We start from the raw sequence: 55,691 nt of genomic DNA, 5'->3' as shown, positions 1-55,691 counted from the left end.
TGACCGAGAAGCAGCGGTTGACCCGGCTGGTGAACACCGGCGGTGACGAGGCGGCCGAGCGCCTGGAGACCGTCGCCACCTGGCCGTACGGCGGCAATTTCCACGAGTTCGCGTTCGGCCTGCTCTACCAGGACGGGTTCTTCTATCTGAACCTGTCGGTGTCGATCAACTCCGGCGGCGCCACCACCAACCCGCAACCCGCCACCAACCGCGGCACCACCCTCAAGGTCAACAAGGACACCGGCGCGGTCAGTTACGTCGCCGGCGGCCTGCGTACGCCACACGGCATCGGCTGGGGCCCGGAGGGCGGCATCTTCGTCACCGACAACCAGGGTGGCTGGCTGCCCTCGTCGAAGCTGGTGCACGTCAAGCAGGGCCGGTTCTTCAACCACTTCACGACCCCGGCGGGTCCGTTCGACACCGCACCGGTCACGCAGCCGGTGCTCTGGATGCCGCAGAACGAGATCGCCAACTCGCCCAGCACGCCGCTCTACCTGACCAGCGGTCGCTACGCCGGCCAGTTCGTCATCGGTGACGTGACCTACGGCGGCCTGCAACGGGCGAACGTGGAGAAGGTCAACGGCGAGTACCAGGGCGCGTTGTTCCGGCTCACCCAGGGCCTGGAGGCGGGCGTCTCCGAGGTCAACGTCGGCCCGGACGGCGCGATCTACGTCGGCGGGCTCGGCGCGGGCGGCAACTGGGGCCAGACCGGCAAGCTCTCGTACGGCCTGCAGAAGCTCACCCCGAACACCGCCACCACGTTCGAGATGCTCGCGATGCGCGCCACCACGACCGGCTTCGAGGTGGAGTACACCGAGCCGGTGTCGACGGCGACCGCCGCCGAGCTGGCCGCGCGCTACAAGCTCAAGCAGTGGCGGTACGTGGCGACGTCGAGCTACGGCGGTCCGAAGATCGACGAGGAGACCCTGACCGTCACCTCGGCGACCCTCTCGGCGGACGGCAAGAAGGTCAGTCTCACGGTGCCCGGCCGCAAGGCCGGCCGGGTGGTGCACCTGCGTTCCCCGCGCCCGTTCACCTCGACCAGCGGCCAGTCACTGTGGAGCACCGAGGCCTGGTACACGCTCAACTCCATCCCGGGCAGTCCCCCGCCGCCGACCGGCGGCACCATCACCGGCGTCGGCGGCAAGTGCCTGGACGTCGACAACGCGGGCACCGCCGACGGCACGAAGATCCAGCTCTGGACCTGCAACGGCACCACAGCGCAGTCGTGGACGAAGGTCGGCGACACGTACCGGGTGCTGGGCAAGTGCCTGGACGTGGACAACGGCGGCACCGCCAACGGCACGAAGGTTCAGCTCTGGACCTGCAACGGCACCGCCGCGCAGGTCTGGCAGCCACAGGCCGACGGGTCGATCCGCAACCCGCAGTCGGGCAAGGTCCTGGAGGCCGCCGGCGGTAGCAGCGCCGACCGCACCCAGATCCAGCTCGGCACGTACGCGGGCGGCGCACACCAGAAGTGGGTGGTCAGTAGCGGGGTAACCGGCTGACCTCGGACGAGGGGCGCGGTCTGACCGGCGGGTCAGGCCGCGCCCCGCCCGTCCACCGGCGCGAAGATCTCCGCTCAGCGGAACAGCACCGGCCGGTTCCCCCGGGCGCCGACGAGGTGGCCCCTGATGTTGATGTCCTCGATCGAGTCGGTCTCCCACACGCCCCGGGTGGTCAGGTCTGTCATCGACCCGTTGCGCCAGAGGAACGGGTGCCACGCAGCGGTGGTGGTGCTCTGGCCCACCACCTCACCCCGGTCGTTGATCGCGGTGGCGCGGCTCCAGTCGCCACCGAGCGTGCCGAGGGGGACGCTCCTCGGATCGGAGCGGCGACGACCCGGCGGACGGGCGCGGGGCAACCGCCACTGCGCGTTCGATCGGTAACGCACAGTAGATCCGGTGTCGTGGCGGCACGCCAGGGACCGAACGGTCACCGACGCATGAGGCGCGCGTCGGTCAGGGGCCGTGCGGCAGCGGCTGCGCCAGTGCCCGCAGGTCCGCCGGGAGTTGGGCCAGGGCGTCCTCGAACTCCCGGTGCCCGACCACCCGGTGCATCGTCTGGAGCACCGCCCGGGTGCCCCGCTCGGCGGCCGGACGGTCGATCCCGGCGCGGTCGGCGACTCGGCTCAGGAACTCGTCGTAGCCGAAGGTCTCCGGCGGCTCGGCGGCCTTGACCAGCAGTGGGCTCAGCTCGTCGGCCAGGTGGGGGGCCAACGCGCCCGCCTCCCCGCCGCTGAGCCGCTCGGTGAGGGTCCGCAGGACCGCCTCGGTGAGCGGGCGTGCCTGCTCCGGCGGGAGACCCGCCCGTGCCGCAACCTTGTCGACGAACGCCAGCTCGGCCATGCCCCCGCCCTTCGCTCTCGGAAACGCGTGGCTACCCGGGCCCACCGGCAGCAAACCCGGCAGCCACAGCGGGGCTGGTTCTGCTGGTTGCTGCGCGCGGTGCCGTCGGCTTCTCGTACGGTGAGGTCGGACCGGGAACCCGACGGCTGCCCGACGGCGGCCCGTGCCGCAGGAGGAGCAGATGGCCCTCGACCTGCCCGACGTGATCGACCGGTACTTCCGGGCCGTCAACGACCGGGATCTGGACGCTTTCGTCGCCTGCTTCGCGGACACCGCGAGCGTCGCCGACGAGGACCGCCTGTACGACGGACGGGCCTCGATCCGCGCCTGGCGGCAGAAGACGATGGACGCCTACGCGTACACCGCGGAGCCGGTCCGGGTCACGTCGCAGGCGGGCGACTCGTACCTGGCTGCCACCCGGGTGTCCGGTGACTTCCCCGGCAGCCCGATCGAGCTGCGGTACCGGTTCACGCTGCGCGACGGGCTGATCGGCGCCCTGGACATCCGTCCCTGACGGCGAGTGGGCCCACTGACACGAGAGGATGCCGTGCCGCGAGTCTGGCTCATCACCGGCTGCTCGCGGGGCCTCGGCCGAGCCCTCGCCGAGGCCGTCCTGGCCGACGGCGACCACCTGGTGGCCACCGCCCGCAACCCGGCACAGCTAGCGGACCTGGTCGACCGGCACGGTGACCGGGTCCGCGCTGTGGCCCTCGACGTCAACGACCCCGCTGCCGCCCGTGCCGCCGTCCGCACCGCGGTGGACACGTTCGGGCAGCTGGACATCCTGGTCAACAACGCCGGGTACGCCGATGTCGCCGCGTCGGACGCGCGATGGCGGGAGTTGAGCGAATCGATAGCCTTCGACGCGGCACCCTGACCCGACCGCCCTACCGGACCGGCGAGGCCGGTCAGGCCGGCCCGTAGGTGATCAACCGCCGAACGGACGAGACAGTCAAGAGGGCGGTAAGTGACATGATGTGGCGGCAACAGCTACGAGAAGGGTTCCGCTGCCCGATGGCGCACTTTGAGGCTCGCACGCCCACGACACCCGCGCGGAACGCGGTGCCGCTGGTCGGGCAGCCGCATCGGGCGGGCTGATGCCGGGCGAGCGACGGGAGACCGTGGCCGAGCAGAATGTCCCCACCCACGCCGCGGACACCATGGCGTATCAGGTCGCGACGGATATACGGGCGCTGCGCGCGTTCGTCAGCGCCGGGGCGCTGGCCCGTGGCCTGTCGGACGAGGGGGCGGAGCTGTTGACGCTGGCCGTCAGCGAGTTGGCCACCAACACGTTGCAGCACACCACCGGCGGTGGCTGGGTGCGACTCTGGGCCGAGCCGGGTCAGCTGATCTGCGACGTCGTCGACCACGGGCCGACGCGGGCGTTCGGCCGAAGCATGCCGGCCACCGACTCGGTACGGGGTCGCGGGCTGGCGATCGTGGAGCAGATCTGTGACGAGGTCGCAGTGCTCACCAGTCCCGGGGAGACCGTCGTACGGATTCGCCTGAGTCTGTGAACCTCGGCGGCGATCCCCACCCGCCCGAGCCAGGTTGACTGCCACAATGCGGACAGCTCGGGCCGACGGTGGCACCGGGTCGGACCCGAACGGGAGGACGCCACGATGCCGGACAGCGCACGCGAGGCCGAGCTGCTCGACGCCGAGCGCACCCTGCAGGCCGCCCAACGGGCCGGTGACGTCGCCGCCCTCGATCAGCTGCTGGTCGACCAGCTCATCGCCGTCGGCCCGGACGGGCGTACCCACAGCAAGCAGGATGACCTGGCCGCTCACCGGGACCGCCGCTCGGTCGTCGAGGAGTTGGTGGAGGAGGAGCTGGACCTGCTCGTGGTCGGAGCGACGGGGGTGACGTTCTTCCTGGGCCGCGTGTCCGGCGTCCTCGAGGGAACGTCGTTCGCCGCGCGGCTGCGCTACACCCGGACGTGGGTCCACGACGACCCGCACGGCTGGCGGGTCCTGGCCGCACACATCAGCCCGGCCTGACTCAGGCTGGCGTCCTCAGTTCACTGTGGCGTCGATCGCGCCGAGGCGCAGGGTGCCGTCGTTGAGGGGCGTGCAGCGGATGCCGCCGGTGGTGCGCAGCGCTTTCCACGCCCCCGGTCCGACAGTGACGTCCATCCAGGCACACGGTCGGGCCGCCCGGTTGACCCGTAGGCTGACGGGGCCGTCGCCGGAGTCCAGCACCAGCACTCTGCCGATCAGCTCGTCCACGGCGATCCCTGTGGTGAGGATGTTTCGCCGCACCTCGGTCAGGCCGATGCCGACCGGCAGCGACTCCCGGGCGATGACAGTGACGCTGGCGTCGCGGTGTGCCTGCTGACCGAAATACCTGTCGCCGACGATGCCGAGGCCGGCCCGGATCCGGACGGCGTCGACCAGCTCGCCGGGTGGGGCCGGGGCCGGGCCGTCGGCGGGCCGGCCCAGGAAGCGGTGCACGGGCGAGGCCAGCAACTCGACGATCTCCGGCATGGCAGGAATTCTACGAACCGGACAGGGCCGCCGGGGCAGGTCGACGGATGCGCGGTGCCGCCTCTCTTGCCAGGCGACCTTCGCTGTTCTATAACTGTTGTATGAGTTCTATAACAGTGCGGTCGGCAGGCGTTCCGGGGCGATACGGGAGTTACGGCGGGCGGTACGTGCCGGAGTCTCTGATCCCCGCCTGCGAGGCGATCGCCGAGGCCTTCTCGCAGGCGTGGGCCGACCCCGGGTTCCGCGGCAGTCTCGCCGCGCTGCTGTCGGCCCACGTGGGACGGCCGACACCGCTGACGCCGGCCGTGCGACTGTCGACCGAACTCGGTGTGACGGTGCTGCTCAAGCGGGAAGATCTGACGCACACCGGATCACACAAGATCAACAATGTGCTCGGGCAGGCGTTGCTGGCCCGACGCATGGGGCGTACGCGTCTGATTGCCGAGACCGGGGCGGGCATGCACGGCGTCGCGACGGCGACGGCCGGCGCCCTGCTGGGCCTACCGGTGAAGGTGTTCATGGGCGAACGCGACGTGGAACGCCAGGCGCACAACGTCTTCCGTATGCGGCTGCTGGGTGCCGAGGTCGTTCCGGTGACCACCGGCAGTCGGACGCTGAAGGACGCCACCAGCGAGGCCATGCGCCACTGGGTGACAGACGTCGACGAGGCGTACTACTGCGTGGGCTCCGTCATCGGTCCACACCCCTATCCGATGATGGTCCGCGAGTTCCAGCGCGTCATCGGTGACGAGGCCCGGCGGCAGTGCGCTGCCGAGCTGCCCGCTGCCACCCCTGACTACGTGGTCGCCTGCGTCGGCGGGGGCAGCAACGCGGCGGGCACGTTCGCCGGGTTCGTCGAGACCTCGGCGAAGCTCGTCGGGGTGGAAGCCGAGGGCGGCTCCGGCGCGACGAACGGGGAGATCGGCGTCCTGCACGGCTTCCAGTCGCTGTTCCTTCAGGACGAACACGGGCAGATCAAGGAGGCGCACTCGATCGCCGCCGGGCTGGACTACCCGGGCGTCGGCCCCGAGCACGCGTACCTGCGCGATCTGGGGCGCGCCCGGTATGTCACCGCCTCCGACGGGGAGGCGATCGCGGCCGCGGTCCGGCTCGCGCGGTCGGAGGGCGTGCTGCCCGCCATCGAGTCGGCCCACGCGCTCGCCTGGGTCGTCCGCGCCGCCGGCACGCCGGAGCTGCCCCGAGGATCGACAGTGCTCGTCACCCTGTCGGGGCGCGGCGACAAGGACATCACCACCCTGATCGCGGAAGCGGAGCTCGCATGAAGCTACTGATGCCCTACATCACGGGCGGGATCGTGCCCGGCTGGACGGCGTACCTGAACGCCTTCGAGGACGCCGGAGCCGACATGGTCGAGGTCGGGCTCCCGTTCTCCGACCCGACGGTGGACGGCCGCACCATTCAGGAGGCCTCGGACGCGGCGCTCGCCCGAGGCGCGACGCCCGCCTCGGTCCTGGAAGACCTCGCCACGGCGCGGACAGGCATCCCCCTCGTGGCCAGCACGTACGCCAACATCGCGCTACGACCCGGGTTCGGCGACGCGCTGACGGCGGCCGGGGTGACCGGGCTGATCGTGCCCGACCTGCCCCTCGACGAGCTGGCCGGGCTGGACGTGCCGGGCGTCCAGGTGAGCCTGCTCGCCTCCCCCGCCACGCCTGACGACCGGCTCGCCGAGATCGGCCGACGCAGTCAGGGTTTCGTGTACGCCATCTCGATCATGGGCACGACCGGCGAACGCGACCGGCTCGCACCGTCGGCCGTCACTCTGGCCGCCCGGCTCAAGCAGGTCACTGATCTACCCGTGCTGCTGGGCTTCGGCATCTCCACCCCGGAACAGGCGGGCGAGGCGGCGGCGGTCGCCGACGGAGTCATCGTCGGCGCGGCCGTCATGCGGCGCATCCTCGACGGGGCGGGTCCCACCGAGGTCGGCGCCTTCGTGGCGTCGCTGCGGGCCGCGTTGTCTCAGGTGGCTACCGTGCGATGATCGGCGGTGGCCGTCGATGACGGGAGCGGACAGTCGACGCATCGGGAGACAGAACAGTGGCACGCTACCGGGCCATCGCCGCCGACCTCGCCGCCAAGATCCGCGACGGTCGCTACGTGCCGGGTGAGGCGTTGCCCGCGCAGCGCGAGCTGAGCACGGCGTACGGCGTCACCCTGATGACGCTGCGGCAGGCCCTGCGCGAACTGAGCGCCGAGGGCCTGATCGTCCAGCGGCCGGGCAAGGGCACCTATGTCGCACCTGCTCATGCCGCGTACCAGCTCGGATCGTTGCGGAGCTTCGGCGACGACCTGCGCGAGCAGGGCCACGAGGTCCACACGACGGTGATCTCCCGCGCGCAGCGCCGCCTGCCCTCGCGCGTCGCGGCCCGGCTGCGGGTCCGCGACGCCGAGACGGGCCTGCGCCTGGAGCGGGTCCGCGCGTTCGCCGGCCGCCGCGCCATTCATCAGATTTCCTGGGTACGCGAGCCGCACGCGAGCCGGTTGCACGACGTGGACTTCACCGGCACCTCGTTGTACGCGGCCCTGGCCGACCTGGGGGTGGTGGTGGCCCGGGCGGCGGAGACCATCCGACCGGAGGTGCTGAACGCGGACGTGGCCCGGCATCTGGACGAGGCCGAGGGGGCGCCGGTGCTGGTCAGTGACCGGATCACGTACGCGCCCGACGGGACGGCCCTGGTGACCGACCGGGCCACGATGCTGGGCAGCATGATGCAGATCACCGCCGACCGGGCCGCCACCGGGTTGTCCCTCCACTACGGAGCGGTCTAGCCGGCCTGGCGCGCTCCTTGCCGTTGATCTCGCACGGCGTGACGGTCGCCCGGTGGGGACGGCGGCGTGAGTCGTCACCGCCCCCACCGTGACCCGGTTCAGGCCGGCGCGCCGGTGACGGTCAGGTTGCGCAGTCGGCCCACGTTGTCGAACGAGCCGAAGCCGACCCGCCCCGAGCCGAAGGTGGTGTCCTTCGCGGTCAGCAGCGGGTCCCGGTGCCCGTCGACGTAGACGGCGATCTCGCCGGTGGCCGGCAGGTGCACCACCCGCACGCGGTGCCACCTGGCGTCGGTGATCGCCGGGTTGGCGCCCCGCGAGCGGCCGTTCCACTGGTGGTCGATGCGCTCCCGGTCGGCGTTGTCCACCTTGAAGATGCCGTTGTGCGGATAGATCGTGTTGTCGGTGGAGAGGTGGGCGTAGTAGAACTCGGTGTCCGAGCGCCAGCCGAAGACGATGATCACGTCCCGGTTGGTGACCTCCACCGGGGTGTCGAGTCGTACCTGGGCGTCGACCCGCACCGACGACCACGCCGGTCCGTTGGTCAGCACGGCGTACTCGAAGGGCCGGCGCGGGCCCGGCCGGCTCTCCCCGGCCTCGGCCAGGACGACCTGGTCGCCTGTGAACTGCCACTTCGCCGGCGTCACCGGTGCCCAGTTGGTGGCTCCGGTGGTACGGCGGACTGTGACGTCACCGACGTCACCGCTGGCGAACTCCCGGGTGCCGGTCACCTTCCAGACCTTTCCGTTGGCCTTCGCGACGACGTAGAGCTCACCGGCGGCGTCGGTGCCGAAGCGCAGGTCGACCCGGTTGGGGTCACCGGGCGCGCCCGGTGCGGACAGGTCGCGCATCCGGACCGGGGTGCCCGCCTCGTCGAAGAGCGCGAGCTGGTGGATCGTGGCCAGCTCCCGGCCCCGGCGCATCTCGTTGGCCTCGGTGTAGAGCACCCGACCGTCGACCAGGTCGCCGAAGACGTACTTGCCGCGCAGCGCTGGCAGCGCCCGCCCCCGGTAGACGAAGCCGCCGGCCACCGCGACACCGACGTCGTCGGTGCAGTTCCAACCGGCGGCGGGGTCGTGGTCGTACGCGGCGACCGGGTAGGTGTAGCCGTAGCTGTCGTCGTCGGCGGGCAGCGGGAGCAGCCGGTTGCAGGGGTTCGTGGCCGCCTTGTCGAAGACGAAGGAGCCTTCGCGCTCGCTCCAGCCGAAGTTGTCCCCGGCACGGACTTCGTAGATCGCCTCGACTGCGTGTTCGCCGATGTGCCCGAGGTACATCCGGCCGGTCGCCCGGTCCCAGCTGAACCGGTGCGGGTCCCGGAAACCCACCGCGTAGAGCTCGCCGAGCGCGCCGGCCCGGCCGACGAACGGGTTCCCGGCCGGGATGCCGTAGCGCCCGTTCGCGGAGTTGGTGCCGCGGGGGTCGATCCGGAGCAGCTTGCCGTGCGGCAGGGCCAGGTTCTGCGGATCGGTGTTGCGAGCACCCTGGCCACCGTCGCCGACGGCCAGGTACAGCAGCCCGTAGTCGCGGTCGTGGCGCTTGGCCGTGGGGTTGAAGTTGATCTCCTGGATGCCGTGCACCTGGCCGCCGAAGCCGATGCGCAGCACCTCCCGGTGCGTACCGGCGAAGGTGGCAGCGGCGGGATCCGTCGCCGTCCACTCGGTGATGACGCCGTGGAAGAGCGTGTTGGGCTGGGCGTAGTCCGCAGTGGCGGTCGTCGTCGACGCCAACTCGGTGTGGATGGTGTAGAACCGGCCGTTCACCCCGAACTCCGGGTGGAACGCGACGTACCCGAAGCCCTGGCCGAGCCCACGACCGGAGAAGAACCGCGGCGCGAACGTCGCGGCCACGTCCAGGTAGACGTGCGGCACGCCGCCCTCGACCAGGTAGAGGCTGCCGTTGAGGTCGGGCACCGCCCGCCGGCCGGAGCCGTCGGGCACCTCCATGATGGTGTTGATCCGCGCGGTACGCATGAGCCGCGCGTCGGTCGGCGCCGGTGTCGGGTACGACTGCGGGAAGCTGGCGTACTCGCTGAGGACCAGCCCGAGTCGGGACTGGATCGGCATGTCGGGGATCGGGTCGTCGACCGCGTCGGCGGCTCGCGCGGGGGCGGCGACCAGTGTGGACAGGATCAGCACGAGGGCGGTGAGGCCGGCCCTCACTGTGGGCCGGCGGACGGCGCCGGCGCGGCGGTGCAGGGTGCGCACGCGTGTCTCCTTCTCGGTGGGACGGTGCCGAGGGTGGTCAGCGGGCAAGGTGGCGGTACTGCCTCCGTACGTCGTTCGCGGAGACCACACTGTCGAGGAACATCAGGCCGTCCATCCGGCAGTCGCACGGGTTGCGTTCCAGGTTGTCCTGGGGGAAGCTGCCGCCGATCTTGATGCCCCGGGGGTCGGACGCCGTGGTCACGTGCGGGCCCGGCCCGGAGACCAGCCACGGGTCGTCGGCGCGGGTGTAGAAGCCGTCCACCGGTTCACCGTTGCGGTAGAGGGCGAGCGCGCCGGTGGCGAAGTCGAAGGTGGCGGCCAGGTGCACCCACTCCCCCATGGGCAGCAGCTCACGCCAGTCCCGGGTGGCGGCGAACGTCTGTGAGTTGCCGCCGTCGAGCCGCCGGCCGAGCGCGACGAGACGCAACTCCCCGTCGACGTCGATCAGCTCCAGCAGCGCGCGAACGCCGTGGCCGTCGGAGTCGCCGGTCAGCACTCCGGCCAGCCCGATCGCGTTGTACCTGTCGTCCGGGTCGGCGGTGGTCGAGTTGGGTAGCGGGCGGTCCATGTTCAGCTTGAACCAGCCCATGACCGTGGTGCCGGCGGTGGCGCTGAAGGCACGTAGTGTCCGCACCCCGCTGGCCGACCAGGTGCCGGCCTTCCAGTCGTCGTTGCCGGCGACGGCGGGGTCGATCTGCCGGGTCTGCACCGCGTTGCGGCTGCCCCGGTAGGCGCCCTCCGGCACCCGCATGGCGGCACCGCCGTTGATCAGCTCGATCTCGGTGCCGGAACGCCCCTGGTCGCGTTCCAGTGCGGGGTCGCCGGGCACCGGGTGGTCGAAGTCGTACGCGGCGACCAGGTGCGCGCGCAGCGCCGGGTGGACGGCGGAGGGGATGCTGCGATCCGCCTGCGCTGGTGGCGCGCTGGCACCGGTCAGCGCGCCGATCGCCAGGAGGGAGACGGCGGCTCGTCGGGCCCTGGACATGGCTGTCACCTCGTTTCGCGGCATGACGGATGCCGGTCACGTAAGCGCTTACGAAAGCGCTTACGTACCCTAGGCTTCGATCGGTGCCGATCGCAACAGATCGGGTGACATGGATGTCTTCGGAGGGTTGCCGATGCCCAGGGCCAGCCAACGGCCGCGCCTCGTGGACGTCGCCGAACACGCTGCCGTCTCGCTGGCGACGGCCTCCCGAGCGCTCGCCGGCCGCGAGGGGGTCAGCGCCGAGGTCGCCGACCGGATCCGGCAGATCGCCGGTGAGCTGGGCTATGTCGCCAACCCGTACGCCCGCACCCTGGCCAGCGGGGCCACCTCCACGGTGGGGTTGATCGTCCACCAGATCGACGACCCGTACTTCTCCGAGATCGCCGCCGGAGTCATCCAACTCGCCGCCGAGCAGGGGCTGCTGGTGCAGATCTGCCAGTCCGGCCGCGACCCCGGCTACGAGCTGCAACAGCTGCGCCACCTGATCGCCCAGCGGGTCGGCATCGTCCTGATCAGTGGTTCCGGCTACGACGACCCCCGGATGGAGAGCGCGGCCCGCGCCGAGTTGGCCGCGTTCCAGGACCACGGCGGACGGGCCGCTGCCATCGGACGGCACACGCTCGGCGTCGACGCCGTCCTACCGGACAACGAGGCCGGCGGTCACGCCCTCGCCCAGCACCTGATGGATCTCGGTCACCGGCGGATCGCTGTCGCTGCGGGCAGCGCCGGCCTCACCACGGTCGCCGACCGGCTGGCCGGTGTGTCGTCGGCCCTGCGGCAGCGCGGGCGCTCCCCCGCCGACCTCGCCGTCGTGCACAGCGACTTCACCCGCGGCGGGGGGCGCGCCGCCGCCGAGCAGATCCTCAACGAGCATCCCGAAACGACGGCGATCATCGCGCTCAACGACGCGATGGCCATGGGTGTGCTGTCGACGCTGCGGTCCCGCCGCGTGCCGGTGCCCGCGCGGATGTCCGTGGTCGGCTTCGACGACGTCTCCGTGGCGGCCGACCTGGCACCCAGCCTGACCACCATCCGCCTGCCGATGACCGAGATGGGTCGCACGGCACTCACCCTCGCACTCAAGCCGCGCACGACACGCCCGCGCCGCCGCCCCACCGGGCACCTGCTGGTCGTCCGCGACTCGACCGGGCCCGCGCCGGGAAGCTGACCGACGCCACCCCGATCAGACGGCCAGGGCCGCCCGGACGTCCCGCTCGGCCGTGACACCCCCGTCGCCCGACGAGGTGACCCGACCGGACTCCAGCACGTGGTAGCGGTCCGCCACCCGCAGCGCGAAACCCAGGTGCTGCTCGACGAGGAGCACGCTGAACCCGGACTGCCGGGTCAACTCGACGATCCGCTCCTGGATCTCCGCGACCACCGACGGCTGGATGCCCTCGGTCGGCTCGTCGAGCATCAGCAGCCGCGGCCGGGTGATCAGGGCGCGGGCGATGGCCAACTGCTGGCGCTGACCACCGGAGAGCAACCCGGCCCGCCGCCGCAGCAGCGGGCGCAACGCCGGAAACAGATCCAGCACCTCCGCCGTCGCCACCGCGCCGTCGCGCCGGCCGTCGGCGACCAGCCGCAGGTTCTCCGCCGCGGTCAGGTGCGGAAAGCACTGCTGACCCTGCGGGACGTACGCCATTCCCCGCGCCACCCGCTCGTGCGGCCCGGCGCGGGTGACGTCCTCGCCGTCCAACTCCACGGTGCCGGCACTCGGCCGCAGCAGCCCCGCCGCGACCCGCAGCAGGGTGCTCTTGCCGGCACCGTTGTGCCCGAGCACGGAGGCGACCCCGTCGGGCGGGACCGCCAGGTCGACCCCGTGCAGCACCCGGGAACGCCCGTACCCGGCGTGCACCCCACGCAGCGTCAGCATCATGCCTCCCGGCCGGTGCGGGCCGACCCGGCGTCGACCGGGTGGCCAAGGTAGACCTCCTGCACGCGCGGGTCCGCCTGGACCTGCGCGACCGTACCCTCGCTGAGCACCCGGCCGGCGTGCAGCACTGTGACGCTGCGCGCGAACCGACGCAGGAAGTCCATGTCGTGCTCGATCACGACGACGGTGCGATCCCGGCTCACCCTCTCCAACAGCACGCCGGTGGCGTCGCGTTCCTCATGGCTCATCCCGGCGACCGGCTCGTCGAGCAGCAGCAGCCGCGCGTCCTGCACCAGCAGCATGCCGATCTCCAGCCACTGCTTCTGGCCGTGCGCGAGCGTCCCGGCGAGGTCCGCGGTCCGCTCGGCCAGACCGATCGTCTCCAGCGCCGCGGCGATCTCGTCAGGCACGCCCCGTCGGCGGCGGGACAGGGTCGCCCAGCTGCGCCGCGCGCCCGCCGCGATGTCGAGGTTCTGCAACACCGACAGCTCCTCGAAGACCGTCGAGGTCTGGAAGGTCCGCCCGATGCCGAGCCGGCTGATCCGGTGCACCGGCCGGCCGAGCAGTTCCTCGTCACCGAACCGGACCGAGCCGCTGGCCCTGACCAGGCCGGTGATCGCGTCGACCAGTGTGGTCTTACCGGCGCCGTTCGGCCCGATCAGGAACCGGATGTCGCCGGCGGGCACCTCCAACGAGACGCCGTCCACGGCGGTGAAGCCGTCGAAACTGACCCGCACGTCACGGACGGACAGTCCGTCCAACCGCTCGCCGCTCATGCTGTGCTGGCTGGGCATGCGCTCACGGCCCTCGCTGCGCTCGGTGCGTTCGCTCATGCCGCAGGCACCTCCGTCCGTTCGGCGCGTCGTCGACGCAGCGACAGCCAGCCGGGCCGCAGCGGCCGCGCGGCGACGTCACGGCGGCGGGCCAACGCCCACAGCGACGCCAGGCCGCCGGGGAGGAACGCCACCACGACCACGAAGAGCAATCCCTGAAGGTACGTCCAGGTGCCCGGAAAACGCTCGGAGAGGGCGGTACGCGCCCAGGCCACCGCCACCGCGCCGAGCACCGGCCCGAGCACCGTCGCCCGGCCGCCCACCGCGACGCCGATGACGAACTCGATCGACGGGACGATGCCGATCAGCGCGGGCGAGATGATGCCCACCGCCGGCACGAAAAGCGCCCCGGCCAGCCCGGCCATGCCCGCCGCCACCACGTACGCCACAAGCTTGACCGACGCCGGGTCGTAGCCCAGGAAGCGGACCCGTTCCTCACCGTCGCGGACCGCCACCAGCAGTTCGCCGTAACGGCTCTGGATCAGCTGACGGGTCAGCGCGAGCAACGCCAGCAGCGTTCCGGCGATGATGAAGTACACCATCCGCTGGTTGACCGGGTCGTCCAGGTCGTAGCCGAAGAAGCCCTTGATGTCGGTGAGCCCGTTGGTGCCACCCGTGGTGCCCTGTTGGCCGATCAGCAGGATCACCATCGCGGCGGCGAGCGCCTGGCTGAGGATGGCGAAGTACGCGCCGCGGACGCGGCGGCGAAAGACCAGCGAGCCGAGCCCGAAGGCGACAGCCATCGGCAGCAGCACCGTGGCGGGCAGCGCGAACCACGGGCTGGCGAACGGCCGCCACCATAGCGGCAGCTCGTCGAGTTGCCCGTACAGCTGCATGAAGTCGGGCATCCCACCCGGGCCCGCGTCGGCGAGCTTGAGGTGCATGGCCATCGCGTAGCCGCCGAGGCCGAAGAAGACACCCTGGCCCAGGGTGAGCATCCCGCCCCGGCCCCAGGCGATCCCGATGCCGACCGCGACCATGGCGACGCAGAGGTACTTGGCGAGCAGTGCCAGCCGGAAGTCCGACAACACCAGCGGGGCGACGGCGAACAGCAGCGCCGCGCCGAAGGCGAAGCCGGCCAGGGTCCGTAGCCGCGAGCGACCGGCGGGGTGGCCCGGTGGTACGGCGCCCGCAGGCGCCGGGCGGACGGCGGTGCTGGGTGGCGCGGGGGTGACGGCGGTCATGCGAGGCTCCTGGTCCGCAGGGTGAACAGGCCCTGTGGCCGCCACTGGAGGAACGCGACGATCGCCACGAACACGATCACCTTGGCGACGCTGAGGGTGGTCAGGTATTCCCCGGTGGCCTGGAGCACGCCGAGGGCGAAGGCGACGATCACACTGCCCTTGAGCTGGCCGATCCCGCCGACCACGACGACCAGGAAGGCGTCGATGATCAGGTTGGTGCCCATGGTCGGGCCGATCGGACCGAGCAGGGTGAGGGCCACCCCGGCGAGCCCGGCCAGGCCGGAGCCGAGGAAGAAGGTCGTCCGGTCGACCCGGGAGGTGGCGACGCCGGAAACGGCGGCGAGGTCGCGGTTCTGCACCACCGCGCGGATACGGCGTCCGAGCGGGGTGAGTCGCAGCGCCAGGGTGAGCGCCGCGACGGCGGCCAACGCCAGGGCCAGGATGAACAGCCGGTTGTTGGCGATGGTCACCCCGCCGGGCAGCGCCACGTTGCCGGTGAGCAGCTCGGGCGCACGGGTCTGCACGTTCGGGCTGCCGAAGATGTCCCGGGCCAGTTGTTGCAGGATCAGTGACACACCCCAGGTGACCAGCAGGGTGTCCAGTGGGCGGGCGTAGAGCCGGCGGATGAGCAGCACCTCCAGCAGGACACCCATGGTGCCGGCGACCACGAACGCCACCGGCAGCGCGACCGCCAGTGACAGGCCGGCGCCGGTGATGCTCTGCTGCAGAACGTAGGTGGTGTACGCGCCAGCCATGATGAACTCACCGTGCGCCATGTTGATCACGTTCATCTGGCCGAAGGTCAGCGCGAGGCCGAGCGCGATGAGCAGCAGCACCGCGCCGATGCTGATGCCGGTGAAGAGTTGACCGAAGAGGACTGTCACGGTGGGTACTCCGAACTGCTGGTCGGGTGGCCCGGGCGGAGCGCGCGGCAACGCGTTCCGCCCGGGCCGGCGTCGTCAGCTCAGGCCGCTCGCCCACGGGTAGGTCTTGAGGTACGGATCCGGTGCGACCGGCTTGCCGGAGTTCCACACCTCGGTGATCAGGCCGTCCGCGCCGATCTTGCCGATCCGGGCGGTCTTCGCGATGTGCTGGGTCTTGCCGTCGACGGTGACCAGGCCCTCCGGAGCGTCGAAGGTGATCCCGTCCGAGGCGGCGCGGACCTTCTCCACGTCGAAGGCGCCGGCCTTCTCGACCATCGCCTTCCACAGGTGCACGCCGACGTACGCGGCCTCCATCGGGTCGCTGGTCGGCTTGTCCGCGCCGTACTTCGCCTTGTACGCGGCCACGAACTTCGAGTTCGCCGCGCCCGGGGTGGTCTGGTAGTAGTTCCAGGCCGTCAGCTGGCCCTCCAGGTACTGGGTGCCGATGCCCTTGACCTCTTCCTCGGCGATCGACACCGACACCACAGGCATCGCGGCGGCGCTCAGGCCCGCCGACTTGTACTCCTTGAAGAAGGCCACGTTGCTGTCACCGTTGAGCGTGTTGAACACCGCATCCGCGCCGGATGATTTGACCTTGTTCACGATGGTGCCGAACTCGGTGGAGCCCAGCGGCGCGTAATCCTCACCCAGCACGGTCATCCCGTTCGCGGCCGCGTACGCCTTGATGATTTTGTTTGCGGTCCGCGGAAACACGTAGTCACTGCCGACCAGATAGACCGACTTCGCGCCCTGCGACTTGAGATAGTCCAGCCCGGGAACGATCTGCTGGTTGGTCGTCGCTCCGGTGTAGAAGATGTAGGGCGACTGCTCAAGTCCCTCGTACTGCACCGGGTAGAACAGCAACGCCTTGTTCTTCTCGAACACCGGCTTGACCGCCTTGCGGCTGGCCGACGTCCAACAGCCGAAGACAGCCGCCACCCGGTCCTCGGAGATGAGCTTCTCGGCCTTCTCCGCGAAGGTGGGCCAGTCCGAGGCGCCATCCTCACCGACCGGCTGGATCTTCTTGCCGAGGACACCGCCGGCCGCGTTGATCTCGTCGACGGCGAGCATGATGGAGTCGCGGACGGTGACCTCGCTGATCGCCATGGTCCCGGAGAGCGAGTTGAGCAGGCCCACCTTGACGGTGTCGCCGGAGACGTCGGCGGTGACGCCGGTCGCGCCACCCTCGTCGGTGGTCTTGCTGCCGCACGCGGTCATCGCGGCCGCGGCGACCAGGGTCATGGCACCCGCCAGGATGCGGCGGCCCCGGAATAATGACATCTACTCTCCCTGCGGTGCAGTCAAGTGGCGAAAGGACGGTCGGTGCGGTCCGATGGAGCTGACGTGGGCGGTGCCGAGATCGACGGGTGGACGCCGCGCAGGGCACCGGCTCGGATATGGGCAGGGAAAGCGTTGACCGGCATGATTGCGCGCGTGTTTCCCGGTCCTTAATTGACTGTTTCCGAGGGACCGTCGAGTCGCACACAAAAAAGCGGCCGACACCGTTGGGGAGGAAACGGTGCCGGCCGTTCGGAAAGACGCAGGGATAAGTGCCACCACATTGGTCGACGGCGAATCCGCCAACGGTGGGCACGCAATGGTGAGATCTGACTCCTCGGCCAGATACTTCACGCAGGAAGCATCTTAGGACGGGATCGGGTGGCGCTGTCAAGAGTCGGGTGGACCGACTGCCGTGCCCGGTTCAGAGCTGAGCGAGCACAGTGAAGTCGAGCCCGTCGGCCTCGGCCAGGTAGATGCGCTGCCGGACGTGCCGCTGACGCAGCCGTAACCGCCCACGCGGCCCGTGGTAAGCGACCGTGTCCGCGGCCGTCTCGATCGCCCGTACGTCGAGGGTGCGGGCCTGGCCGATCAGCGCGGCGAGCAGCATGACGCCCTCGTAGCAGGACTCCCCCAGACTGCCCAGCGGCGGCGCTTCCACGCCGAAGCGCCGCGCGAACTCGCCGTGGAAGTCGAGGTTCTCCTGCGTGACAAGACCGGCGAAGAAGCCGGCGGTGCTGTAAAGCCTTCGAGTCGCGCCGGCACCACTGGCCAACAGCATGTTCTCGTCCATCAGGGTGCTCAGCCGCAGGCAGCGCTGATCCAGGCCGGATCGGGCGAACGCCCTGTTGAACCGCACCGCGTCGGCACCGACCAGCAGCATCAACACCGCGTCCGCGTCACTGTGCTCGATGCGGCGTAACACCTCGGTGAAGTCGTGCGCGTCCAACGGCAGGAAGTGCCGGCCCACCAACTGCCCGCCGCCGCGCAGCGCGTACCGCTGGGCGGCCCGCGACGTACGGCGCGGCCACACGTAGTCGTTGCCCACCACGAACCAGCGGCGCACCCCCTGTTCCGCGGCGAGCATCCGCATCGCGGGCCACAACTGGGCATCGGGCGTCTCGCTGGTCAGGAAGACACCTTCGGTGCGTTCGCCGCCCTCGTAGAGTGCGGTGTAGACGTAGGGCACCCGGTGCGCGACGCGGGGCGCCAACGCCTGGCGCACCGAGGAGATGTGCCACCCCGTCACCCCCTGCACCGCCCCCACCGACACCAACGCCTCGACCTCGGCGGCCACCTCGGCCGGCGGTGCGCCACCGTCGACAGGCACCAGGCGGACCTCCCGGCCCAGCACGCCACCGCACCTATTGATCTCCTCGACCGCGAGCTGCGCGCAGAGCTCACAGGTGGGGCCGAACATGCCGGCCGGCCCGCGCATCGGATAGACAAGCGCGATGCTGACCACGGCAGGGTCGACGGTCAGCCACGGCGGTGCCGGCGCGGACATGAGCACATGATTGCCCGGCCTACGACGGAAGACCAGCGCTCACCACTGACCGGGACGACTCGCTACCATGACAGGGCCACCGGACCAGGGAGTTTCATGTCAGACGTGCCCGGGGCGCCAGCCGACCTGCTGCGCTCGCTCACCCGCGCCGAACGGCTGCTCTCCCGCCGGCTGGGCGCCGTTCTGGCCGACGACGCGATCAGCATCGAGGCGTGGAGGGTGCTCTGCCTGCTCGCCGACGGCCAGGGTCACCCGATGAGCGAGGTGTCCATCGAGGCGTCGCTGCCGCCGGGCACCCTCACCAAGCTGGTCGACCAACTCGTCGACCGCAACCTCGTCTTCCGCCGGATCGATCCGATCGACCGCCGACGGATTCGGGCGTACCTGACCGCTCGGGGCCGCCGCGAGCACGCCCGCCTGGACGAGCGGGTCCGAGCCAGCATCGCCGAACTGGGCGTGCCGCACGCCGCTGACCTGGTGAGCCAGATCGACGATTTGGTCGGCCGTCTCGACCCGGCCCGGCCACGGGAACACGCCGACGCGTCCGGTCCCCACCGCTGAGCCGCCCCCGGCTCACCGACCGAACTTCTGGGCGAGCCGCAGTCTCACCCTGCTCCCGACGCGACACCCCACTCAGCCGCGAACGCTGCCCGGCCACACGCGGCACCCGCCCGAGAGCGTGATGTCTGTGAGTCATCGTGATGACTCACAGACATCACGCTCTCCGCAGTGTCCGCCTCCAGATCGGCCCCGGGGAACCAGGCGGACCGACTGGGCTTCCTAGCCGGTGAGGTGGGCGCGCAGGGTGTGCGCGTCGGGAGCGGTGGCCGTCCACAGGGTCGCCGGGCCGCCGGCCAACGGCAGCCGGGCGACACTGCCCTCGGCCGATGGAGGTTCGGCGGGTCGCGACGAGTCGACCACCAGCAGCGATCCCGTGGCCGGGGCGCCGCCGAGCACCGCCGGGCCGGCCCAGCCCGGCGCGTGCGGTCCCACCGCGAGGGACTGCCGCAGCAGTGGTCGACCCGCGTAGTCGACCTGGGTGTGCACGACGGCGCTGCCGGGCGCCTCGCCGTACCGGCCGCAGATCAGCTCGTCGCGCCACCGCAGGCTCGCACCGGCGGCCAACTCGATCCGGGACTCGGCGAGGTGCGCGCAGCCAGCCGCCGCTACCAACTGTTCCGGGAGCCAGTGCAGCGTGGACCCGGCGTGCACCACCGCCCGCACCGCCATCCGGGAGACGGCACCCACGCGGCCCGGTAGGGCGATCGACGCAGCGACGCTGTGCACCCGCACGGCCGCGCCCGGCCCGACCTCGATCTCCAGGCGCAGATCGTCGCCGGCCAGTGGCCCGGCCGCCCCGCCGACGAGGTGCACAGTGGCGACACCACCGTCGGTCGGGGTCTGGCGCAGCAGCAACGGCGTTTCGCCGTGCAGCTCGACAAGGGCCGTGCCGCCCCGCCCGTCGGCCCGGGCGACCAGCCGGGCGAGCGCTCGCATCAGGCCGTTTCCGCCGGTACGGCGAGCGGGTGCAGGGCGGCGTGGTGGGCGAACTCGTGCCGGATCCAGTCCGCGACGGACGTGGCGGTGGGGTCTCCCACGATGGACAGGAAGAGAGTCGGGAGGTCGCCGCGCCGGGCCCGCGCGTCACGATCCATGACGGCGAGGTCGGCGCCCACCATCGGGGCCAGGTCGGTCTTGTTGATCACGAGAAGGTCGGCGGCGGTGACCCCCGGGCCGCCCTTGCGGGGGACCTTGTCCCCGCCCGCCACGTCGACCACGAAGATCTGCCGGTCGACCAGCCCTCGACTGAAGGTCGCCGTCAGGTTGTCCCCACCACTCTCGACGAGGACGAGGTCCAACGGGCCGACCATATCGGCCAGTTCGTCGACGGCGTCGAGGTTGGCGCCGATGTCGTCGCGGATCGCCGTGTGCGGGCAGCAGCCGGTCTCCACCGCGCGGATCCGCGCCGGGTCCAGCACGCCGGCCCGCCGGAGGAAGTCGGCGTCCTCGGTCGTGTAGATGTCGTTGGTCACCACGCCGAGCCGCAACTCGTCGGCGAAGGCACGGCAGAGCGCGGCCACCAGGGCCGTCTTGCCGGAGCCGACCGGGCCGCCGATGCCGACCCGCAGGGCACGGCCGGCACGCGCCAACGGCGGATGGGGGTCCACCCCCGGCTCCGGATGGGTGTGCGGAACGGTCTCGTCGTGGGGTGGGATGGCCGCCGTCGGCGTGCCCGGCGGCGGCGTGATCGGTTCGACGGCGGGCACAGCGCTCGGCACAACGGTGTCAGGACGCAAAGAGACGCACCTCCCAGGTGGCATGGATCTCGGCATGGATGTCGGCGAGTGGGGCGGCGGCGGCTGGCAGCCGCTCCGGTGGATCATCGGCGGCCCGCGCCGCGTCGGCGGCCGTGCCGTCGCAGGCCTCGGCCAGGCCGACCAGCAGCGCCTGGACCTGGTACGGGTCGAGTCCGAGCAGACGTACGCCGGCGCTGGCCGCCCCGGTCAGCGTCCCGTACGCGGCGATCGTGGCGGTCTCGACGCGGGACAGCCCGGCCGCGGCGCAGAGCAGCCCGAGCACCAGCGGCTGGTGTGCGCCACCGGGCGTCGCGGGCAGGTCGGCGAACGGGGCGTCCGACCAGATGGCCCGCCCGGCCCGCAGCAGCGCCCGGCCCTGTCGGCGCGAGACCGCCCGCAACGCCGGGGCGGCGGTACGCGCGTCCAGCTCCGCGTCGAGCCGAGCCAGCGCGTCCGACCGAGCGGCGGACTCAGCCGGCGCCCCCGCCCGGTGTGCGGCTGCCGCGAACGCCGCGCCGACCAGACCGGCGGTGGCCAATCGCCCGGCCAGGAACGCCTCCAACGAGGCCAGGTCGGTGACCCGGCCGGCGGCGACGGCCGCCTCCAGACCACCGGAGTGCGCGTGCGCCCCGGCCGGGAAACGTCCGTCGGCCAACAGCAACAGCAGGCTCGGCGTTGCCATCAGAACAGGAAGTACCGCTGGGCCATCGGCAGCCGGGTCACCGGGTCCGGCTCCACCACCTGCCCGTCGATCCGCACCGTGAAGGTGTCCGGGTCCACCTCGATGTGCGGCATCGCGTTGTTCTCCGGCAGGTCGGCCTTGCCCCGCGACCGTACGTCGCTCACCGGCACCACCCGGCGACGCACGTCCAGTCGGAGCCCGGCGTCCAGGGCTGCCGGGGCCACGAAGGCCAGGCTGGTGGCGGCCGCCGCCGCGCCGTACGCCCCGAACATCGGCCTCGGCAGCATCGGCTGCGGTGTCGGGATCGAGGCGTTGGCGTCGCCCATCTGGGCGTACGCGATCATGCCGCCCTTGAGTACCAGGTGCGGCCGGACCCCGAAGAACGCCGGGTCCCAGAGCACCAGGTCGGCGAGCTTGCCCGGTTCGACTGAGCCGATCTCCCGTTCCAGGCCGTTGGCCATCGCGGCGCAAATGGTGTATTTCGCCACGTACCGTCGGGCCCGGTGGTTGTCGGCGGGCCCGTCACCCGGTAGTGCGCCGACCCGGTCCTTCATCACGTGGGCGCTCTGCCAGGTCCGCATGATCACCTCGCCGACCCGGCCCATGGCCTGCGCGTCGGAGCCGATGATCGAGATGGCGCCGAGGTCGTGCAGCAGGTCCTCGGCAGCCATCGTGGACGGTCGGATCCGACTCTCGGCGAAGGCGAGGTCCTCCGGCACGGACGGGTTGAGATGGTGGCAGACCATCAGCATGTCCAGGTGCTCGGCCAGGGTGTTCGCGGTGTACGGCCGGGTCGGGTTGGTCGACGACGGCAGCACGTTCGGTTCACTGGCCACGGTGATGATGTCCGGTGCGTGCCCGCCACCGGCTCCCTCGGTGTGGTACGAGTGGATCGCCCGTCCACCGATCGCGCGCAGGGTGTCCGCGACGAATCCGGCCTCGTTGAGCGTGTCGGTGTGGATCGACACCTGGACCCCGGACGCGTCCGCCACCCGCAGGCAGGCGTCGATCGCCGCCGGTGTGGTGCCCCAGTCCTCGTGCAGCTTGAAACCGCCCGCACCGGCCCGCAACTGTTCCCACAGCGCTTCGCTGGAGACGGTGTTGCCCTTGCCGAGCAGCAGCACGTTGACCGGCATGGTGTCCAGGGCCTCGTGCATCCGGGCCAGGTGCCAGGCATTCGGGGTGACAGTTGTCGCGCGGGTCCCCTCGGCCGGCCCGGTGCCGCCGCCGACCATCGTGGTGATGCCACTGGCCAGCGCTTCGGTGACGATCTGCGGGCAGATGAAGTGCACGTGGGTGTCGACCGCGCCGGCGGTGAGGATCCGCCCGTTGCCCGCGATCACCTCCGTCGACGGGCCGATGACCAGGTCGGGGTGCACACCGGGCATGGTGTCCGGGTTGCCGGCCCGGCCGAGCGCCACGATGCGCCCGTCGCGCAGCCCCACGTCGGCCTTGACCACGCCCCAGTGGTCGAGCACCACCGCGCCGGTGATGACGGTGTCCAGTGCCCCCTCGGCGCGGGTGGCACGGGACTGCCCCATCGACTCGCGGATCACCTTCCCGCCGCCGAAGACCGCCTCGTCGCCGCCCACGCAGTGGTCGGTCTCCACCTCGATCAGCAGGTTCGTGTCGGCCAGTCTGATCCGGTCACCGGTCGTCGGACCGTACAGGTCGATGTAGCGGTCCCGCCGCACGGCGCTCACCGCGGCGACCCGTCGGCGGTGACCGCGTGCGGCGAGGGGTCCAGCGGTCCCGCGCACTCTGCGCGCAGGCCCGGCACGACACGTGCGCCGCCAAGTGGTACGAGCTCGACGCTGCGGTCGATGCCCGGCTCGAACCGGACGGAGGTGCCGGCCGGGACGGCGAGCCGCTGCCCCCAGGCCGCCCTGCGGTCGAACGACAGCGCCGGGTTGGCTTCGGCGAAGTGGTAGTGCGAGCCGACCTGCACCGGGCGGTCGGCGGTGTTGACCACGAGCACCGTGGTCACCGGACGACCCACGTTGATCTCGACCGGGTCGGCCGCCGGCAGGATCTCCCCGGGGATCACGGGATCGGGTGGTGCACCGTCACGAGCTTGGTGCCGTCCGGGAACGTCGCCTCCACCTGCACCTCCCTCAGCAGCTCGGGGATGCCGTCCTGGACGTCGTCGCGGCCCAGCACCGCCCGGCCGGCCGACATCAGGTCGACCACCGACCGCCCGTCGCGGGCCCCTTCGAGGAGGAACGCGGTGATCACCGCGACGGCTTCGGGGTAGTTGAGGCGCAGGCCGCGTTCGCGGCGGGCGCGGGCGACATCGGCCGCGACGTGGACGAGCAGGCGATCCTGCTCGTGCGGGCTGAGGAACACGGGGCTCTCCCGGTGGGTCGGCGTGCCCCGGCTCGCCGTCGGCTCCACGCGGAGCCACCCGGGCACCAGGACCCGAGGGGACGAGCTGGGAGTCACACGACCGCCGGGCCACCGCCGACGGGGCGACCCGGGACTCCACCATCCCGGCCCGCACGACGGGCATCCGGCGGTGTCGGGTCGGATGCGGACCGCACCGCCCACCGCTGAGCAGACCGTAGAGGATCGCCACCGACCGAGGCAACAGTCCATTGGGGATCGGCCCGGCACACGGCCCGGTACGGGTACGTGTTCCCGTGCGGCAGCAGGCAGGGGATGATCACCGGATGACGGCGACGAGGGGTACGCGCGCACTGCTCGGTGTTCTGTTCCTGGCTGCGGCCACGGTCGGGACGTGGCTCCTCTGGCTGGGCTGGGACACCCGGTACACGGTCGACGCGCAGACCGGCGCGAGCAGCGGCCCGTACGAGCCGTGGCAGGTGATCGGCTGTGTGTTGACGCTCGTGCTGCTGGCCGCGCTCGCCGGGACGCGGCTCAGCCCGTGGCTGGTGGTGCCGGTGATGACCGTGGCGTTCACGGCGGTCTGGTCGTGGCGGGCCGCCGGGACCGACGACAGCGGGCTGTGGGTGGTCGGGGGGATTCTGGTGCTGGTCGGGATGGCGGCCGGCAGCACCGTGGTGAGCCTCGCGGCGCGGCGGGTCGGCCAGCGGTTCGCCGGACGACCCGCCGCGAGATAACCGATCGCCTCGTGCGCGGCGGCATGCTAGAAGGGAGCGTGCCTGACCTGACGAGCCCTCTCGACGCCACGTCCCTCAGGACCGCGCGGCTGCTGTTGCGCCGCATGCGCAGCGATGATCTGGACGGGTTCGCAGCGGTCAACGCGCAGCCCGAGGTGATGCGCTACATCCATCACGGCCGCACCCTGGACCGGGCCGCGACAGCGGAGCGTGTGGCCACCTATCAGCGACACTGGGACGAGCACGGCTTCGGCCTGTACGCGGTCGAGATCAGCGAGACCGGGGAGCTGGCCGGCTTCACCGGACTGGCGGTGCCGAGCTTCCTGCCCGAGATCATGCCGGCTGTGGAGATCGGCTGGCGGCTCGGCCGCGCGTACTGGGGTCGGGGCCTGGCCACCGAGGCTGCCCAGGCCGTTGTCGCCCACACTCGTGCCACGCTCGACCTGCGGCGGTTGGTCAGCATTCACGTCGTCGGCAACGAGGCGTCCGCGCGGGTGATGGTCAAGCTGGGCATGTCGCTGGAGCGGGAGACCGTGCAACCGGACACGGGCCGCCAGGTCCGGGTCTACGCGATGGACCTGTAGGCGGTGGTGGCGCCGGTTGCGGCGGACCGCCGGTCAGCGGGCCACGGCGGGTTGCGGCGCTGGCACGCCGGCGAAGGGGATGTCGACGTGGTCGCCGGTCCCTGGCTGGCCGTCGGGGTGCCGCCACAGCCCACGCTCGCGCAGGATCGGCAGCACGCCCTCCCCGAACCAGTACGCCTCCTCCAGGTGCGGATAGCCGGAAAGGATGAACTCGTCGATGCCGAGCGCGTGGTATTCAGCGATCCGGTCGGCGATTTCGGCGTGGCTGCCCACCAGCGCGGTGCCGGCCCCGCCGCGGACCAGCCCGACCCCCGCCCACAGGTTGGGGGCGACCTCCAGGCCGTCGCGGGAGCCACCGTTCAGGTCGAGCATGCGGCGCTGCCCCTCGGACTCGCTGCGGCGCAGTCCCTCCTGCACGGCCAGGATGTCGGCCTCGGACACCCCGTCGAGCAGGCGCTGGGCCTGCGCCCAGGCCTGCTCGGCGGTGTCACGCACGATGACGTGCAACCGGATGCCGAAGCGCAACTCCCGCCCGGCGCGGGCGGCCAGCGCCCGGACCCGCTCCAGCTTCTCGGCGACCAGGGCCGGCGGCTCGCCCCAGGTGAGGTAGACGTCGCTGTGCCGCACCGCCACCGGAAGTGCGGCGGAGGAGGACCCACCGAAGTAGACCGGCGGCACCGGGTCGGGCGGCCGGTGCAGCCGTGCCTGTTCGACGCGGACATGGGTGCCGTCGTGGTCGACGGTCTCGCCGCGCCACAGCGCACGCACCACGTGCAGGAACTCGTCGGCCCGCGCGTACCGGGCGTCCTTGTCCAGGAAGTCGCCGTAGGCCCGCTGCTCCTGTGACTCGCCCCCGGTGACCACGTTGAGCAGCAGCCGGCCCCGGGACAGCCGCTGGAAGGTCGAGGCCATCTGGGCGGCCAGCGTGGGGGCCAGCAGCCCGGGCCGGAAGGCGACCAGGAACTTGAGTCGCTCGGTCACCTCAGTGAGCATCGCGGTGCTGAGCCAGGCGTCCTCGCACCAGGCGCCGGTGGGGGTGAGGGCACCGACGAAGCCGAGTTGCTCGGCGCTGCGGGCGATCTGCCCGAGGTACGCCACGCTGGCCGGGCGAGCGCCTCCCGCGGCACCGGTCGGTACGCCGTGGCCGCCGCCGACGATGTCCCGGCTGTCGCCGTTGGTGGGCAGGAACCAGTGGAAGGTGAGGGTCATGGGGCTCTTTCCTCCAGCGGGGGCGGTCGGCGCACGCGGCGAGGCGGGCACCTCCTGAGGGGTGGGACGATCCCGCGGACAGCCTACCCATAAAACCTATCGGGTTAGTAGGCTACTGCCGGCGCCGACACCTGTCGATGCGCCGCTGTCCGCCTGCCCCGACCCGAGGAGCCGCCATGCCCACCCCGTCGACGAGCCGTCCTCCGCACCGCCGCCTCCTGACGGCGGCACTCGGCACAGTGGCGCTGCTCGCCACTGTCGCGGTGAGCGCGTGCGGCGGATCCGCCGATGCGGACGGCGGCAGCGCGCAGAAGCTCCGGATCGGCTACCAGCGCTTCGGCGGGCTGAGCCTGGTCAAGGCGCGCGGCGCCGCACCGGATGTGGAGTGGTCGCTGTTCGAGAGCGGACCCGCGCTCACCGAGGCGCTCAAGGCCGGCTCCATCGACATCGGACAGGTCGGCGAGGCGCCGCCCGTCTTCGCCGCGGCCGGGAAGATCCCGTTCTCCGTCATCGGCACCTCGGCACCGATTCCGCAGGGGGAGGCCGTGCTGGTCAAGGCCGACCGGGGCTACCGCAGCTTCGCCGACCTCAAGGGCCGAACGGTGGCCCTCAACAAGGGATCCAACGTGCACTGGCTGCTGGTTCGGCTGCTGGAGGCGAACAACATGACGTTGAAGGACATCCAGGTCAAGTACCTCAAGCCCGCCGAGGGACGGCCCGCGTTCGACGGCGGGCAGATCGACGCCTGGGTGATCTGGGACCCGTACTTCGCCCTGGCCGAGCAACCGGGGGTCCAGGTGCTCGCCGACGCGACAGGTCTGGCCAGCAACCGCGAGTACGTCCTGGCCTCGCCCCGAGCGGTCGACAAGCGGACGGACGAGATCCGCGCCTTCCTCCAGCGCTACCGCGAGGTGACCGACTGGGGCATCGCCCACCCCGAGGAACGAGCCAGCACCCTCGCGCCGGAGCTGAAAATCCCCCAGGACGTCACCAGCCGCGCCCTGGCCCGCAGCGCCAAGCCCCTCGCCCCGGTCACCCCGGCCATCGGCGACGAACTTCAGGCGATCACCGACAGCTTCATCGCCCTGGAACTCATTCCGGGGCCGGTCGACCTCCGATCCCGGGTCGACGGCCGGTTCAACGAGGTGTTCCAGTGAGTCGTACGACGCTCGTCGAGGCGCCCGAAGAGGTCACAGCGGCGGCGCCTGTCGTACCCCGTCGTCAGCGGTCGACCCGGCGCTGGCGGCGGGTGGTGAGCCCGGTGGTGCTGGTCCTGGGGTGGGAGTTGGCCGCGCGGACCGGGCTGCTGGCGGCCGAGAAGCTGCCCGCGCCCAGCGACGTCCTGGCCACCGGCGCGCGGCTGAGCCGGGACGGGACGCTCGGAATCCACCTGCTGGACTCCCTCACGCGGGCCGGTGCCGGCCTGCTGATCGGCGGTCTCCTGGCCCTGGTCCTGGGCACCGTGGCCGGGCTGCTGCGGCTCGGTGACGACCTGGTCGACCCGCCGGTGCAGATGGCCCGGATGCTGCCGCACCTCGGGCTGGTCCCGTTGCTGATCATCTGGGTCGGCATCGGTGAATCACTCAAGATCAGCCTGGTGGCTCTGGGCGCGTTCTTCCCCATCTACTTCAACACCTACGCCGGCATCCGCGACATCGACGAGCGGCTGGTGGAGGCGGCCCGCACCTGTGGTCTGGGGCAGGCCGCCCGACTGCGGCACGTGGTGCTGCCCGGCGCGTTGCCGTCGCTCTTCCTCGGCCTGCGGCTGGCGATCGGGGCGGCCTGGCTCAGCCTGGTCGTCGGCGAGCAGGTCAACGCCCAGACCGGGATCGGCTTTCTGATGATGGAGGCGCGGGAGTTCAGCCAGACCGACGTGGTGGTGCTCGGCCTGCTCGTCTACGCGCTGCTCGGGCTGATATCCGACAGTGCGTTGCGCGTCCTGGAGAGGAGGATGTTGACATGGCGTCGCGGACTGCGGGCCACCTGAACGGCGCCGAGCCGGTGCTCACCGCCCACGCGGTGCGCCGGGCGTTCGGGCCGACGGTCGTGCTGGCCGGGGTCGACCTGACCATCGCCCGCGGCGAGGTGGTGGCCCTGCTGGGCGGCAGCGGTTCCGGCAAGAGCACGCTGCTGAGGATTCTCGCCGGGTTGGACGGCGAGGCCAGCGGGACGAGCGTCGTGCACGGCACCGCCGCGGTGGTCTTCCAGGAGCACCGGTTGCTGCCATGGAAACGCGTGGCAGAGAACGTGGGGCTCGGCCTGTCCGGCGCGGACGGTCCGGGGCGGATCCGGCGGGCGCTGGCCGAGGTCGGTCTCGCCGAGCGGGATCGCGCCTGGCCGGCGGAGTTGTCGGGTGGGCAGGCGCAGCGGGTGGCGGTGGCGCGGGCCCTGGTCCGCGAGCCGGACCTGCTGCTGCTCGACGAGCCGTTCGGCGCCCTGGACGCGCTGACCCGCCTGCGGATGCAGATCCTGCTGCGCCGGCTGCGCGCCGAGCACGGCTTCGCGGCCCTGCTGGTCACCCATGACGTGGAGGAGGCGCTGCTGCTCGCCGACCGGATCCTGCTCCTCGACGAGGGCCGCATCGCCGCGGAACTACCCGTCGACCTCGGCCCCACCCGCACGCCGGACGACCCGGCCTTCGGCGCGCTGCGCCGCCACCTGCTCGACCGACTCGGCGTTCCCACCACCTGACGAGCGGAGCTGCGATGACCCGCTGGACCCCCGACCCCACGTTCTACCCCTCGCCCCGCGAGGCGGTGACCGCGCCGGCGGAGAAGCTCGCCTACGTGGCGGCCTTCGACCGGACGGCCAGCCGTCCGGACGCCATCGTGGTGCTGGACACCGACCCCGACTCCCTCGACTACGGCCGGGTCGTCGGCTGGACCGACCTGCCGTACGTGGGTGACGAGCTGCACCACTTCGGCTGGAACGCGTGCAGCAGCGCGCTCTGCCCGACCGCGCCGCACCCGCATGTCGAGCGGCGCTACCTGATCGTCCCCGGCCTGCGGTCATCGCGCATCCACGTGCTCGACACCCAGCCGGATCCGCGCCAGCCGCAGATCGTCAAGGTGATCGGGGCCGACGAGCTGGCGAAGCGGGCCGGCTACTCACGGCCGCACACAGTGCACTGTGGCCCGGACGGCATCTACCTCTCCGCACTCGGCGGCGCGGACGGCGCGGACGGCCCGGGTGGCATCGCCATCCTCGACCACACCACGTTCGAGGTCCGCGGGGCGTGGGAGGCCGACCGGGGGCCGCAGTTCCTGGCGTACGACGTGTGGTGGCACCTGACCCAGGACGTGCTGGTCACCAGCGAGTGGGGCACCCCGCCGATGATCGAGGACGGCATCATCGGTGAGCTGCTGCTGGGTCGACGCTACGGGCACGCCATCCACTTCTGGGATCTGGCGAAACGCCGCCACGTCCAACGGGTCGATCTCGGCGACCAGTACCAGATGCCGCTGGAGCTGCGGCCGGCACACGATCCGACGAAGTCGTACGGGTTCGTCGGCGTGGTGATCAGCGTCGAGGACCTGTCCGCCTCGATCTGGCTCTGGCACCGCGACGGGGACGCCTGGGCGGTCACCAAGGTCATCGACATCCCGTCCGAGCCGGCCGACCCGGCGAACCTGCCCGACCTGCTCAAGCCGTTCGGGGCGGTGCCGCCGCTGGTGACCGACATCGACCTGTCGGTCGACGACAGGTTCCTCTACGTCTCCTGCTGGGGCACCGGGGAACTGCGCCAGTACGACGTCAGCGACCCGCTGCACCCGGTCCAGACGGGCTCGGTGCACCTCGGCGGGATCGTCCGCCGCACCGCGCACCCGTCCGCACCCGCCGAGGCGTTGGCCGGTGGCCCGCAGATGGTGGAGGTCAGCCGGGACGGCCGGCGGGTCTACGTCAGCAACTCGCTCTACGGCGCGTGGGACGACCAGTTCTACCCCGACGGGGTGGGTGCCTGGCTGGCCAAGCTCGACGTCGACGTGGACGCCGGCGGGCTCACCCCGGATGAGCGGTTCTTTCCGCACGGGGATGAGTTCCGGGGCCTGCGGGTGCACCAGACCCGGTTGCAGGGCGGGGACGCCTCCTCCGACTCGTACTGCTATCCATGACCGTCACCACCCTCGCGACGCTCGCCGCGCTCGGCGCGTTCCATGGTCTGAACCCGGCGATGGGTTGGCTGTTCGCCGTGGCGCGAGGCCTCCAGGAGCGCAGCCGGCTGGCGCTGCTGCGCGCCCTGCCGCCGATCGCGGCGGGGCATCTCGCCTCGGTGGCCATCGTCGCCGCGTTGGTCACCGCGACCCGGTCGGTGACGGCGAGCAGCACCCTCGCGGTGGTCGGCGGTGTGGTGCTGGTGGCCTTCGGGCTGTGGCGGCTGCTCTCCGAGCGGCACTTCCGCTGGGCCGGGATGCGGCTGTCCGCAGCGCAGCTCGCCGCCTGGTCGTTCCTCATGTCGTCGGCGCACGGGGCAGGGCTCATGCTGGTGCCGGTGCTGGTGGCCGAGCCGGTGCCCGGGGGTCACTCCGGGCACCTGGCCGCCGCGCCGGTCGGTGCGCTGTCCGGCCTCGCGGCGGCCGGGGTGCACACAGTGGCCATGCTCGGCGTCGCCCTCGCCGTGGCGCTGCTGGTCTACCAGGTGCTCGGGGTCGGTGTGCTGCGTCGGGCCTGGTTCAACGTGGACCGGCTCTGGGCCGGGGTGCTGGTGGCCGCGGGGTTGGTGACGCTGATCCGGGCATGACCGACCATCGTGGACTGCGGCGAATCATGATCTGATGTTGGGGTGATCACTCCCACTCCCCTCATGCGCCTGGTGGCCGGTGTGTGGGGGTTCAAGACCCTCGCGGCCGGCGTCGAGCTCGGTCTGTTCACCCGGTTGGCCGGCGGGCGGACAATGACCGTCGAGCAGGCCGCCGCCGAGTTCGGGCTGCCCGACCGGCCCGCGGACCTGCTGCTGGCCGCCAGCGCGTCGCTCGGCCTGTTGGAGAAGGCCGGCGACGGTTACCGCAACTCCGAGTTGGCCGAGCAGTTCCTGGTCGAGGGTCGCCCGTACTACTTCGGGGCGCAGGTTCGTTACTCGGACCTGCGCACCTACCTGCCCTGGCACCGCATCGGCGAGGCCCTGCGCACGGATCGGCCGTTGACCTGGGACCCGGAGGCCCAACAGTCGATGTTCGACACCGCCGATCCGGAGATGCTGGCGCAGTTCTGGGACGCGATGTTCTCCACGTCCAGCTTCACCGCCAGCGCGCTGGCCGACGCGTACGACTTCTCGGCGCACCGCCGGCTACTCGACGTGGGCGGCGGCGCCGGCGCGTTCCCGATCGAGTTCTGCCGCCGCCTGCCCGAGCTGCGGGCCACCGTCCTGGATCTGCCGCACGTCTGCGTACGGGCCCGGGAGCGGATAGCGGAGGCCGGCCTGACCGGGCGGATCGACGCGGTGGGCGGTGACTTCCTCGCCGACCCGGCGCTACCCGACGGGCACGACGTCATCCTGCTCAGCATGATCCTGCACGACTGGGATGAGCCGACCAACCGGGCGTTGCTGGCCCGGTGCCACGCGGCGCTGCCGCCCGGTGGAGCGATCGTGGTCTGCGAACTGCTGCTCAACGATGAGCGCACCGGGCCGCCGGAAGCGGCCCTGATGGGGATGAACATGCTGGTCGAGACCGAGGGTGGCCGGAACTACTCGGGCGCCGAGTACGCTGCCTGGCTCACCGACGCCGGCTTCGTCGACGTGCGTACGGTGCCGTTCGACGCGCCGGGCGCCAACGGCGCGGTGGTGGCCCGCCGGGCCTGAACGCGGACGACACCCGGCCCCGGGTGCGAAACCGTGGGCCGGGTGTCGCAGCGCCGTGGTGGCGCTGGCGTCCGATCGGCTACCGGTACGGGTCAGGCGCGAGCCTTGGCCGGCTGCTTCATGAAGTCCATGATCGCCTTGTTGACCTCGTCGGCGTGGGTCCACGGGATGCCGTGCGGCGCGCCCTTGAGCGTGACGAGCTGGGCGGTCGGCATCATCGGCCCGAGCCGCTGACCGGTCACCGGGTAGGGCAGCACCCGGTCCTGGTCACCCTGGACGATCAACACCGGAATCTTGATCTTCGGCAGATCCGGGCGGAAGTCTTCCTGCCAGGCGTCCACGCTGTCGTGGGTGGCCTTGCCGGAGGCCATCGCACCGATCTGCCAGTGCGCCCGGTACGCCTCCTCGCTGACCCGCTTACCCATGTTCTGGTCCGGGTTGAAGAACGCGTCGCAGAAGGACGTCAGGTAGGCGAAGCGGTCCTTGATGATGGCGTCCTGGAAGCCCTTGAAGAGGCTCCGGTCGACGCCCTCCGGGTTGTCGCTCGCCTTGGCCAGCATCGGTTGCAGCGGGCTGAGCAGCACCGCCCGGCTCACCCGTTGCGAGCCGTAGTTACCCAGGTAGCGGACCACCTCGCCGGTGCCCATCGAGTGACCGATCAGGGTCGCCTCCTTGAGGTCCAGCTCGGTCATCAACACGTCCAGGTCAGCCGCGAACGTGTTGTAGTCGTACCCGAACGCCGGCTGGGCGGAGTTGCCGTAACCGCGCCGATCAATGGTGATCGTCCGGTATCCGGCGTTGAGCAGCGCGGTGGTCTCCTTCTCCCAGGTCGCGCCGTTGAACGGGAAGCCGTGGATGAGCACCACCGGCTTACCGGAACCGTGGTCCTCGTAGTACAGGTCGATGGGCGCGGAGTTTTCCGTCCCCACGGTAATGAAAGGCATGTTTTACTCCTGCTCCGGTCTGGGCTGTCGGACGCCCCGCGCTTTCCCGCCCGGTCGACGGATATGCGGGCCGTCAGATCGGCCCGAACAGCAGGAACAGGGGTTCCCCGACCCTCCCCCGCCGCCCTAACCTCGGAGGGTGAAACTTCCGCCCCGGCTGCGGGCCGTCAGTGACCTGCACATCGGGCACCCGCAGAACCGCGCGTTCGTCCAGGAGCTGCACCCGGAGAATGCCGGCGACTGGCTGCTCGTCGCCGGGGACGTCGCCGACCGGTTCGCCGACATCGAGTGGGCGCTCGGGCTGCTGAGCAGCCGGTTCGCCCGGGTCGTCTGGGCGCCGGGCAACCACGAGCTGTGGACGCCACCACGGGACCCGGTCACGCTGCGCGGCGAGGAGCGCTACCGCGAGCTGGTGCGGATGTGCCAGCGGTTGGGGGTGCTCACCCCTGAGGATCCGTACCCGGTGTGGGACGGCGACGGCGGCCCGGCCACCATCGCCCCGCTCTTCGTGCTCTACGACTACACGTTCCGGGTGCCGCAGGCGCGCACCCAGCAGGAGTCACTGGCCCTGGCGTACCAGGCCGGGGTGGTGTGCACCGACGAGGCGCTGCTGCACCCCGACCCGTACCCGAGCCGGGAGGCGTGGTGCGCGGCCCGGGTCGCCGAGACCGAACGCCGGCTGGCCGAACGCGACCCGGCGCTGCCGACGGTGCTCGTCAACCACTACCCGCTGGTGCGGGACCCCACCGACGTCCTGCGTTTCCCGGTCTTCGCCCAGTGGTGCGGCACCGTCCGCACCAGCGACTGGCACCTGCGCTTCGGCGCGTCCACCGTCGTGTACGGGCACCTGCACATCCCCCGCACCACGTTCTACGACGGGGTGCGTTTCGAGGAGGTCTCCCTCGGCTACCCCCGCGAGTGGCAGCCCCGGGGGTCGGTGCCCGACCCGGTGCGCACCATCAACCCGGCGGACGACGTGCGCCGGCGCTCGTCCGTCAGCGGGTGAGCCCGACCACCGTGGCCAGTCGCGCCACGCCTGCCGGCGTCGGCTGCACGCGGGCGACATCGGCGATGAGGGTACGCGCCAACGGCCGGCACCGAACCTCAGCCGGCGCGACACTGTCCGCGTCGACGAGCGCGCGTGCCGCCCCGCGCAGGTCCCCCACCCGGAGATACGCCCGCGCGACGTCGACCAGGTACGCGCCCCGATACTCGGCCGGCAACCGCCGCCACCCCTCCCGCCGCACGACCGCCGAGTGCCGTTGCAGCGACTCGCTGGCGTCACCCCGCTGCGTCGCCACCAGCACCCGCGCCAACTCGACGGCGATTGGCCCGAAGCTGGTGCGGTGCGTGTCGTGGTACCCCCTCAGGCTGGTGGCAACGCCAGCGGCCCGCTCGGTCAGCTCATCGGCAAGGCGGTGCTCGCCGCAACCAGCGGCGGCGAGAGCCGCCTGCACCAGCAACGTCCCACCCACCGCCCACTCCCGGCGCTCGCCCCGAGCCCGGTGATTGCCCTGACCTTGGTGATCAAGAGGTTTGAGGGCCGTTTGATCTCCAAAAGTGACGCGAACCTCTTGATCACCGGAGTGGGATGAGGGCGGAAGGATGCGGTTGGTGGCGGGGAGCAGCGCGGCCAGGGCCAGTCGGTCTCGATCTTGGGCGCGGAGCGCTTGGCCTACCGATATGGCTGCTGTCGCCGCCAGGATCGGATCGTTGCCGGCTGCGGACATCGCCCGGTCGGCAGCCAGCCAGGCGAGGTCGGCCTCGCCGAGCTTCACCAGCAGCGACGAGGTGACCCGGTACGCCTGTGCCCGCAGCTCTGGTGCCTGCGCGGCCTGGGCTGCGTCGAGCAGACTCGGCAGGAGCCTTACCAACTGGCCGTAGTGCGCGTGCTGGTAGCTCAACCAGGCGTACCCGACCTGCCTCCTCAGCTCGTCCGCCTGCTCGGGGGCTTGCGGGGTGTCGTAACGGGCGAGCGTAGCCCGGATCTCGTCCACCCCGTCCGGCGTGCCTGCCGGCGTGCTCTGTGGCTGGCCGAGCAGCACCTCCGGGTCGACCCGCAACACGATCGCCAACTCCTGAATCACCGAGTACCGGTCCAGGGCGCGCACGCCACGCTCCACCTTGTCCACCCAGCTCTTCGACCTGCGCAACCGGTCGGCAAGCATCTGCTGCGTCATCGACCGCCGCACCCGCCACCGGGCCACCCGGCGGCCGATCGGAAGGTCATCGCTGGTCACGCCGCCACCGCCGGTCCGGGACCGCGCGGGTCGTGTCGTCCACGGGTACGCGCTCCGCCTCGGCCTGCGCCAGGAGACGCTGCTTGGCAGCCTCCCGCTCGGCCGCCTCCGACTGCTCACCTTTGCTCGACTCGTCACATTGCATGCCCACCTCCATTAGTAGGGGCGTGGCGTTCAGAACTCGCCGCCACCCAGGACTCCTGTGATCAGGAAAGCGGGCTGCCGATCGGCGGGCCAGATGGCAAGCGATGCGCCGGGTTGCGCTGCTCAGGGCGTGGGTTGCGCAGGGTTGCGTGGGTCTCCATAGGACCGGTCCAAGCCATAGGCTCGTGACTGTTGGTAGTTGGCTGATGGCTGGAGGCGGAACCATGGCGCGACCGGTGACGAACGCCGCGTTCGAAGGGCTGCTGCTTGCCGCCGGCTACAGCAACGCCCACGCCGCCTTCGCTCGCCAGCTCAACCACGTCGGGCGCAACGAGGGCACTTGGCGCTACGACGCTGCCAGCGTCTACTGGTGGTTACGCGGTCGCCGGCCAGGCGAGCATGTCCAGGCCGCCATGGCCGAGACCCTAGCCCGCAAGCTCGGTCGCTCCGTCGCCGTCACGGAGCTGGGCTTCGGCGCGGCCGACAGCATCGGAATGTGCGTCTACCCCGCATCCGTCGACGGGGCGATCGATGCCGCCGAGCAGATCTGGACGAGGCTCGGCGAGCACCTCAACCCACAGGCCAGCGGGGCGTTCGAAAGCGGCAAAGCGCTACAGGCGGCAGTCGGTTGGCGGTATGACCTAACCGACGAGACGGTCAGCAAGAGCGGCCGACAGCAAGTCACCCCCACCGACGTTCAGTCGCTGTACGCGCTGGCGGACCACTTCACCGACCTCGACCGACGCCACGGCAGCGGATCTCCACGCACCCGGGCGCTCATGGCCGACTTCCTCATACGCCAGGTCGCACCCATGCTGCACGGCACCTACACCGAAGCCGTCGGACGCGACCTCATGCGCGCAGCCGCGACATTGTGCGGACAACTCGCCTTCATGTCTTACGACGCGGGTGACCATGCCACTGCTCAACAACACGTGACCGTCGCCCTGCGGCTCGCCAAGGCCGCCGATGACCGGCTCTACGGCGCTCACCTGCTGGCCAATCTCGCTACCCAGGCCGTGCACCTGGGCCACTCCCGGGACGCGGCCCGGCTCGCCGAAGCGGCCATTGACGGAGCAGGGCGTGCCCCAGCTGCCGTGCTCGCCCGGCTGCATGCCACCGCCGCCACCGCATACGGGCAGTCAGGCGAGCGACGTGGCTGCCAACTCGCGCTCGCCAAAGCCGAGCGTGCTCTCGACCGCACAGGTGCAGTTCCCGGCCCACGTTGGGTCACCTACTTCAGCCCAGCCCACCTCGCTGGAGCCAAGTTGAGGTGCCTGGGCGACCTACAGCTGTATTCGCAGGCCCTTGCACACGCTCCCGACGCTCTCACCCTCGCCAGCGGGAACACCCGAACACGTGCTCTGCACACTGCTCTCATCGCCGTGACTCATGCCCGCGCTGGCGATACCGACGCCGCCTGCAACTGGGGTCAGAAGCTGACACAGCACGCTTCGGGCATCCATTCGGCGCGTGTTCAACAGCGCGTCCGCGAACTGATCTCAACGCTCAGCCCTCAGCAGTCATCGCCCCAGGTCAACGAGGTTCTGCATAGCCTCGCGACCATGCCGGCAGCCGCGTAGCGTGAGAGCGCCACCTGGACCCGTCCGCTAGCGTCACCGAGGTGACCTGGACGGAGCCCGCCACGTGGTACGCCAACCTGGCTTCCTTCTACGCCGCCGCCGCGGCCTTGATCACCGACCCGGCCGGCAACGTGCTGCTCGTCAAACCCACGTACCGCGACCACTGGGCCTTCCCCGGCGGCTACGTCGACGGGGGCGAATACCCCCATGATGCCTGCGCCCGTGAGATCCGAGAGGAGTTGGGGATCTCCATGGTGGTGGGCAACCTTCTCGTAGTGGACTGGGCACCGCCCACCGGACAGCGGCCACGCGCGATCGTCAGCTTCACGTTCGACTGCGGGTCCATCGCCAACCTTGACGGTCTCGCTCTGCCTGGACAGGAGTTGGAGGAGGCCGCCTTCTTTTCGCCGGAAGAGGCGGAGCAGCATCTTCCCTGCAACGTCGCCAGCCGAGTTCATGCGGCGGTGAGCGCTCGTGACCAGCAGGCACCGGTGTACCTTGCTGGCGGCTCGGCCGTCCCACCGCCAGCCCCTGATGGAGCAGACCACGAAGCAGCCGGGCGACCCACCCCACCATCCTCACTGTCTGCCGCCGACCACACACCGTGGAGCGAGGCAGGGCCAGGGCGGGAAGGTGGAGCGCCCCGAACGCCGGCTGCCGGCCATGTCAGGCTCCCGGCGAAGTGGTGAGAACTTTCTGTACGTCTTCAAGGCGGCCGGCGCCGCCGCCGACCAGGGCCGGGCTCAAGGCCCGCCGGCGGCGCGACATACGACGAGGCCCCGGACGCCCTGCGCTTCTGGCGGATCCGGAGCATGGGTGTTGGTGGCGGGGTCGACTGAGGATGCCGTGCATCCGTCCGGCGACATCGGCCCAGAAACGGGCTGGCGGCGAGAGGGTGGCGGGGTGAGACTGTTGTAGGAGGTGGGGATCGCGTTGGACGATGATGGCGAGTTGGAGATGGTATGGCCGACTAATTCCCACGGCCTACGAGATATGGGTCAAGTCTGGCAGTACATGGCATGTATCGGGTGGCAGAACGGTAACCCGTACGGCCCGATTCAAGGCTACCGGCGTGCGGCGGAGATCATCGCGAGTCAGATAGCTGAACGGCATCACGAGATTGATTTGCTAATCTTTCCGTTCGGCATGTGCTGGCGACATCATATCGAATTGCGCCTCAAGGACCTGCTGCCTGCTTTGCAAGAACTACTTGGACGGCCGGTAGCCGTCGAGCCGAGTCACAACATCGCGAAACTGTGGGACAAGGTTAAGCCGCTCATTATTGAGGCTCACGGTGAGGGCGAAAGCACGGATGTTCGCAACGTCTCTCGCATTATTGGCCAGCTGACGCGGCTCGACAAGGATGGTCAGGAGTTTCGGTACAATAAACGGCGTGATGGCCGGCCCACTCTAGAGGGGGTCGAGTACATCGACGTAAGCAAGTTCCATGAGGCCATGTCGGGCGTGGCCAATTTTCTAGATGGAGTAGATACGGCCACAGACGTTGCATTGGATCACAAGAGGGATATGGCAGAGTACTATTCTTGCGGCTACTAAAGTAGCCAGCTGGAATTTGACCTTGGGCTGAGCGCTGAGCCTGGCGGCTCCTTCGATGTCTGAAGTGCCTCCGGCGGGACCTCGGGCACTCGGGGATGGTGGTGCCATCCCGTCGGCCTCCGTCCGGCTAGAGCCGAGGAGTCGGGGCCTGCCCGGTCAAGGTCATTCAACCGCTTGGCGCTCCACCTTGACCCGGCAGGTCTCAACCACTCCGAAGCCGCCCTCGCCCACCTCTGCGGTGCCGCACCCATCCCCCAGCTCCGGACGAGTGCGCCGCCACCGCCACCGCCGAGGAGGCGACCGCGGCGCCAACCACGCCTACACACCATAGCCCTCTGCCGCAACCGCTACGACCAGCGCACAACACGCCTGCGTCCACTGCCGCATCACCGAAGGCCTCAGCAAGCAGGAGATCCTGCGCCACCTCAAGCGCTACATCGTCCGCGACGTCTACAGCGCCTACGCGCCGACTTCGCCGCCCTCGCCCTTGACCTCCATAGGAGCATCGGGATGGGGCGGCAGCGCAGCGAGTAGGTCAGTCAGTCGTGTCTTCGGTGTCGTCATCCATAAGCGACACCGCCGGATCCTCAGGACTGCTGGGCTTTACAGTTGCGCCACCCGTTAGCTCCAGAGCTCTCTTGTGTAGGTCCGCAGCGCGGATGGTTAGGAACGCCTCATAGTCGTCAGCCATAGCAGCCTTATAGGCGTCCTCGGAAACAAGTAAGCGTTCAAGGCGCTCTCGAAGGACCTGGGTGCCGACCTCGTCCTCTATGCGCTGAAGGTATTCGGAGGGCGCGTTGTCCTTGATGCGGATATTGCTCCAAGAAGTCAGATAGACGATGTTCGCGATCGCGTTGATCTTGCGAGCTTTCGAGCCCTTGTATCCCTTGCGCTGCAAGTACGCACGCGGGAAGAAGTGATGGAACTCTTTATCGTTCCCCCAGTAAAGCGACTTCCCCACATCGATCTTCATCCCGTTAACAAGGTCTACGGGCCCTTGGTGGCCAAGCATGAGCGCGGCCATCTTTGCCGTAGCGCTGTTGGCTCTAAAGTCGCGGTTTACCCAGATGGACGCTGTCGGATTCACCGTAGCAACGTTGATGGCTTCCTGCTCGCCGGCGGCAAAAGATGCGACGGCCACTAGGTCGCTGGCCATCTGCCCTGTATTCCAGCCACCGAAGTAGGTGGAAAGTGTCGTACTCCAGAACCACTTCCGAATTTCCTTGTACTGAGCCGAGGTGGGATACGGGATTCGCCTGAAGAGCTCGGAGAGTACCGCGAATTGATTGACGTAAGGAAGGGCCTTGGATCCGGGAACGCCGATCTCGGTCGCCAGGAAATCGGCGGCAGCCTTAGATGCGACGGAAGCGGAATCTACCGCAATGTGCAGTTGCGATTCTTGCAGGTCTCGTAAATTGTCGATGGCTTCGGAGGAAAATCCCAGTTCGGCCGCTGCCGCAATGATGCGGAGGACAGTTTTTCTGTCTATGCCCTGGAAGTTCTTGGGTGAAAGCTCGTCAAGAACTTGCTCAATGGCATCAACGAGATCGAAAGTCGGTGACCAAGTTGCTGCCCGCATGAGGTCGACGATTGTCAGCGGAGTGCCAGTGCTATTGATCCGCTCAAAGACGGGCGCGACATCCTGAATAGACATGTCGCCGAGGGTGACCACCGGAACCAAGTAGTCGGTGAAGCGGTCGAATAGCCGGTGAGCTCTCTGCTTTAGTTCTTCGTCAAGCGGCACTATGCCGCTGAAGAAAGTCGACGGGTTTGATAGCTTTCGGAGCGGTATCTGATGCACCGGGTGGGCGTCGATGGTATCCAGATGAACGAACTTTCCGGAGCGCAAGTCGTAGGCAAGGTTCCAAACGCTGTTCGCGTCTCCCGGCGTCCAGTAGAGCGCTCCACAGATGGTCGATAAACGCTGTTGGCCGTCAAGCAGATAGTTGACCGGATAGTCCGGCTTGGAGGGTGCAACCTCGAGGTCCGCGATGCTCCGTTCACTCGCGAGCTCCTGTCGCGATTGCCAGAGCAGCATGCTGCCGATCGGGTAGTTCCGGGCGATCGAGTCAAGCAGGTCAATCATCTGCTTCCTGCTCCACACGAAGTTCCGCTGAAAACGCGGCAGGAGGATGTCACCCGTAAGGATGCGGTGGGCCAGCTGGAGAATGCGCTCCGCCGCCGGCTTGGGATCGCGGAAGGCGGGGCTCGCCGTCGTGCTGTCCGTCATGCTTCTGACCCTCCTAGCACCGGCGATACATGCACATGGGACCTTAGCCCCATAGATCGAGTCGGTCGAGGGGCCACGATCGCAGAAAGACGACAAGCCTTATACCTAGTAACGCCTGAGCTGCGCTTCGTAGGCCCGGGGGCCGGCCTAAGCACCTCGCCAGTTCGTACCCGTTGAGTGCCCATTTCGGTAGTCGAGGGCTAGTGCGTGCGACGGCGAAGGCTGTATGCCTGGAGCCCTGCTGGGTCCGGGCACCCTTCGTCGATCGAGCGCGAACGAAAGCGGCGGGATGGCCAGGAGTCCCGGGCGCACACGGATGTGCGACGAGTAATGTATCGACAAGACCGTCGGGTGCGGAATCTCTACGAGTTAGAGCCAGCAACGGCGACCAGCAACCGCGGACTCTGGCATGGACCGCGAGGGCTAGGGCGGAGTAGTGGTAGCTCGTCCGGATGCGGCGGTACAGCAGCAACCGACGGAACCCGACGGGACCGCTACGAAGCCAATCAGGCCGTTCAGTAGCCGCCCCGCCCCCATCTGACCACCTTGCCGGTCTGGGGGTCAAGGGGTCGTAAGTCTCGAATCCAGCCGTCTCGCCCCAGCGCCACGCAGCTGATCGGGATTTCTCCGGCTGGCGATGGCCAGCTGGGCGGCGTACGTCGACAGGGAGTTTCATCCTGGCCAAAGGTTCAGTTCTGGTTTGAAGAGAGTCTGTCCTCCGAACGGGCGGCCGCCGCTCCCCCGGCGGCCGCCCACGCCTCGGTCAGCTGGCATACACCTCCAGTGCCGACAGTTGCCCAGCCGGCCAGCCCGTGTTCCCAGTGACGGTGATCCGCACGTAACGCGTCTGTGCGGCGCTGAAGGTCAGCGTCACCTGGTTGCCGGTGGCCGGGTCGAAGACCCGCCCCGCTGATCCGACCAGCGTGCCGAAGGTGCTCCCGTCGGCGCTGCCCTGCACCGAGAGGGTCTGCGTCCGCGTCGCCCAGGCCGACGACGGGGGCAGCTTCAGCACCACCCGCCCGACCGTGCGCGTCGACCCCAGATCGACCTGCACCCACTGCGGGAACGCGTTGTTGTTGCTCTCCCAGTAGCTGTTCGCGTCACCGTCCACCACGTTGCCCGACCCGTAGCTCTGGACGTGACTGCTCTCCGACGTCGGCCGGCCCCTGGCGAGGTCGGCGTTGGCCGCGGCGTCCGTGGTGACGGTGACCGCCGAGGACGCGCCGGAGGTGTTGCCGGCGGCATCGCGGGCGACAACCGTGAAGGTGTACGCGGTGGACGGGCTCAGCCCGCTCACCGTCGCCGTCGTGCCCGCAACCGTGGCGACAACCGCGCCGCCCTGACGTACCTGGTAGCCGGTCACTCCGGTGTCGTCGGTGGAGGCGGTCCAGGACAGGGACACGCTCGTCGACGTCTTGCCGGTGACAGTGAGGCCGCTCGGGGTGCTCGGCGGGTTGTCCGGGACGGTGCTGCCGGCGTACACCTCGACCTTGGCGAGCTGGCCCGCCGGCCAGCCGGTGTTGCCGGCGATGCTCAGCCGGACGTAGCGGGCCGCGGTGGTCGTCAGCGTGCGGGTGACGGTGTTGCCGGTCGCCGGGTCGAAGGCGAACGCGGAGGCCGCCGCGATGGTCGAGAAGGTGCTGCCGTCGACGCTGCCCTGCACGGTGATGGTCTGGGTGCGCGCGCCCCAGCCGGCGGGCAGCCGCACCACGAGCTTGTTGACCTGGTGGCTGGCGCCGAGGTCGACCTGCCACCAGTGTGGGAAGGCGCCGCCGCCGCTCTCCCAGTAGCTGCCGGCGTCGGAATCCACCGCGTTCGACGCCGGGAACGGACCGTTCTGGCTGCTGGCCGAGGTGGACCGGCCGGCCGCGAGATCGCCGCTGGTCGGGGGCGGGGTGCCGACCATCGGTGGGGTGGGGCGGACCGGGGTGAGGGCGAGCTGCCCCTTGAGCATCCGGCCGCCGTCGGCGGTGATCCGTAGGTAGTAGTCGGAGGAGCAGGCCACGCCGTCCTCGTCCAGGGCGCGGATGTTCGCGCCGGCCGGGGTGGTGGCCTGGGTCTCGGACGTCTTGGCGATCTGGTTGCCCTCGTTGTACTCGTCGAACATGGACACGTAGAGGCCCTGGGAGCCGAGCCGGACCATGTTGTAGATGTGCCGCCAGTAGAAGTCGCCGTGCTTGCGGTGGCCCCCGGCGAGGTCACCGGGCATCACGCAGGGCAGGTAGTCGATGCCGCGCGCCGCGCAGTCGGCCATGTCGCCGACGTTGACGTTGTTGTAGTAGGAGTCCAGCTCCTCCACCGTCCTGGCCCGGTAGACCATCCACGGCGAGATCGCGTGGAACGCGTGGTAGACGTCGAGGAAACCGGGGCGGGAGTCCTCGATGCCCTGCCGCCACCAGGTGGGCACGCCACCGATGACGTAGCAGCCCTGGGCCTTGAACCAGTTGATGACCTCCAGGCAGGGCCCGGGGGTGAAGGGTCGGCTGGGCTCGCTGAAGCCGAAGCCCCAGATGCAGACGACCGGTTTGCCGTTCTGTCGGGCGTACGCCGACGACGCGGTGTGCGCGGCCATCTTCGTCGTCCAGTCGGTCTTGATCTCCGATTGGAAGGTCAGCCAGTCGGTGACGTCGTACATGATGTAGAACTTGCGGTTGTAGCGCTCGGCGGCGGAGCGCACCTTCTGGGTCATCGCGTCGCGGGTCGGGCCCTCGTCGCCCATCGGGTTGAACCGTTGCAGCGCTGCGGTGTCGCAGCCGTTCTCCTGCATCCAGCGGAAGTGGGTGTCCACCGTCTGCTGGTCGTAGGAGGAGAAGAGGGTGGCTGGCTGGCCGTTGCCCAGGTTGGGGTACGCGGTGGGGTAGGTGCGGGTGTACTCGCGCATGTCCGGCCAGGACACGATCGTGGTGTTGGCGGGCGACGGCGGCTGGAACCGGTCGCGGCCCCAGTGCCACCATCCGCCGATCGGTGCCCCGTCGCCGGGTGCGCTGAACCAGCCCTGGTAGCCGACGGTCACCTTGCCGACCACGTCCCCGGGGGGACTGGCGGCGTGGGCGGGGCTGGACATGCTGGTGAGCAGCTCGGTGGTGGAGGCGGTGGCGAGGGCGGACCCGGCCAGCACCGATGTGACGAACCTGCGGCGGGAGACCGCCATGACGACCACTCCTTCGGGACGGAAGGCATTGACGGCCATCGTGGCAGCAGTGGATGCCGACCCGCAAGAGTTAGACTGATCTATGAAAATCCCGATCAGATGACGGGAATTACGCGCTGAGCCCTCAGCCGCTGACGGCGCGCTCCAGCGCCCGCACCGGGGACAGGATCTGGCTGCCGGCCTGGCGGCGGCGGGCGTCGCGCACCGTCATCCGTACGCCCTCGGTGAAGCCGATCTTCGGGTACCACCCGAGCAGCTCGCGTGCCTTCCTGGTGTCCAGCGCCATGTTGCGTACCTCGCCCGGCCAGGGCAGCGGCTCGTACCGGGCCGCGCTGCCGACGCCGGACGCCTCCCGGACCGTGTCGTAGACCTCGTTGACGCTCGTCTGTCGACCCGAGGCGATGTTGACCAGACCTATCCCGGGGTGATGACAGGCGACAGCGATCGCCTCGGCGACGTCGCTGACATGGATGAAGTCCCGGGTCTGCGTACCGTCGTCGTAGATCACCACCTGCCGGCCGCCGAGCAGCGCGTCGGCCATCAGGGACACCACGCCGCAGTCGCTGCCCTCCTGCCGGGGTCCGTAGACATTGCCGAACACCATCGAGGTGTACGGCAGCCCGTGCTGACGCCCGTACCAGTCGAGGTAGTGCACGCCGGCGGCCTTGCTGACGCCGTACGGGCTGACCGGGGCGATCGGATGGTCCTCCCGGACCGGCAGGTCGTGGGCGGCGACGCTGCCGAAGATGGCGCTGCTGGCCGCGTTGATCACCAGCCGTACGCCGCCACGGGCGCAGGCGTCCAGCACGTTGACGGTGCCGAAGACGTTCACGTCGGCGTCGTACAGGGGTGACCGACGGGCCGCGGGGACGCTGGGCTGCGCGGCGAGGTGCACCACCACGTCCGGCTGCCACTGATGGATGGCCTCGACACCCTCCGGCGTACGGATGTCTCCCGAGACGACGTCGGCCTCGGTCAGTCCGCCGTACGCGGCATCGGCCAGGTTCTCGATCCGACCGGTGGAGAAGTTGTCGAGCACCCGGACCTGACTGCCCATCAACATCAGCCGGGCGACCACGTGGCTGCCGATGAAGCCGGCGCCTCCGGTCACCAGCACGCGTCCGGGGATCAGGTCCTTCGGCGGGTCGACACCGACGGCAACAACTGGCTGGTCCATGTGGAACTCCTTGGAACGACTGGGTTGTCGCCCTCAGCGGCAACCGGACGGCCGGCACGACCGTAACCCACCGAATACTCACCAAAGGGATGTTTCGCGCAATGGTTTAGGCCGGTATGCGAGGTTGAGGACAAGAAGTCCTATTTTTGCCCGTCCGGGACTATTGGGGCATTTGTGACTAGTAGCTTACTTCCGGGGTGCTCGTCCGCATGCCCTCAAACCACCTGACGGAGAAGGAGGTCGGCGCGTTGAGAAAGACCCCGGGACCCGTGACCGCGGACTCAGCTCCGTTGCCGGGCAACGACAGCGCGACCTCCTACGACCTCGCCGGGGCACCAGGGTCCGAGACGCGACAACGCCCGGAGATCCCGCTGCAGCTTCAGGAGTTGTTCACCCGCTACGAGCAGGCCACCCGCTCCGACCAGCACAGACGGCGGGCCCGCGTGGTGGTGCTCGAGGCGAACGACGCGGCCACCACGCCCGACCGCCTCGACGAGGAGTTCGACGTGGCCGTCCGACTCCCGGTGCCGGTCTGCGCCGAGGAACTCGCCGAAGTGCTGGCCAGCGTCCGCCCTCGACTCCTGTTGCTCAAGCACTCCCTGGAGAGCATCGACGACCGCATCATCACCAGTTGCATGAGTGCCGGCGTCGAGATCATGGTGCTGGCCCGCCCCGTCTACGGTCTGCTGCGGGCACCCGCGATGGCGCGCTTCGGTGGGCTGCCCTGGATCCGGCTGGGTTCGGGCGGCGCCGGCCGAACCCGAGGCGAGCGGCTCAAGCGGTTCTTCGACCTCGGCGTGATCCTGCTCAGTGCCGTCGTGGTGATCCCACTGATCGCGGTGATCGCCGGCGTGGTGTCGTTCACCGGCCCACCGTTCTACCTCCAGCAACGCGTCGGCACGGGTGGCCGCCTGTTCCGGGTGGTCAAGTTCCGGACCATGCGGGTCGGCGCCGAACAGACCACCGGCCCGGTCCTGGCCCTGCCGGACGACGTCCGGATCACCCGACTGGGTCGCTGGCTTCGACGGTCCCGGCTGGACGAGTTGCCCCAGCTCTGGAACGTGCTGCGCGGCGAGATGAGCCTCGTCGGGCCTCGCCCGGAACGACCGGAGTTCATCGCCGGCTTCACCCGGTTGCCCGACTACGACCTGCGGCACCTGATCCGGCCGGGGCTGACCGGCATCGCGCAGCTCACCGGCGGATACGCGGCCACAGTGGAGGAGAAGCTCCGCTGTGACCTGCTCTACCTCAATTGCCGCTCGATGCGGGTCGACCTGACCCTGCTCCTGCTGACCGTCGTCGAGCTGTTCCGCGGGTTCCCCCGTGGCTAGCGCGACCCACGCGGTGGAAACCCGCGTCACCCGCAACACGGCCAGCATGCTGGCCGCGCGGGTGGTCACGGCGGTGGCCGGACTGGTCTCGGTGCCGGTCATCTACCAGCAGCTCGGGCCACGGGAGTTCGGGATCTGGGTGGTGCTCACCGGCCTGCTGGCGATGGCCGCCCTGATCGACCTCGGACTCGGCTCCGCACTGGTCCGCGAGGTGGCGCGGGCCGAGAGCCCGGCGGACCGCGACCTGGTACGTCGGCTGCTCGGGCTGGGGCTGGGCTGGGCCGTGCTGCTGGGCCTGCTCACCCTGGGAGCGCTCGGTGCCTGCTGGCCGTGGCTCGTCGGGCCGCTGCGCCTCGCTGACCTGGCCGACGAGGCGTGGCAGGCCACCCTCTGGCTGGTCGTCAGCCTGGTGGCCGGCGCCGTGGAACTGCCGTGGCGGGCCGTACTCGAAGGCGGCCAACGGTACGGGTCACTCGCCGCGATCAGCGCCGGCACCGCCATCCTCGGGGCAGCCCTCGCCATCCTGGTGGTACGCCTCGGCGGCGGCCTGGTGGCGTTGGCCGCCTCGGCCGCCGCGACCGGGGCGATCCGTACCCTCCTGCTCACCGCGACGACCCACCGCCAGTGCCCGGACCTGTCCCCACGATGGGGACGGACCTGCGTCGCCGACATCCGGCGGATCGGCGGCTACGGCCTGCGGGTGCAGGTCTCCAGCGGCGCAGGAATCGTCAATGTGGAACTCGATCGCCTCATCCTCGCTGGTGCCTTCGGCCCCGCCGTGGCCGGCGGATTCGACCTGGGCAGTCGCCTGCTCAACCTGCTCCGCCTGCCCCCGGGTTTCGCCCTCATCGCGCTGTTCCCCGCAGCGGTCGCCCGCACGGTGTCCCAGGGCACCGGCTGGCTGGACCGGTTCCACCTGACCGCCACCCGGTACCTCGCGCTGTTCCTGGCCCCGGCCACCGCCGCGCTGATGGTCAGCGCCGATCCGCTGGTCCGGCTCTGGCTGGGCCACCAGGTCCCCTGGGCCGCGGCGAACATCATCGTCCTCGCGCCCGCGTACGCCCTCAACCTGATCGCCGGGGCGGCGACGATCGCCGCCCGCGCCGAGGGCCGGCCCGGGTTGGAGACGCGGTACGTACTGCTCTCCGTCGTCCTCAACCTGGTCCTGACCGTGCCGCTGCTGCTGCTGTGCGGGCCGCTCGGCGTACCGCTGTCGACAGCGCTGGCGGTGGTGCTCAGCACCGGGTACTTCCTTGTCTACTTCCACAGCGCCACGGCCCGGCCGCTGGCCCCGCTGGCGCGGGCGATCTGGCCGCCGCTCGCCGCGGCTGTCGCGGCCGGGTTGGTCACGGCGGCGGCCAGCCAGTTCCTGCCGGACGGTCCGGGACGCCTCGACGCCGCCCTCGCCGTGTCGTCCCGGGCGGGTCTGACAGTGCTCGTCGCCGGCGCGCTGCTGATCGCCGGCGGGCACCTGGGCGCGAGCGACCGGATGCGACTGCACCGGCTGCTGCGCGCGCCGACGGCAGTGCTGTCGCCGAGCGCGGGCGGTCCGCGATGAGCGTCGACCACCGCACCGCGCGGTGCGTGCTGTGTGGGCCACGGCAGGCCCACCTGCCCCGACTCGGCGGGCTGCTGCGCCGCTGCGAGGGCTGCGGCTTCAGCTGGACCGCGCAGGAGCAGGCGACCGAGGACGGGCGATACGACGAGGACTACTTCGCCGAGGGTGGTTACGACGACTACTTCCGGGCCGCGCCACGCCGGTTCGAGGCACGGCGGCGGTTGCGTTGGCTGCTGTCCACCGTCCGCCCCACGGTGCTGCTCGAAGCCGGTCCCGCCGGCGGCTACTTCCTCGAAGCCGCCCACCAGGCCGGAATCACCGCCAGCGGCATCGAAGTCGGCCACGCCGCCGCCAGCTTCGCCCGCGACCACCTCCACATGCCCGTACGCCAGGGCTACTTCGAAGCCATCGCACCCACCCTCACCGCCGACGTCGTCTGCGCCTTCCACGTCCTCGAACACGTCGAAGACCCCCGCGCCTTCCTGCACGCCGCACACACCGCCCTCACCCCCGGCGGCTGGCTCGCCCTCGAAGTACCCAACATCGCCTCCGCCGCCGCCAACCGACTCGGCACCGACTGGCCGGGCCTGCAACCGCGCTACCACCGCTGGCACTTCACCCCCGACACCCTGGTCCGGCTGGTGACCGACCTCGGCTTCGAGGTGGTCCGGCAGGACACCACAGTCTTCCGCTACTACATGCCGCTCGCCTACCGGCTGCGGCACGCCCGACATCTACTCCCCGCCGACGTGCTCGGGCTCCGCTCACCGCGGTTGACCCACCCACGCCTCGGCGACCTGCTCCGGGTGATCGCCCGGGCGCCACGAACCGGACGGAGCACCTGATGAAACTCGATGGGATCGAGCTGGTCCGCTGCCAGCTCTGCGGCCGCGCCGGTGGGCACTCGCCGACCCTCGGCGAGCTGCTGTGGAGCTGCCCGGACTGCGGCTTCGTCTGGACCGCGGGCAGCGCCCCGGCTCCCGAGGAGCTGTACGACGAGGCCTACTACACGACGGACGGGTACCAGGACTACTTCGCCTCGGCCGGTCAGCGCCGGTTCGAGGCGAGCCGACGGTTGCGCTGGCTGCTCTCCACAGTCCACCCCACAGTCCTTCTCGAAGCCGGCTGCGCGGGGGGTTACTTCCTCGAAGCCGCCCACCAGGCCGGAATCACCGCCAGCGGCATCGAAGTCAGCCACGCCGCCGCCAGCTTCGCCCGCGACCACCTCCACATGCCCGTACGCCAGGGCTACTTCGAAGCCATCGCACCCACCCTCACCGCCGACGTCGTCTGCGCCTTCCACGTCCTCGAACACGTCGAAGACCCCCGCGCCTTCCTGCACGCCGCACACACCGCCCTCACCCCCGGCGGCTGGCTCGCCCTCGAAGTACCCAACATCGCCTCCGCCGCCGCCAACCGACTCGGCACCGACTGGCCCGCCATCGCTCCCGCGTACCACCGCTGGCACTTCACCCCGGACACGCTGAGCCGGATGCTCGTGGAGTCCGGGTTCCGGGTGATCTCCCACGACACGGTCTTCTCCCGGTTCTACTGGCAACCGGCGGCACGGCTGCGCAACGCCCGCGATCTGCTGGTCGCCGACGTCGCCGCCAGCCGGTCGCCCCGGGTGACGCACCCACAACTCGGCGACCTGCTGCGGATCTTCGCCCGCCGCGACGACCGGGCGGTGTCCTGATGGCCGCCCCGCTGCTGTCGGTGCTCCTGATCAGCTGGAACACCCGCGAGCAGACCCGACAGTGCCTGGAGTCGCTGGCCTCGACCGTCGACCCCGACCTGGACTACGAGGTGGTTGCCGTCGACAACGGCTCATCCGACGGCTCCGCCGAGATGCTCAGCGACCAGCCCCGGGTCCGGCTGATCCGCAACAACCACAACACCGGGTTCGCCGCCGCCGTCAACCAGGCGTACCGCCGGGCGAACGGGCAGTTGATCCTGCTGCTCAACAGCGACATCCGGTTCCACCCCGGCGCGCTCTCGCGGATGATTGACCACCTGCGGGAGCGGCCGGACGTGGCGGGGGTCAGCCCGCTCTACCTCAACCCGGACGGCACCTTCCAGCAGCACTACGTCCAACAGCCCAGCTTCACCGCCACCATCGCGCTGGTGACCGCGCTGCGCCGGCTGCCCGGGTTCCGCCAGGCGCTGCACCGGTTCCAGATGCGCGGCGAGGACTTCAGCCGTCCCCGGCAGCTCGCCTCGGGCAGCTGCATGCTGCTGCGCCGCTCGGTGCTCGGACAACAGACCATCTTCGACGAGGCGTTCCCCGTCTACTGGAACGACGCGGTCCTCGCGCGGCAGCTCGACCAGGCCGGACACCAGCTGTGGATGCTCCCGGACGCCGTGGTGACGCACAGCCGCGGCGCGTCCTGCCGGCTGCTCGGGCCGACCATCCGCTTCCGACACCTGCTGGGCAGCCTGGTCGGGTACCTGCGGCTGACCCAGCCCCGGTACCGGTTGCCGGTGTTCCGGGCCGCGCTGCTCGCCGACCATTTGGTCAAGCGGCTCTTCGGTCGATCCGTACAGCTGGGCCTGGGCGACCTGCTCGCCGCGCTGCGCGGCGACGTCGGTCCGCTGCCCGACGGTGACACCCGCGACTGGGTGGTGCTGTTCAGCCGGACCCGATGGTCCGTCGACGGGCATTCGGCGGTGCTGGGGCAGTTGGCGCCCGGGCAACGGTTGCTCTTCGTCGACCCGCCGGGACGCCGGCCGCGCTGGCGGTGCGAGGTGACCCCGATCGGTGCGGAGGCCTGGCACGCCGTCGCACCGACAGCGCTGCCGCTGGGTGATGCGGTGCCGCTTCTCAACTGGATCAACCGGCGGATCGCGGCCGGCGCGCTGCGTGGCTGGCTGGACCGGCACGCGGGCGCCCGACTGCTGCGACTCGACGACGAGCGCGCCCGCCCGGTGCTCGGCCGCCTCGGCGAGGACGAGTTGCTGCCTGCCGGAGCGCCACGGCCGATGGAACGGTCCGGCCGTGGCTGAACACACCAGCACCCTGCAACCGGCGGCCGCGGCGGTCGTGCCGCCCGCCGACGGCGACCGCGACTGGGTGGTCATCTTCAGCGGCACGCCGTGGGCGAACGGCGCCCACCGGCAGCACGCGCTGGCCCGCGAGCTGACCGTCGACCACCGGGTGCTCTTCGTCGACCCGGCCGGGCACCTCCCGCGCTGGCGGGTCCAGGTCCGGGAGGTGGCCGACGGCCTGTGGCAGTGCGCCGGGCCGGCGCTGCTGCCGTTCGGTAGGCACCTGCCTCCGGCCAACCGGGTCAACCGCTGGCTCGCCGCGCGGGTGCTGCGCCGCTGGTTCCGGCGGCGGGAGGCATCCGTACGACTGCTCTGGCTGGACGAGGACCTGGCCGCGCCGGTCGCCGCCCGGCTGGACGCGTCCGCCGTCGTCTACGACGCCACCGACCTGGACTGGACGTTCACCCGCCCCTGGAACCGTTGGCATCTGCGCCGCGCGCTGCGCTCCGCGGTCGGCGCCGCCGACCTTGTCCTCGCCTCGTCCACCGCGCTACCCGACCGGATGCCCACCTCCGACCCGGCACCGGTGGTCCTGGCGAACGGATGCGACCCGGACCGCTTCTCGCCGGACGGCCCGTTCGCACCCTGGTTGCTCAGCCTGCGCCGACCCCTGATCGGCTACAGCGGGGCGGTCGACACCCGGGCCTTCGACGCGGACCTGGTCGCCTCGGTGGCGCGCGCCCACCCGGAGTGGACGTTCGTGTTGGTCGGCCCGTCCACCCGGGCCGGCCGTGCCCCGCTCGCCGGACTGTCCAACGTGGTGCTTGTCGACGCCGTCCGCTTCGCCGACGTGCCGGGCATCCTGCGGGCCTGCGACGTCACCATGATCCCCTACCGGGTTGGTGGGCTGATCGACTACGTGCACCCGAAGAAGTGCTACGAATACCTGGCCCTCGGCAAGCCCGTCGTCGCGACGCCGCTGCCGGCGCTGCGGTCCCTGGGCGACACCATCGCCCTCGCCGGCGACCCGGCGAGCTTCGCCGCGGCGCTGGCCGATGCGCTGGACCGCGCCGGCGCGCCCGACGACGCCGCCCGACGCCGAGAGGTCGCCACCCGCAACAGCTGGTCGGCGCGGGGCGTCCAGCTGCGTTCCCTGTTGGCGGGGTTGCCGCGATGAGAGTGCCCATCGTCGCGCCCGGTGTGGTGCTCGTCGGCGCCGCGCTGGGCGGTGTGGTGACAGTGGTGACCCTGCTGCCCGGGCCGGTCGGCCTGGCCGCCGCCGTCGGAGTGCTGTGTTTCGGCGCGTTTCTGCTCTGGCCCTGGGCCGTGCTGCCGGTCGGGATCATCGGCGGCGCCGTGGTGGGTGCTGTGCTCAGCGGCGGCGACGTGCGCGGCTACATCGCGGTGAAGGTGCTGCTGCTGGCCGCCGGCGGCGCCGCGCTGGCCACCCGCCACTGGCTCGGGGCGGAGCGGGGCATCCGGCGTACCGCCGCCGACGTGGGCATGCTGGTCCTGGTCGGGTTGACCGTCGTGGCGGCCACCTACGGCCTGGCCGTCGGCAACCTTCCGGCGGAGGTAATGGTCGCCGCGTACCAGGTGGCCACGATCCCGGTGTACTTCTTCGTCGCCACCCACACCCTCACCACGCCCCGTCGGATCCTGGCCGCCGGCATCCTGTACGTGGTGCTGGCGGGGGCCTTCACCGCCATCTCGGTGACGGCACCGGGGCGGCACGGCGGGCTCATCACCCTCATGGCCATCCCCGCGCTGATCTGGATCGCCGGTCGGGTGCGGGGTTGGCGTCGAGCCGGCGCCCTCATGCTCGGCGGGTTCTTCGCCGTCGACGTGCTCCTCGCGTCGTACCGGGGCATCTGGCTCGCCGCGGCGCTGACCGGGCTGATCATGCTGGTTCGCGGTGGTCGCACGGTCCGCACCGGCCTGGCCGCCACCGCCGCGGCGGCGGTGGCGGTGGCCGCGATCCTGGCCCTGCAACCGGGGGTACGAGAGCGCGCCACGGAGATCACCAAGGGGTTCGAGCAGTCCGCCGGTTACCGGGGGGTGGAGTCCGAGGTCGGCCTGGGCGTCTTCGCCGACCAGCCGTTGGTCGGGGCCGGCCTCGGACAGACCACGCCGGACATCTACCTGGCCGGCTTCACCTTCACCGACGTCGGGCCGGTGTACCACGCCTTCTACGTCACGGTGCTGGCCAACCTCGGGCTGGTCGGCCTCCTGCTGGTCCTCTGGCCGATCCTGCGCAGCATCCGCGTCGGCCTGCGCAGTCGGGACGGGATCGCGCTGCCGTTCGCGGCGCTGTGCTGCGGTTTCCTGGCCGCCGCCCTCTTCGCGGCGCCGACCGACGGGCACTGGGAGCTGGGCCTGTTGCCGGCGCTGACCCTCCTCACGGCACACCACGAGGGGGCGCGGCTGCGGCGAACCGCCCGGCCGCCGCTGCTGCGCGGCGTCCTGACCCGACCGGGTGTGGCGGCATGAGCGGGGCCGACGCCACCGCGGTGGTGGTCACCCACAACTCGGCGGGACAGATCGTCGCCGCCCTGAGCGCGCTGCGGCAGGCGCAGGTGCCGGTGCGGTTGGTGGACAACGCCTCCACCGACGGCACTGTCGACCTCGTCCGACGCCGCTTCCCCGAGGTGACGGTCCTCGCCAGCCCCACCAACACCGGGTTCGCCACCGCCGTGAACCGGGCCGCGGCCGGGGTCGACACCGACGTCGTGCTCCTGGTCAACCCGGACTGCGTGGTCACCCCCGGCGCGGTGGCGGAACTGGTCCGGTTGCTGCGCGACCGACCGTCGGTGGGCATCGCGGGGCCACGGCTCACCGACGCGCACGGCCGGGTCGCGATCAGCGCCCACCGCTTCGAATCCCTCGGCACGGTGCTGGCCAGCCGGTTCGGTGGGTCGCTGGTGCCGGTCTCGCTGCGACGGTTGCTCAGCGGTCGGCAGCGCCGGGCCGCGTACGACGCCTGTGTGCGCGGGGCGCAGCCGGTGGCTGTGGACTGGCTCTCCGGTGCCTGCCTGGCCGTGCGTCGCGACCTGTTCGAGGCGATCGGCGGCCTCGACGAGGGCTACTTCCTGTACTACGAGGACGAGGAGTTGTGCCTCCAGGCGGCCCGGCACGGCGCCCAGGTGCTGTACGTGCCCTCGGTGACCGCCGTGCACACCGGCGGGGCGAGCAGCTCCGACCCGGCCTGGATCTGGCCCCACCTGTACCGCAGCATGCTGCGGTTCTTCGCCCGCCACCGCGCCGGCACCCTGCGCGCGGTACGCGGCGTGGTGCTGCTGCGCGCACTGATCGGCATCGGACTGGCCGGGGCGCGGATGCCAGTGCAACCCCGGGCCGGGACGGCCCGGATGCGCGCCTGGACCCGCGTCGGCCGAATCGCTGTCACCCGACCTGAAACGAGAGGAGGAGCGTGATGCACGTCCTGACAACGGTCGTCGGCAAGCGCACCGAACACTGGACCGACCTGTTCGACGTTCTGTGCGAACAGCCGGACGTCACCCTCACTGTGCTCGCCGCGGACGTGTCCCCGGCGACCCGACGCGAACTGGCCCGGCTGGCCCGTCGACACCACCGGCTGCGGTACCACGTCGTCCCGCACCTGCTCGGCGAGTCGCTGACCGGGCACATGGCCTCGGTGCTGTTCCGGCTGCCCGGCCAGCACAAGGTGACCACCGCCCGCCCGGACATCCTGCACGTCATCGGCGAGGCCGCGTACCTCACCACCTGGCAGGCGCTGCGGCTGCGTCAACGCTGCTGGGCCGGGGTGCCCACCACGTTGTACGCCGCGCAGAACGTGGTCACCCGCTTTCCGGTGCCGTTCCCCCGGATCGAGCGACAGTCCTACCTCTCCGTCGACCACGCCTTCCCGATCACACCCGCGGCGCTGAATGTGCTGCGGATCAAGGGTTACCGGGGCCCGGCCACGATCGTGCCGCTCGGCGTGGACACCCGGATGTTCAGGCCGCTGCCGACCGATCCGGTCGCGCGGCCGTTCACTGTCGGGTTCGTCGGGCGGTTCGAGCCGCACAAGGGAGTGGTCGACCTGCTACGAGCCGCCGAGCTGATCGACTGCGACGTGTCGCTGGTCGGGGAGGGCAGCCTCGGCGCCGAGATCGAACGGGCCGCCGCGCGCCGACCGGGCCGGGTGCACCGGCACGGCTGGGCAGGGCACGCCGAGTTGCCCACGCTGCTGAACGACATGGACGTGCTGGCGATGCCATCGATCGAGGTGGTGCAGCGCAACACCCTGCCGTGGATCGGTATCCCGCTGCGCGAGCAGTTCGGCCGGGTGCTGGTCGAGGCGATGGCCTGTGGCGTACCCGTCGTGGGCAGCGACGTCGGCGAGATCCCCTACGTGGTGGGCGACGCCGGTCTCGTCTTCCCCGCCGGCGACGTCTCCGCGCTCGCCGCCCGCCTCGCGCGGCTGCGCGACGACCCGGCGCTCTCCGGCCAGTTGGCCAACCGTGGGTTGGCCCGCGCCGGCGCCGAGTTCGGCTGGGACCGGATCGCCGAGACCCTCTGCACGACCTGGCGCGGACTGCGGTCCCCGGCCCGGTCGCTGTGCACATCGCCCGCCGAGGCCGGGCACCCAACCAGAGAGGCGATCGCCTGATGAGCGCGTCGATAGATGTCAAAGGTCTGCTCGGTGCCTCCTGGCGCCGGGTGGGCGTACCGCTGCTCGGCCTGTGCGCGGGCCTGGCCGCCGCCCAG

Annotated in this window: 56 protein-coding genes (2 of these 56 running past the window's edge); 32 read left to right on the top strand and 24 right to left on the bottom strand. The window is 70.6% G+C overall.

All coding sequences use genetic code 11. From position 1 onward, the window contains the following. Positions 1-1,508 carry the 3' portion of a ricin-type beta-trefoil lectin domain protein gene (locus ABZU43_RS12930; RefSeq protein WP_355006701.1) on the top strand. It extends 898 nt beyond the left edge of the window, so 1,508 of the gene's 2,406 nt are visible here — the last part of the coding sequence; the start codon falls outside the window, past its left edge; it ends in the stop codon at positions 1,506-1,508. Between the two features lie 74 nt (positions 1,509-1,582). Here ABZU43_RS12930 and ABZU43_RS12925 read toward each other — a convergent pair whose 3' ends face one another. Together ABZU43_RS12925 and ABZU43_RS12920 are read right to left on the bottom strand one after the other, a co-directional pair. Next, positions 1,583-1,894: a hypothetical protein gene (locus ABZU43_RS12925; protein ID WP_355006700.1), complete on the bottom strand. Its 312-nt coding sequence runs from the start codon at positions 1,892-1,894 to the stop codon at positions 1,583-1,585. Positions 1,895-1,961: 67 nt separating this feature from the next. Beyond that, the gene (locus ABZU43_RS12920; protein ID WP_088989254.1) at positions 1,962-2,348 is read right to left on the bottom strand and encodes a DUF2267 domain-containing protein; all 387 of its coding nucleotides are present in this window, start codon (positions 2,346-2,348) and stop codon (positions 1,962-1,964) included. A 181-nt stretch (positions 2,349-2,529) separates the two neighbouring features. Between ABZU43_RS12920 and ABZU43_RS12915 the strand changes: the two genes are divergently transcribed. The 4 genes from ABZU43_RS12915 (at position 2,530) to ABZU43_RS12900 (ending at position 4,348) form a co-directional block, all read left to right on the top strand. After that, positions 2,530-2,862: a nuclear transport factor 2 family protein gene (locus ABZU43_RS12915; protein ID WP_355006699.1), complete on the top strand. Its 333-nt coding sequence runs from the start codon at positions 2,530-2,532 to the stop codon at positions 2,860-2,862. Positions 2,863-2,895: 33 nt separating this feature from the next. Then, entirely contained in the window at positions 2,896-3,225 is a 330-nt protein-coding gene (locus ABZU43_RS12910; RefSeq protein ID WP_355006698.1) for an SDR family NAD(P)-dependent oxidoreductase, read from the top strand. 220 nt (positions 3,226-3,445) lie between these two features. Next, a complete protein-coding gene (locus tag ABZU43_RS12905) occupies positions 3,446-3,865 on the top strand; it encodes an ATP-binding protein (RefSeq protein ID WP_355006697.1) in 420 nt (139 codons plus the stop codon). A 105-nt stretch (positions 3,866-3,970) separates the two neighbouring features. Then, positions 3,971-4,348, top strand: coding sequence for a nuclear transport factor 2 family protein (locus ABZU43_RS12900; protein WP_355006696.1), 378 nt, complete (start codon positions 3,971-3,973; stop codon positions 4,346-4,348). 15 nt (positions 4,349-4,363) lie between these two features. On the opposite strand, the gene ABZU43_RS12895 is transcribed toward ABZU43_RS12900, so the two are convergent. Continuing rightward, entirely contained in the window at positions 4,364-4,834 is a 471-nt protein-coding gene (locus tag ABZU43_RS12895; RefSeq protein WP_355006695.1) for a molybdenum cofactor biosysynthesis protein, read from the bottom strand. A 101-nt stretch (positions 4,835-4,935) separates the two neighbouring features. Between ABZU43_RS12895 and trpB the strand changes: the two genes are divergently transcribed. The 3 genes from trpB to ABZU43_RS12880 are packed head-to-tail and all read left to right on the top strand — an operon-like array spanning position 4,936 to position 7,624. After that, positions 4,936-6,117 carry a tryptophan synthase subunit beta gene (trpB, locus tag ABZU43_RS12890; protein WP_355006694.1) on the top strand — a complete coding sequence of 394 codons (1,182 nt, stop codon included), beginning with the start codon at positions 4,936-4,938 and terminating at the stop codon, positions 6,115-6,117. Continuing rightward, a complete protein-coding gene (trpA, locus tag ABZU43_RS12885) occupies positions 6,114-6,836 on the top strand; it encodes a tryptophan synthase subunit alpha (protein ID WP_355006693.1) in 723 nt (240 codons plus the stop codon). Before trpB ends, trpA begins: the two co-directional genes overlap by 4 nt. Before the next feature lie 56 nt (positions 6,837-6,892). Beyond that, positions 6,893-7,624, top strand: coding sequence for a GntR family transcriptional regulator (locus ABZU43_RS12880; RefSeq protein WP_355006692.1), 732 nt, complete (start codon positions 6,893-6,895; stop codon positions 7,622-7,624). A 98-nt stretch (positions 7,625-7,722) separates the two neighbouring features. Here ABZU43_RS12880 and ABZU43_RS12875 read toward each other — a convergent pair whose 3' ends face one another. Continuing rightward, positions 7,723-9,825, bottom strand: coding sequence for a PQQ-dependent sugar dehydrogenase (locus tag ABZU43_RS12875; RefSeq protein WP_355006691.1), 2,103 nt, complete (start codon positions 9,823-9,825; stop codon positions 7,723-7,725). 37 nt (positions 9,826-9,862) lie between these two features. After that, positions 9,863-10,810, bottom strand: coding sequence for a LamG-like jellyroll fold domain-containing protein (locus ABZU43_RS12870; protein ID WP_355006690.1), 948 nt, complete (start codon positions 10,808-10,810; stop codon positions 9,863-9,865). A gap of 133 nt (positions 10,811-10,943) precedes the next feature. On the opposite strand from ABZU43_RS12870, the gene ABZU43_RS12865 reads away from it, so the two are divergent. Further along, positions 10,944-11,978, top strand: coding sequence for a LacI family DNA-binding transcriptional regulator (locus ABZU43_RS12865; RefSeq protein WP_355006689.1), 1,035 nt, complete (start codon positions 10,944-10,946; stop codon positions 11,976-11,978). A gap of 15 nt (positions 11,979-11,993) precedes the next feature. On the opposite strand, the gene urtE is transcribed toward ABZU43_RS12865, so the two are convergent. The 6 genes from urtE to ABZU43_RS12835 all read right to left on the bottom strand — a co-directional run bounded on the left by urtE (position 11,994) and on the right by ABZU43_RS12835 (position 18,411). Further along, a complete protein-coding gene (urtE, locus tag ABZU43_RS12860) occupies positions 11,994-12,686 on the bottom strand; it encodes an urea ABC transporter ATP-binding subunit UrtE (protein WP_355006688.1) in 693 nt (230 codons plus the stop codon). Further along, a complete protein-coding gene (urtD, locus tag ABZU43_RS12855; RefSeq protein ID WP_355006687.1) occupies positions 12,686-13,519 on the bottom strand; it encodes an urea ABC transporter ATP-binding protein UrtD in 834 nt (277 codons plus the stop codon). The genes urtE and urtD overlap by 1 nt, the downstream gene beginning before the upstream one ends. Continuing rightward, complete coding sequence (urtC, locus tag ABZU43_RS12850; protein ID WP_355006686.1) at positions 13,516-14,703, bottom strand: urea ABC transporter permease subunit UrtC; 1,188 nt, start codon at positions 14,701-14,703, stop codon at positions 13,516-13,518. The genes urtD and urtC overlap by 4 nt, the downstream gene beginning before the upstream one ends. Next, complete coding sequence (gene urtB, locus ABZU43_RS12845) at positions 14,700-15,587, bottom strand: urea ABC transporter permease subunit UrtB (RefSeq protein WP_355006685.1); 888 nt, start codon at positions 15,585-15,587, stop codon at positions 14,700-14,702. The genes urtC and urtB overlap by 4 nt, the downstream gene beginning before the upstream one ends. 75 nt (positions 15,588-15,662) lie before the next feature. After that, a complete protein-coding gene (gene urtA / locus ABZU43_RS12840; RefSeq protein ID WP_355006684.1) occupies positions 15,663-16,907 on the bottom strand; it encodes an urea ABC transporter substrate-binding protein in 1,245 nt (414 codons plus the stop codon). 421 nt (positions 16,908-17,328) lie between these two features. Then, positions 17,329-18,411, bottom strand: a complete 1,083-nt coding sequence (locus ABZU43_RS12835; protein WP_355006683.1) for a substrate-binding domain-containing protein — start codon at positions 18,409-18,411, stop codon at positions 17,329-17,331. Between the two features lie 96 nt (positions 18,412-18,507). On the opposite strand from ABZU43_RS12835, the gene ABZU43_RS12830 reads away from it, so the two are divergent. After that, on the top strand, positions 18,508-18,972 hold the full coding sequence (locus tag ABZU43_RS12830) for a MarR family winged helix-turn-helix transcriptional regulator (protein ID WP_355006682.1): 465 nt from the start codon (positions 18,508-18,510) through the stop codon (positions 18,970-18,972). A 219-nt stretch (positions 18,973-19,191) separates the two neighbouring features. Here ABZU43_RS12830 and ABZU43_RS12825 read toward each other — a convergent pair whose 3' ends face one another. Genes ABZU43_RS12825 through ABZU43_RS12800 form a run of 6 tightly spaced genes read right to left on the bottom strand, consistent with a single transcriptional unit; the run spans position 19,192 to position 23,736 of the window. Continuing rightward, entirely contained in the window at positions 19,192-19,908 is a 717-nt protein-coding gene (locus ABZU43_RS12825) for an urease accessory protein UreD (protein ID WP_355006681.1), read from the bottom strand. Next, positions 19,908-20,708 carry an urease accessory protein UreG gene (gene ureG / locus ABZU43_RS12820; RefSeq protein WP_355006680.1) on the bottom strand — a complete coding sequence of 267 codons (801 nt, stop codon included), beginning with the start codon at positions 20,706-20,708 and terminating at the stop codon, positions 19,908-19,910. Before ureG ends, ABZU43_RS12825 begins: the two co-directional genes overlap by 1 nt. After that, complete coding sequence (locus tag ABZU43_RS12815; RefSeq protein ID WP_355006679.1) at positions 20,698-21,390, bottom strand: urease accessory UreF family protein; 693 nt, start codon at positions 21,388-21,390, stop codon at positions 20,698-20,700. The genes ureG and ABZU43_RS12815 overlap by 11 nt, the downstream gene beginning before the upstream one ends. Beyond that, positions 21,390-23,093: an urease subunit alpha gene (locus ABZU43_RS12810; protein ID WP_355006678.1), complete on the bottom strand. Its 1,704-nt coding sequence runs from the start codon at positions 23,091-23,093 to the stop codon at positions 21,390-21,392. The genes ABZU43_RS12815 and ABZU43_RS12810 overlap by 1 nt, the downstream gene beginning before the upstream one ends. Then, positions 23,090-23,437, bottom strand: a complete 348-nt coding sequence (locus tag ABZU43_RS12805; RefSeq protein ID WP_355006677.1) for an urease subunit beta — start codon at positions 23,435-23,437, stop codon at positions 23,090-23,092. Before ABZU43_RS12805 ends, ABZU43_RS12810 begins: the two co-directional genes overlap by 4 nt. Next, positions 23,434-23,736 carry an urease subunit gamma gene (locus ABZU43_RS12800; protein WP_030335444.1) on the bottom strand — a complete coding sequence of 101 codons (303 nt, stop codon included), beginning with the start codon at positions 23,734-23,736 and terminating at the stop codon, positions 23,434-23,436. The genes ABZU43_RS12805 and ABZU43_RS12800 overlap by 4 nt, the downstream gene beginning before the upstream one ends. A 323-nt stretch (positions 23,737-24,059) precedes the next feature. Here ABZU43_RS12800 and ABZU43_RS12795 point away from each other — a divergent pair, with 323 nt between their 5' ends. Then, positions 24,060-24,470 (top strand): hypothetical protein, encoded by a 411-nt coding sequence (locus ABZU43_RS12795; protein WP_355006676.1) that lies wholly within the window; start codon positions 24,060-24,062, stop codon positions 24,468-24,470. Positions 24,471-24,508: 38 nt separating this feature from the next. Next, the gene (locus tag ABZU43_RS12790) at positions 24,509-25,054 is read left to right on the top strand and encodes a GNAT family N-acetyltransferase (RefSeq protein WP_355006675.1); all 546 of its coding nucleotides are present in this window, start codon (positions 24,509-24,511) and stop codon (positions 25,052-25,054) included. 33 nt (positions 25,055-25,087) lie between these two features. Here ABZU43_RS12790 and ABZU43_RS12785 read toward each other — a convergent pair whose 3' ends face one another. Continuing rightward, the gene (locus ABZU43_RS12785) at positions 25,088-26,263 is read right to left on the bottom strand and encodes an LLM class flavin-dependent oxidoreductase (protein ID WP_355006674.1); all 1,176 of its coding nucleotides are present in this window, start codon (positions 26,261-26,263) and stop codon (positions 25,088-25,090) included. 176 nt (positions 26,264-26,439) lie between these two features. Here ABZU43_RS12785 and ABZU43_RS12780 point away from each other — a divergent pair, with 176 nt between their 5' ends. Genes ABZU43_RS12780 through ABZU43_RS12755 form a run of 6 tightly spaced genes read left to right on the top strand, consistent with a single transcriptional unit; the run spans position 26,440 to position 32,060 of the window. Further along, entirely contained in the window at positions 26,440-27,420 is a 981-nt protein-coding gene (locus ABZU43_RS12780; protein WP_355006673.1) for an aliphatic sulfonate ABC transporter substrate-binding protein, read from the top strand. Continuing rightward, a complete protein-coding gene (locus ABZU43_RS12775; RefSeq protein ID WP_355006672.1) occupies positions 27,417-28,250 on the top strand; it encodes an ABC transporter permease subunit in 834 nt (277 codons plus the stop codon). Before ABZU43_RS12780 ends, ABZU43_RS12775 begins: the two co-directional genes overlap by 4 nt. Further along, a complete protein-coding gene (locus ABZU43_RS12770) occupies positions 28,223-28,954 on the top strand; it encodes an ABC transporter ATP-binding protein (RefSeq protein WP_355006671.1) in 732 nt (243 codons plus the stop codon). Before ABZU43_RS12775 ends, ABZU43_RS12770 begins: the two co-directional genes overlap by 28 nt. 14 nt (positions 28,955-28,968) lie before the next feature. After that, entirely contained in the window at positions 28,969-30,375 is a 1,407-nt protein-coding gene (locus ABZU43_RS12765) for a selenium-binding protein SBP56-related protein (protein ID WP_355006670.1), read from the top strand. Next, positions 30,372-31,001 (top strand): hypothetical protein, encoded by a 630-nt coding sequence (locus tag ABZU43_RS12760; RefSeq protein ID WP_355006669.1) that lies wholly within the window; start codon positions 30,372-30,374, stop codon positions 30,999-31,001. The genes ABZU43_RS12765 and ABZU43_RS12760 overlap by 4 nt, the downstream gene beginning before the upstream one ends. A 42-nt stretch (positions 31,002-31,043) precedes the next feature. After that, on the top strand, positions 31,044-32,060 hold the full coding sequence (locus ABZU43_RS12755; RefSeq protein WP_355006668.1) for a methyltransferase: 1,017 nt from the start codon (positions 31,044-31,046) through the stop codon (positions 32,058-32,060). 92 nt (positions 32,061-32,152) lie between these two features. Here the strand turns inward: ABZU43_RS12755 and ABZU43_RS12750 are convergent, their stop codons facing one another. After that, the gene (locus tag ABZU43_RS12750) at positions 32,153-33,004 is read right to left on the bottom strand and encodes an alpha/beta hydrolase (protein WP_355006667.1); all 852 of its coding nucleotides are present in this window, start codon (positions 33,002-33,004) and stop codon (positions 32,153-32,155) included. Between the two features lie 139 nt (positions 33,005-33,143). Between ABZU43_RS12750 and ABZU43_RS12745 the strand changes: the two genes are divergently transcribed. After that, positions 33,144-34,010 (top strand): metallophosphoesterase, encoded by an 867-nt coding sequence (locus ABZU43_RS12745; protein ID WP_355006666.1) that lies wholly within the window; start codon positions 33,144-33,146, stop codon positions 34,008-34,010. On the opposite strand, the gene ABZU43_RS12740 is transcribed toward ABZU43_RS12745, so the two are convergent. Next, complete coding sequence (locus tag ABZU43_RS12740) at positions 34,000-35,244, bottom strand: helix-turn-helix domain-containing protein (RefSeq protein ID WP_355006665.1); 1,245 nt, start codon at positions 35,242-35,244, stop codon at positions 34,000-34,002. The genes ABZU43_RS12745 and ABZU43_RS12740 overlap by 11 nt on opposite strands. Beyond that, the gene (locus ABZU43_RS12735) at positions 35,231-35,389 is read right to left on the bottom strand and encodes a hypothetical protein (protein WP_355006664.1); all 159 of its coding nucleotides are present in this window, start codon (positions 35,387-35,389) and stop codon (positions 35,231-35,233) included. The genes ABZU43_RS12740 and ABZU43_RS12735 overlap by 14 nt, the downstream gene beginning before the upstream one ends. Positions 35,390-35,612: 223 nt before the next feature. On the opposite strand from ABZU43_RS12735, the gene ABZU43_RS12730 reads away from it, so the two are divergent. From ABZU43_RS12730 to ABZU43_RS12720, 3 genes are all read left to right on the top strand, one after another. After that, positions 35,613-36,971, top strand: coding sequence for a hypothetical protein (locus ABZU43_RS12730; protein ID WP_355006663.1), 1,359 nt, complete (start codon positions 35,613-35,615; stop codon positions 36,969-36,971). Positions 36,972-37,012: 41 nt separating this feature from the next. Beyond that, positions 37,013-37,660 (top strand): NUDIX hydrolase, encoded by a 648-nt coding sequence (locus ABZU43_RS12725; RefSeq protein WP_355006662.1) that lies wholly within the window; start codon positions 37,013-37,015, stop codon positions 37,658-37,660. A gap of 232 nt (positions 37,661-37,892) precedes the next feature. Then, positions 37,893-38,528: a hypothetical protein gene (locus ABZU43_RS12720; RefSeq protein WP_355006661.1), complete on the top strand. Its 636-nt coding sequence runs from the start codon at positions 37,893-37,895 to the stop codon at positions 38,526-38,528. Between the two features lie 535 nt (positions 38,529-39,063). Here the strand turns inward: ABZU43_RS12720 and ABZU43_RS12715 are convergent. From ABZU43_RS12715 to ABZU43_RS12705, 3 genes are all read right to left on the bottom strand, one after another. Next, complete coding sequence (locus tag ABZU43_RS12715; RefSeq protein WP_355006660.1) at positions 39,064-40,758, bottom strand: DUF262 domain-containing protein; 1,695 nt, start codon at positions 40,756-40,758, stop codon at positions 39,064-39,066. A gap of 763 nt (positions 40,759-41,521) precedes the next feature. Next, on the bottom strand, positions 41,522-43,909 hold the full coding sequence (locus tag ABZU43_RS12710; protein WP_355006659.1) for a discoidin domain-containing protein: 2,388 nt from the start codon (positions 43,907-43,909) through the stop codon (positions 41,522-41,524). 124 nt (positions 43,910-44,033) lie between these two features. Continuing rightward, entirely contained in the window at positions 44,034-45,086 is a 1,053-nt protein-coding gene (locus ABZU43_RS12705; RefSeq protein ID WP_355006658.1) for a GDP-mannose 4,6-dehydratase, read from the bottom strand. A gap of 269 nt (positions 45,087-45,355) precedes the next feature. Between ABZU43_RS12705 and ABZU43_RS12700 the strand changes: the two genes are divergently transcribed. The 10 genes in view from ABZU43_RS12700 to ABZU43_RS12655 are tightly spaced (each overlapping or abutting the next) and all read left to right on the top strand, a layout consistent with a single transcriptional unit that may run on beyond the window. Further along, a complete protein-coding gene (locus ABZU43_RS12700; protein WP_355006657.1) occupies positions 45,356-46,417 on the top strand; it encodes a sugar transferase in 1,062 nt (353 codons plus the stop codon). Beyond that, a complete protein-coding gene (locus tag ABZU43_RS12695; protein WP_355006656.1) occupies positions 46,410-47,975 on the top strand; it encodes an oligosaccharide flippase family protein in 1,566 nt (521 codons plus the stop codon). The genes ABZU43_RS12700 and ABZU43_RS12695 overlap by 8 nt, the downstream gene beginning before the upstream one ends. After that, positions 47,972-48,820, top strand: coding sequence for a class I SAM-dependent methyltransferase (locus ABZU43_RS12690; RefSeq protein WP_355006655.1), 849 nt, complete (start codon positions 47,972-47,974; stop codon positions 48,818-48,820). Before ABZU43_RS12695 ends, ABZU43_RS12690 begins: the two co-directional genes overlap by 4 nt. Further along, on the top strand, positions 48,820-49,671 hold the full coding sequence (locus tag ABZU43_RS12685) for a class I SAM-dependent methyltransferase (protein WP_355006654.1): 852 nt from the start codon (positions 48,820-48,822) through the stop codon (positions 49,669-49,671). The genes ABZU43_RS12690 and ABZU43_RS12685 overlap by 1 nt, the downstream gene beginning before the upstream one ends. After that, positions 49,671-50,978, top strand: a complete 1,308-nt coding sequence (locus ABZU43_RS12680; protein WP_355006653.1) for a glycosyltransferase family 2 protein — start codon at positions 49,671-49,673, stop codon at positions 50,976-50,978. The genes ABZU43_RS12685 and ABZU43_RS12680 overlap by 1 nt, the downstream gene beginning before the upstream one ends. Beyond that, complete coding sequence (locus tag ABZU43_RS12675; protein ID WP_355006652.1) at positions 50,971-52,137, top strand: glycosyltransferase; 1,167 nt, start codon at positions 50,971-50,973, stop codon at positions 52,135-52,137. The genes ABZU43_RS12680 and ABZU43_RS12675 overlap by 8 nt, the downstream gene beginning before the upstream one ends. Next, positions 52,134-53,450 (top strand): hypothetical protein, encoded by a 1,317-nt coding sequence (locus ABZU43_RS12670; RefSeq protein ID WP_355006651.1) that lies wholly within the window; start codon positions 52,134-52,136, stop codon positions 53,448-53,450. Before ABZU43_RS12675 ends, ABZU43_RS12670 begins: the two co-directional genes overlap by 4 nt. Beyond that, positions 53,447-54,394 carry a glycosyltransferase family 2 protein gene (locus tag ABZU43_RS12665; RefSeq protein ID WP_355006650.1) on the top strand — a complete coding sequence of 316 codons (948 nt, stop codon included), beginning with the start codon at positions 53,447-53,449 and terminating at the stop codon, positions 54,392-54,394. The genes ABZU43_RS12670 and ABZU43_RS12665 overlap by 4 nt, the downstream gene beginning before the upstream one ends. Next, the gene (locus ABZU43_RS12660) at positions 54,394-55,593 is read left to right on the top strand and encodes a glycosyltransferase (protein WP_355006649.1); all 1,200 of its coding nucleotides are present in this window, start codon (positions 54,394-54,396) and stop codon (positions 55,591-55,593) included. The genes ABZU43_RS12665 and ABZU43_RS12660 overlap by 1 nt, the downstream gene beginning before the upstream one ends. After that, on the top strand, positions 55,593-55,691 hold the 5' end (the start) of the coding sequence (locus ABZU43_RS12655; protein WP_355006648.1) for a hypothetical protein. The gene runs 1,911 nt beyond the window's last position; 99 of the gene's 2,010 nt are visible here — the first part of the coding sequence; the start codon lies at positions 55,593-55,595; its stop codon lies beyond the right edge, outside the window. Before ABZU43_RS12660 ends, ABZU43_RS12655 begins: the two co-directional genes overlap by 1 nt.

The organism is Micromonospora sp. NPDC005205 (genome assembly GCF_040608275.1).
GTDB lineage: Bacteria > Actinomycetota > Actinomycetes > Mycobacteriales > Micromonosporaceae > Micromonospora.
This window is presented reverse-complemented; position numbering and strand designations above follow the sequence as displayed.

Excerpts from the sequence above, each read along its gene's own strand:
- ABZU43_RS12920 (WP_088989254.1), bottom strand. The coding sequence starts at position 2,348 with ATGGCCGAGCTGGCGTTCGTCGACAAGGTTGCGGCACGGGCGGGTCTC.
- ABZU43_RS12915 (WP_355006699.1), top strand. The coding sequence starts at position 2,530 with ATGGCCCTCGACCTGCCCGACGTGATCGACCGGTACTTCCGGGCCGTC.
- ABZU43_RS12905 (WP_355006697.1), top strand. The coding sequence starts at position 3,446 with ATGCCGGGCGAGCGACGGGAGACCGTGGCCGAGCAGAATGTCCCCACC.
- ABZU43_RS12900 (WP_355006696.1), top strand. The coding sequence starts at position 3,971 with ATGCCGGACAGCGCACGCGAGGCCGAGCTGCTCGACGCCGAGCGCACC.
- ABZU43_RS12895 (WP_355006695.1), bottom strand. The coding sequence starts at position 4,834 with ATGCCGGAGATCGTCGAGTTGCTGGCCTCGCCCGTGCACCGCTTCCTG.
- trpB (WP_355006694.1), top strand. The coding sequence starts at position 4,936 with ATGAGTTCTATAACAGTGCGGTCGGCAGGCGTTCCGGGGCGATACGGG.
- trpA (WP_355006693.1), top strand. The coding sequence starts at position 6,114 with ATGAAGCTACTGATGCCCTACATCACGGGCGGGATCGTGCCCGGCTGG.
- ABZU43_RS12870 (WP_355006690.1), bottom strand. The coding sequence starts at position 10,810 with ATGTCCAGGGCCCGACGAGCCGCCGTCTCCCTCCTGGCGATCGGCGCG.
- ABZU43_RS12865 (WP_355006689.1), top strand. The coding sequence starts at position 10,944 with ATGCCCAGGGCCAGCCAACGGCCGCGCCTCGTGGACGTCGCCGAACAC.
- urtE (WP_355006688.1), bottom strand. The coding sequence starts at position 12,686 with ATGCTGACGCTGCGTGGGGTGCACGCCGGGTACGGGCGTTCCCGGGTG.
- urtD (WP_355006687.1), bottom strand. The coding sequence starts at position 13,519 with ATGAGCGAACGCACCGAGCGCAGCGAGGGCCGTGAGCGCATGCCCAGC.
- urtC (WP_355006686.1), bottom strand. The coding sequence starts at position 14,703 with ATGACCGCCGTCACCCCCGCGCCACCCAGCACCGCCGTCCGCCCGGCG.
- urtA (WP_355006684.1), bottom strand. The coding sequence starts at position 16,907 with ATGTCATTATTCCGGGGCCGCCGCATCCTGGCGGGTGCCATGACCCTG.
- ABZU43_RS12835 (WP_355006683.1), bottom strand. The coding sequence starts at position 18,411 with ATGTCCGCGCCGGCACCGCCGTGGCTGACCGTCGACCCTGCCGTGGTC.
- ABZU43_RS12830 (WP_355006682.1), top strand. The coding sequence starts at position 18,508 with ATGTCAGACGTGCCCGGGGCGCCAGCCGACCTGCTGCGCTCGCTCACC.
- ABZU43_RS12825 (WP_355006681.1), bottom strand. The coding sequence starts at position 19,908 with ATGCGAGCGCTCGCCCGGCTGGTCGCCCGGGCCGACGGGCGGGGCGGC.
- ABZU43_RS12815 (WP_355006679.1), bottom strand. The coding sequence starts at position 21,390 with ATGGCAACGCCGAGCCTGCTGTTGCTGTTGGCCGACGGACGTTTCCCG.
- ABZU43_RS12795 (WP_355006676.1), top strand. The coding sequence starts at position 24,060 with ATGACGGCGACGAGGGGTACGCGCGCACTGCTCGGTGTTCTGTTCCTG.
- ABZU43_RS12785 (WP_355006674.1), bottom strand. The coding sequence starts at position 26,263 with ATGACCCTCACCTTCCACTGGTTCCTGCCCACCAACGGCGACAGCCGG.
- ABZU43_RS12780 (WP_355006673.1), top strand. The coding sequence starts at position 26,440 with ATGCCCACCCCGTCGACGAGCCGTCCTCCGCACCGCCGCCTCCTGACG.
- ABZU43_RS12770 (WP_355006671.1), top strand. The coding sequence starts at position 28,223 with ATGGCGTCGCGGACTGCGGGCCACCTGAACGGCGCCGAGCCGGTGCTC.
- ABZU43_RS12765 (WP_355006670.1), top strand. The coding sequence starts at position 28,969 with ATGACCCGCTGGACCCCCGACCCCACGTTCTACCCCTCGCCCCGCGAG.
- ABZU43_RS12760 (WP_355006669.1), top strand. The coding sequence starts at position 30,372 with ATGACCGTCACCACCCTCGCGACGCTCGCCGCGCTCGGCGCGTTCCAT.
- ABZU43_RS12750 (WP_355006667.1), bottom strand. The coding sequence starts at position 33,004 with ATGCCTTTCATTACCGTGGGGACGGAAAACTCCGCGCCCATCGACCTG.
- ABZU43_RS12735 (WP_355006664.1), bottom strand. The coding sequence starts at position 35,389 with ATGCAATGTGACGAGTCGAGCAAAGGTGAGCAGTCGGAGGCGGCCGAG.
- ABZU43_RS12730 (WP_355006663.1), top strand. The coding sequence starts at position 35,613 with ATGGCGCGACCGGTGACGAACGCCGCGTTCGAAGGGCTGCTGCTTGCC.
- ABZU43_RS12715 (WP_355006660.1), bottom strand. The coding sequence starts at position 40,758 with ATGACGGACAGCACGACGGCGAGCCCCGCCTTCCGCGATCCCAAGCCG.
- ABZU43_RS12710 (WP_355006659.1), bottom strand. The coding sequence starts at position 43,909 with ATGGCGGTCTCCCGCCGCAGGTTCGTCACATCGGTGCTGGCCGGGTCC.
- ABZU43_RS12705 (WP_355006658.1), bottom strand. The coding sequence starts at position 45,086 with ATGGACCAGCCAGTTGTTGCCGTCGGTGTCGACCCGCCGAAGGACCTG.
- ABZU43_RS12690 (WP_355006655.1), top strand. The coding sequence starts at position 47,972 with ATGAGCGTCGACCACCGCACCGCGCGGTGCGTGCTGTGTGGGCCACGG.
- ABZU43_RS12685 (WP_355006654.1), top strand. The coding sequence starts at position 48,820 with ATGAAACTCGATGGGATCGAGCTGGTCCGCTGCCAGCTCTGCGGCCGC.
- ABZU43_RS12680 (WP_355006653.1), top strand. The coding sequence starts at position 49,671 with ATGGCCGCCCCGCTGCTGTCGGTGCTCCTGATCAGCTGGAACACCCGC.
- ABZU43_RS12670 (WP_355006651.1), top strand. The coding sequence starts at position 52,134 with ATGAGAGTGCCCATCGTCGCGCCCGGTGTGGTGCTCGTCGGCGCCGCG.
- ABZU43_RS12665 (WP_355006650.1), top strand. The coding sequence starts at position 53,447 with ATGAGCGGGGCCGACGCCACCGCGGTGGTGGTCACCCACAACTCGGCG.
- ABZU43_RS12660 (WP_355006649.1), top strand. The coding sequence starts at position 54,394 with ATGCACGTCCTGACAACGGTCGTCGGCAAGCGCACCGAACACTGGACC.